The sequence below is a fragment of the Pseudomonas sp. RW3S2 genome (assembly GCF_014268955.1).
Lineage (GTDB): Bacteria > Pseudomonadota > Gammaproteobacteria > Pseudomonadales > Pseudomonadaceae > Aquipseudomonas > Aquipseudomonas wayambapalatensis.
The window spans coordinates 1-57,671 of the sequence record NZ_JABWRM010000014.1 but is presented as its reverse complement, the minus strand read 5'-3'; the positions used below and the strand labels follow the sequence as shown (position 1 = coordinate 57,671).

Annotated in this window: 49 protein-coding genes (1 of these 49 running past the window's edge); 26 read left to right on the top strand and 23 right to left on the bottom strand. The window is 64.2% G+C overall.

The window, feature by feature from the left end:
* The 4 genes from HU748_RS19345 to HU748_RS19330 all read left to right on the top strand — a co-directional run.
* Positions 1–754: the end of an autotransporter outer membrane beta-barrel domain-containing protein gene (locus tag HU748_RS19345; RefSeq protein WP_186721535.1), read on the top strand. 1,364 nt of this gene lie to the left of the window's left edge; only the last 754 of its 2,118 coding nucleotides appear in the window; its start codon lies off the left edge, out of view; the stop codon is at positions 752–754.
* 102 nt (positions 755–856) lie between these two features.
* Positions 857–1,756, top strand: coding sequence for a chemotaxis protein (locus HU748_RS19340; RefSeq protein WP_054892508.1), 900 nt, complete (start codon positions 857–859; stop codon positions 1,754–1,756).
* A 90-nt stretch (positions 1,757–1,846) separates the two neighbouring features.
* Positions 1,847–2,158: a hypothetical protein gene (locus HU748_RS19335; RefSeq protein WP_186668314.1), complete on the top strand. Its 312-nt coding sequence runs from the start codon at positions 1,847–1,849 to the stop codon at positions 2,156–2,158.
* Entirely contained in the window at positions 2,155–2,889 is a 735-nt protein-coding gene (locus HU748_RS19330) for a YkgJ family cysteine cluster protein (RefSeq protein WP_186668316.1), read from the top strand. Before HU748_RS19335 ends, HU748_RS19330 begins: the two co-directional genes overlap by 4 nt.
* Before the next feature lie 105 nt (positions 2,890–2,994).
* On the opposite strand, the gene HU748_RS19325 is transcribed toward HU748_RS19330, so the two are convergent.
* Positions 2,995–4,578, bottom strand: coding sequence for a PAS domain-containing methyl-accepting chemotaxis protein (locus HU748_RS19325; protein WP_186721534.1), 1,584 nt, complete (start codon positions 4,576–4,578; stop codon positions 2,995–2,997).
* A gap of 328 nt (positions 4,579–4,906) precedes the next feature.
* On the opposite strand from HU748_RS19325, the gene HU748_RS19320 reads away from it, so the two are divergent.
* From HU748_RS19320 to HU748_RS19290, 7 genes are all read left to right on the top strand, one after another.
* On the top strand, positions 4,907–6,070 hold the full coding sequence (locus HU748_RS19320) for an efflux RND transporter periplasmic adaptor subunit (RefSeq protein WP_186721533.1): 1,164 nt from the start codon (positions 4,907–4,909) through the stop codon (positions 6,068–6,070).
* Positions 6,067–9,156, top strand: coding sequence for a multidrug efflux RND transporter permease subunit (locus HU748_RS19315; protein ID WP_186721532.1), 3,090 nt, complete (start codon positions 6,067–6,069; stop codon positions 9,154–9,156). Before HU748_RS19320 ends, HU748_RS19315 begins: the two co-directional genes overlap by 4 nt.
* A 9-nt stretch (positions 9,157–9,165) precedes the next feature.
* Positions 9,166–9,840 carry a heavy metal response regulator transcription factor gene (locus HU748_RS19310; protein WP_151924405.1) on the top strand — a complete coding sequence of 225 codons (675 nt, stop codon included), beginning with the start codon at positions 9,166–9,168 and terminating at the stop codon, positions 9,838–9,840.
* Positions 9,815–11,227 carry a heavy metal sensor histidine kinase gene (locus HU748_RS19305; RefSeq protein ID WP_186721531.1) on the top strand — a complete coding sequence of 471 codons (1,413 nt, stop codon included), beginning with the start codon at positions 9,815–9,817 and terminating at the stop codon, positions 11,225–11,227. The genes HU748_RS19310 and HU748_RS19305 overlap by 26 nt, the downstream gene beginning before the upstream one ends.
* Positions 11,228–11,356: 129 nt before the next feature.
* On the top strand, positions 11,357–11,581 hold the full coding sequence (locus tag HU748_RS19300) for a hypothetical protein (protein ID WP_186668326.1): 225 nt from the start codon (positions 11,357–11,359) through the stop codon (positions 11,579–11,581).
* A 204-nt stretch (positions 11,582–11,785) separates the two neighbouring features.
* A complete protein-coding gene (locus HU748_RS19295; RefSeq protein ID WP_186721529.1) occupies positions 11,786–13,120 on the top strand; it encodes an OprD family outer membrane porin in 1,335 nt (444 codons plus the stop codon).
* Positions 13,121–13,335: 215 nt separating this feature from the next.
* Entirely contained in the window at positions 13,336–14,841 is a 1,506-nt protein-coding gene (locus HU748_RS19290; protein WP_186721527.1) for a sensor domain-containing diguanylate cyclase, read from the top strand.
* Here HU748_RS19290 and HU748_RS19285 read toward each other — a convergent pair.
* Positions 14,838–15,314: a PA2169 family four-helix-bundle protein gene (locus HU748_RS19285; RefSeq protein WP_186721525.1), complete on the bottom strand. Its 477-nt coding sequence runs from the start codon at positions 15,312–15,314 to the stop codon at positions 14,838–14,840. The two genes, HU748_RS19290 and HU748_RS19285, sit on opposite strands and share 4 nt — an antisense overlap.
* A 224-nt stretch (positions 15,315–15,538) precedes the next feature.
* Between HU748_RS19285 and HU748_RS19280 the strand changes: the two genes are divergently transcribed.
* Entirely contained in the window at positions 15,539–15,754 is a 216-nt protein-coding gene (locus HU748_RS19280; protein WP_054892498.1) for a DUF3820 family protein, read from the top strand.
* Between the two features lie 60 nt (positions 15,755–15,814).
* On the opposite strand, the gene HU748_RS19275 is transcribed toward HU748_RS19280, so the two are convergent.
* Genes HU748_RS19275 through ptsP form a run of 3 tightly spaced genes read right to left on the bottom strand, consistent with a single transcriptional unit; the run spans position 15,815 to position 21,343 of the window.
* Positions 15,815–17,542 carry a PTS fructose-like transporter subunit IIB gene (locus HU748_RS19275; protein WP_186721523.1) on the bottom strand — a complete coding sequence of 576 codons (1,728 nt, stop codon included), beginning with the start codon at positions 17,540–17,542 and terminating at the stop codon, positions 15,815–15,817.
* Positions 17,539–18,489, bottom strand: a complete 951-nt coding sequence (gene pfkB / locus HU748_RS19270) for a 1-phosphofructokinase (RefSeq protein ID WP_186668335.1) — start codon at positions 18,487–18,489, stop codon at positions 17,539–17,541. The genes HU748_RS19275 and pfkB overlap by 4 nt, the downstream gene beginning before the upstream one ends.
* Before the next feature lies 1 nt (position 18,490).
* Complete coding sequence (gene ptsP, locus HU748_RS19265; protein ID WP_186721521.1) at positions 18,491–21,343, bottom strand: phosphoenolpyruvate--protein phosphotransferase; 2,853 nt, start codon at positions 21,341–21,343, stop codon at positions 18,491–18,493.
* Positions 21,344–21,622: 279 nt separating this feature from the next.
* On the opposite strand from ptsP, the gene cra reads away from it, so the two are divergent.
* Both cra and HU748_RS19255 read left to right on the top strand, forming a co-directional pair.
* Positions 21,623–22,615 carry a catabolite repressor/activator gene (gene cra, locus HU748_RS19260; protein ID WP_186668339.1) on the top strand — a complete coding sequence of 331 codons (993 nt, stop codon included), beginning with the start codon at positions 21,623–21,625 and terminating at the stop codon, positions 22,613–22,615.
* 2 nt (positions 22,616–22,617) lie between these two features.
* Positions 22,618–23,394, top strand: coding sequence for a TatD family hydrolase (locus tag HU748_RS19255; protein WP_186721519.1), 777 nt, complete (start codon positions 22,618–22,620; stop codon positions 23,392–23,394).
* A 12-nt stretch (positions 23,395–23,406) separates the two neighbouring features.
* Here HU748_RS19255 and rimI read toward each other — a convergent pair whose 3' ends face one another.
* Together rimI and HU748_RS19245 are read right to left on the bottom strand one after the other, a co-directional pair.
* Positions 23,407–23,862, bottom strand: a complete 456-nt coding sequence (rimI, locus tag HU748_RS19250; protein WP_186668343.1) for a ribosomal protein S18-alanine N-acetyltransferase — start codon at positions 23,860–23,862, stop codon at positions 23,407–23,409.
* Positions 23,859–24,653, bottom strand: a complete 795-nt coding sequence (locus HU748_RS19245) for an energy transducer TonB (protein ID WP_186668345.1) — start codon at positions 24,651–24,653, stop codon at positions 23,859–23,861. Before HU748_RS19245 ends, rimI begins: the two co-directional genes overlap by 4 nt.
* Positions 24,654–24,924: 271 nt before the next feature.
* Here HU748_RS19245 and mksB point away from each other — a divergent pair, with 271 nt between their 5' ends.
* Genes mksB through mksF form a run of 3 tightly spaced genes read left to right on the top strand, consistent with a single transcriptional unit; the run spans position 24,925 to position 29,736 of the window.
* The gene (gene mksB, locus HU748_RS19240) at positions 24,925–26,211 is read left to right on the top strand and encodes an Mks condensin complex protein MksB (RefSeq protein WP_186721518.1); all 1,287 of its coding nucleotides are present in this window, start codon (positions 24,925–24,927) and stop codon (positions 26,209–26,211) included.
* Positions 26,201–26,908, top strand: coding sequence for an Mks condensin complex protein MksE (gene mksE, locus HU748_RS19235; protein WP_186708123.1), 708 nt, complete (start codon positions 26,201–26,203; stop codon positions 26,906–26,908). Before mksB ends, mksE begins: the two co-directional genes overlap by 11 nt.
* Positions 26,905–29,736: an Mks condensin complex protein MksF gene (gene mksF, locus HU748_RS19230; RefSeq protein ID WP_186721517.1), complete on the top strand. Its 2,832-nt coding sequence runs from the start codon at positions 26,905–26,907 to the stop codon at positions 29,734–29,736. The genes mksE and mksF overlap by 4 nt, the downstream gene beginning before the upstream one ends.
* Before the next feature lie 127 nt (positions 29,737–29,863).
* Here the strand turns inward: mksF and HU748_RS19225 are convergent, their stop codons facing one another.
* From HU748_RS19225 to rplU, 5 genes are all read right to left on the bottom strand, one after another.
* A complete protein-coding gene (locus HU748_RS19225) occupies positions 29,864–30,313 on the bottom strand; it encodes a CreA family protein (RefSeq protein WP_186668416.1) in 450 nt (149 codons plus the stop codon).
* Between the two features lie 23 nt (positions 30,314–30,336).
* A complete protein-coding gene (gene proB / locus HU748_RS19220; protein ID WP_054892485.1) occupies positions 30,337–31,455 on the bottom strand; it encodes a glutamate 5-kinase in 1,119 nt (372 codons plus the stop codon).
* A 215-nt stretch (positions 31,456–31,670) separates the two neighbouring features.
* Positions 31,671–32,894 (bottom strand): Obg family GTPase CgtA, encoded by a 1,224-nt coding sequence (gene cgtA / locus HU748_RS19215; RefSeq protein WP_186668347.1) that lies wholly within the window; start codon positions 32,892–32,894, stop codon positions 31,671–31,673.
* 187 nt (positions 32,895–33,081) lie between these two features.
* A complete protein-coding gene (gene rpmA / locus HU748_RS19210) occupies positions 33,082–33,339 on the bottom strand; it encodes a 50S ribosomal protein L27 (RefSeq protein WP_029614211.1) in 258 nt (85 codons plus the stop codon).
* Between the two features lie 38 nt (positions 33,340–33,377).
* Positions 33,378–33,692, bottom strand: coding sequence for a 50S ribosomal protein L21 (rplU, locus tag HU748_RS19205; RefSeq protein ID WP_003247466.1), 315 nt, complete (start codon positions 33,690–33,692; stop codon positions 33,378–33,380).
* 244 nt (positions 33,693–33,936) lie between these two features.
* Between rplU and HU748_RS19200 the strand changes: the two genes are divergently transcribed.
* The 3 genes from HU748_RS19200 (at position 33,937) to HU748_RS19190 (ending at position 35,812) form a co-directional block, all read left to right on the top strand.
* A complete protein-coding gene (locus tag HU748_RS19200; protein WP_065864077.1) occupies positions 33,937–34,905 on the top strand; it encodes a polyprenyl synthetase family protein in 969 nt (322 codons plus the stop codon).
* Between the two features lie 173 nt (positions 34,906–35,078).
* Positions 35,079–35,420, top strand: a complete 342-nt coding sequence (locus HU748_RS19195) for a zinc ribbon domain-containing protein YjdM (protein ID WP_186668349.1) — start codon at positions 35,079–35,081, stop codon at positions 35,418–35,420.
* Between the two features lie 146 nt (positions 35,421–35,566).
* Positions 35,567–35,812 carry a hypothetical protein gene (locus HU748_RS19190; protein ID WP_186708127.1) on the top strand — a complete coding sequence of 82 codons (246 nt, stop codon included), beginning with the start codon at positions 35,567–35,569 and terminating at the stop codon, positions 35,810–35,812.
* A 164-nt stretch (positions 35,813–35,976) separates the two neighbouring features.
* Here the strand turns inward: HU748_RS19190 and HU748_RS19185 are convergent, their stop codons facing one another.
* The 5 genes from HU748_RS19185 to HU748_RS19165 form a co-directional block, all read right to left on the bottom strand.
* Positions 35,977–36,594, bottom strand: coding sequence for an FKBP-type peptidyl-prolyl cis-trans isomerase (locus HU748_RS19185; protein ID WP_186668353.1), 618 nt, complete (start codon positions 36,592–36,594; stop codon positions 35,977–35,979).
* 86 nt (positions 36,595–36,680) lie between these two features.
* The gene (locus tag HU748_RS19180; RefSeq protein ID WP_186721516.1) at positions 36,681–36,986 is read right to left on the bottom strand and encodes a DUF6482 family protein; all 306 of its coding nucleotides are present in this window, start codon (positions 36,984–36,986) and stop codon (positions 36,681–36,683) included.
* A gap of 131 nt (positions 36,987–37,117) precedes the next feature.
* A complete protein-coding gene (locus tag HU748_RS19175; RefSeq protein WP_003247486.1) occupies positions 37,118–37,606 on the bottom strand; it encodes a TIGR00645 family protein in 489 nt (162 codons plus the stop codon).
* A 99-nt stretch (positions 37,607–37,705) separates the two neighbouring features.
* On the bottom strand, positions 37,706–38,044 hold the full coding sequence (locus tag HU748_RS19170; protein ID WP_186668357.1) for a hypothetical protein: 339 nt from the start codon (positions 38,042–38,044) through the stop codon (positions 37,706–37,708).
* Positions 38,045–38,204: 160 nt separating this feature from the next.
* Positions 38,205–40,643 (bottom strand): ATP-binding protein, encoded by a 2,439-nt coding sequence (locus HU748_RS19165; protein WP_186668359.1) that lies wholly within the window; start codon positions 40,641–40,643, stop codon positions 38,205–38,207.
* Positions 40,644–40,895: 252 nt separating this feature from the next.
* On the opposite strand from HU748_RS19165, the gene HU748_RS19160 reads away from it, so the two are divergent.
* The 4 genes from HU748_RS19160 (at position 40,896) to HU748_RS19145 (ending at position 44,357) form a co-directional block, all read left to right on the top strand.
* Entirely contained in the window at positions 40,896–41,384 is a 489-nt protein-coding gene (locus tag HU748_RS19160; RefSeq protein ID WP_065864072.1) for a DUF3015 domain-containing protein, read from the top strand.
* Positions 41,385–41,461: 77 nt separating this feature from the next.
* Entirely contained in the window at positions 41,462–43,315 is a 1,854-nt protein-coding gene (locus HU748_RS19155) for a DUF4105 domain-containing protein (protein WP_186721515.1), read from the top strand.
* Between the two features lie 119 nt (positions 43,316–43,434).
* On the top strand, positions 43,435–43,791 hold the full coding sequence (locus HU748_RS19150; protein WP_186668362.1) for a hypothetical protein: 357 nt from the start codon (positions 43,435–43,437) through the stop codon (positions 43,789–43,791).
* 68 nt (positions 43,792–43,859) lie between these two features.
* Positions 43,860–44,357 carry a GreA/GreB family elongation factor gene (locus HU748_RS19145; RefSeq protein ID WP_186721514.1) on the top strand — a complete coding sequence of 166 codons (498 nt, stop codon included), beginning with the start codon at positions 43,860–43,862 and terminating at the stop codon, positions 44,355–44,357.
* A 123-nt stretch (positions 44,358–44,480) separates the two neighbouring features.
* Here the strand turns inward: HU748_RS19145 and gdhA are convergent, their stop codons facing one another.
* The 3 genes from gdhA to HU748_RS19130 form a co-directional block, all read right to left on the bottom strand.
* Positions 44,481–45,821 (bottom strand): NADP-specific glutamate dehydrogenase, encoded by a 1,341-nt coding sequence (gene gdhA, locus HU748_RS19140; protein ID WP_186668366.1) that lies wholly within the window; start codon positions 45,819–45,821, stop codon positions 44,481–44,483.
* A 299-nt stretch (positions 45,822–46,120) separates the two neighbouring features.
* Positions 46,121–47,788: an energy-dependent translational throttle protein EttA gene (ettA, locus tag HU748_RS19135; RefSeq protein WP_186721513.1), complete on the bottom strand. Its 1,668-nt coding sequence runs from the start codon at positions 47,786–47,788 to the stop codon at positions 46,121–46,123.
* 163 nt (positions 47,789–47,951) lie between these two features.
* A complete protein-coding gene (locus HU748_RS19130) occupies positions 47,952–48,356 on the bottom strand; it encodes a hypothetical protein (RefSeq protein WP_186668370.1) in 405 nt (134 codons plus the stop codon).
* A gap of 370 nt (positions 48,357–48,726) precedes the next feature.
* On the opposite strand from HU748_RS19130, the gene HU748_RS19125 reads away from it, so the two are divergent.
* Both HU748_RS19125 and glyA read left to right on the top strand, forming a co-directional pair.
* Positions 48,727–52,548 (top strand): EAL domain-containing protein, encoded by a 3,822-nt coding sequence (locus tag HU748_RS19125; RefSeq protein ID WP_186721511.1) that lies wholly within the window; start codon positions 48,727–48,729, stop codon positions 52,546–52,548.
* Between the two features lie 363 nt (positions 52,549–52,911).
* A complete protein-coding gene (gene glyA / locus HU748_RS19120) occupies positions 52,912–54,165 on the top strand; it encodes a serine hydroxymethyltransferase (RefSeq protein ID WP_054894053.1) in 1,254 nt (417 codons plus the stop codon).
* A 68-nt stretch (positions 54,166–54,233) separates the two neighbouring features.
* On the opposite strand, the gene yjiA is transcribed toward glyA, so the two are convergent.
* The 3 genes from yjiA to HU748_RS19105 form a co-directional block, all read right to left on the bottom strand.
* Positions 54,234–55,208 (bottom strand): GTPase, encoded by a 975-nt coding sequence (gene yjiA, locus HU748_RS19115; RefSeq protein WP_186721509.1) that lies wholly within the window; start codon positions 55,206–55,208, stop codon positions 54,234–54,236.
* Positions 55,209–55,288: 80 nt separating this feature from the next.
* The gene (locus HU748_RS19110) at positions 55,289–55,486 is read right to left on the bottom strand and encodes a YbdD/YjiX family protein (protein ID WP_054894051.1); all 198 of its coding nucleotides are present in this window, start codon (positions 55,484–55,486) and stop codon (positions 55,289–55,291) included.
* Between the two features lie 13 nt (positions 55,487–55,499).
* Positions 55,500–57,566, bottom strand: a complete 2,067-nt coding sequence (locus tag HU748_RS19105) for a carbon starvation CstA family protein (protein ID WP_065864062.1) — start codon at positions 57,564–57,566, stop codon at positions 55,500–55,502.
* Positions 57,567–57,671 lie beyond the last annotated feature (105 nt).

Sequence of the window (57,671 nt, the reverse complement as noted above, 5' to 3'; positions counted from 1 at the left end):
ATCTGCAGGCGCCGGTGCCGACTACAACCAGGTACAACAGGGCATTTCCTTCGGTGCCGACGCGCCACTGCCGTCGAACGGCAGCCAGTGGCTGCTGGGCGTGACGGGCGGCTACAGCCGTTCGGACCTCGATCTGTCCGCCGGCACCACCGGCAAGGTCGACAGCTTCCATCTGGGCATGTACAGCACCTGGCTGGCGGACGATGGCCTTTACATCGATGCACTGCTCAAGGCAAACCGCTTCCAGAACACCTCGGACGTACGCATGAGCGATGGCCGCAAGGCCAAGGGCAAATACAGCAACAACGGTATCGGCGCCTCGATCGAAGTCGGCAAGTACATCAAGCTGGACGACGGCTGGTTCGTCGAACCCTATACCCAGCTGTCCACGCTGTGGGTCGACGGTGCCAGCTACAACCTGGACAACGGCATGCGCGCCAGCGCTGCCAATGCCGACTCCTTGCTGGGCAAGGTCGGTAGCCATGTCGGCCGTACCTTCCCACTCGATAAAGGCGGTTTCGTGCAGCCCTACGTAAAGGTCGCAGCAGCCCACGAGTTCGCTCGCAACAATCAGGTCAAGGTCAACGACAACAAGTTCGACAACGACCTGTCGGGCAGCCGCATCGAGCTCGGTGCAGGTGTGGCCGCGCAAGTCACCGACACGGTGCAGGTGAATGCAGGCTTCGACTACATGAAAGGCAACAACATCGAACAGCCTTGGGGAGTCAACCTGGGTGCGCGTTACAGCTGGTAATCCTTCAGGGGCCGCAAGGCCCTCTTTTTTGCCTAAAGCCTGAACGGCCAAGGCCGATAACCCGGCATCCACTCCCTTTTCCGACATGCCCGAAGGTTATCCATGGCCACGCAAAATGCCCGCGCGGACTCGCTGTCCCTGCTGCTGTTCACCCTGCGCAGCGGCAAGCTGATGGCTATCAACCTGCTCAAGGTCAGCGAGATCATTCCCTGCCCGCCCCTGACCAAGCTTCCCGAGTCGCATCCCCACGTCAAAGGCGTAGCGACCTTGCGCGGCAACTCGCTGTCGGTGATCGACCTGTCGCGGGCGATCGGCGAAATGCCACTGGCCGACCCCGATGGCGGCTGCCTGATCGTCACCGACATCAGCCGCACCCGCCAAGGCCTGCACGTGCAGGCGGTCAGCCGCATCGTCCATTGCCTGAGCACCGACATCAAGCCGCCGCCGTACGGTTCGGGCAACCGCTCCTTCATCACCGGCGTGACCCGGGTCGACAACACGCTGGTGCAGGTGCTGGACATCGAGAAGGTCATCCACGGCATCGCCCCGCCGGAACCTGAAACGCATCCCGGCGAGCTCAGCGCAGAAGACGCCAGCCTGCTGGCCGCCGCCAACATCCTGGTGGTGGACGACAGCCAGGTGGCGCTGCAGCAATCGGTGCACACCCTTCGCCACCTCGGTGTCGAATGCCATACCGCGCGCAGCGCCAAGGATGCGATCAATGTCCTGCTGGAGCTGCAGGGCACCGCCCAGGAAATCAACATCGTGGTGTCGGACATCGAAATGTCCGAGATGGACGGTTACGCCTTCACCCGCACCGTGCGCGAGACCCCGGACTTCAAGCACCTCTACGTGCTGCTGCACACCTCGCTGGACAGCGCCATGAGCGCCGAAAAAGCCAAGGTCGCAGGCGCCAACGCGATTCTCACCAAGTTTTCCTCGCCCGAGCTGACCGACTGCCTCGTCGTCGCGGCGCGAGCGGTCGGCTTCGCCGAGCGCTGATACATCTGGCGACACAATGCCTTCACTTGATGGTGGGGAGGACTCGGGCATAATCACTCCCCTTCCGAGGTTTTCTTGCCGGTATCGCTTATGACCCCTCTTCGCATTGCCCTGATTGCCCTCGCCATGACCAGCGGTCTTGCCCAGGCCTCCAGCCCCGACGCCTGGAACGAGTACCGCCAGCAGATGGTCAAGCGCTGCCTGGCCGCCAGCCAGTTCAAGGACGCCCACGCCCTGGGCAAGCCCGCTGAATTCGACGACCGCACCGCCTATAGCGCCCTGCTGATCGAAGGCGTGTACAAGCCAAAATACATGAAGAACCAGACAGGCACCGAACTGTGCCTGTACGACCGCGCCCAGCAGCAAGCCTACGTCACCGAATGGAAGCCAGGCGCCAAGTGAGCGACGGCATTCGTTTCGCCTGCACCGGCTGCGGCAAGTGCTGCACCGGCCACCATGTACCGCTCACGCTCGCCGAGTCCCGCCAGTGGGCTGCCAGTGGCGGCCAGGTCGTGGTGCTGATCGAAGGCTTCGTCACCGATGGCCCGGGCATGCCGGTCGAGCAACGCGATCATGTGCTGCGCCGTTCGCTCGCCGTGCCTTGCGGGAGTGCAGAGGTGCGGGTCTCGGTGACCTTCGCGGCCTTCAATCCAGGGCGCTGTCGCAACCTGGATGCCAACAATCTGTGCGGCATCTATGAAACACGCCCGCTGGTCTGTCGTATCTATCCGGCCGAGGTCAACCCGCACCTGCCTCTGCGCGTCGAAGCCAAGGATTGCCCACCCGAAGCTTGGCAACAAGGCCCGCAACTGATCGTCGGCAACAGGGCCGTCGATCCGCAACTGGCCGCACTGATCGAAGCCTCGCGCCAGGCCGACCGCGACGACATCGCCGCCAAGGTTGCGGTCTGCCAGGCGTTGGGCATGACCACCAGCGCGCTCAAGGGCAACGGTTTCACCGCCTGGCTGCCAGACATGCAGGCGTTTCTCGCGGCGCTGGATCAGACGAGCGATCAAGCGCTCGTGCCATGGACAGTGCATGTGCAAGATGTCGAACTGGCCGACGGGCTGCAGGGGCATGGGCTGCTGACGACCGGCGAAGCGCCGGTGTACTACGCCTTTATCGGGTTCTGAGCTGGAATCTGCGGTGCCCTTTTCGCGGGCAAGCCCGCTCCCACAAAAAAAAGCAGTCCTAGCCCCTGTGGGAGGGGCTTGCCCGCGAAAAGGGCACCGCCAGCCTCACTGACAGCGCCGCCAGAACTCATCCGCCAACCGCCGCAGATCCTGCGCCAGCCCCGCCACATCACTGGCACTGCTGTGACTGCGCTGCCCCACATCCACCGTCGCCTCGCTGGCCTGGCGAATACTGACGATATTGCGGTTGATGCTCTCGCTGACCTGGCTCTGCTGCTCCACCGCTGCCGCGATCTGCAAACTCATCTCGTTGATCTGGTTGACCCGCACGCTGATGCTGTCGAGCGCATCGCTGGCCAGGCGCGCCTGCTCGACGCTATGCCCGGCGTGGGTGCTGCTCTGACGCATCACCTGTACCGCCGCACGGGTACCCTCCTGCAAGGCAGCGATCATGCGCTGGATCTCGTGGGTCGACTGCGCGGTACGCTGGGCCAGGCCACGCACCTCGTCGGCGACCACGGCAAAACCACGCCCCTGGTCGCCGGCACGCGCCGCCTCGATGGCGGCATTGAGTGCCAGCAGGTTGGTCTGCTCGGCAATGCCACGGATCACATCGATGACCCCGGAAATCTCGCCGCTGTGGTTTTCCAGTTGCTGGATCACCTCGCTCGCCTCCACCAGCGAACCGGCCAGGTCCTGGATCGCGCAGCGGTTGCGGTCGACCACTTGATGACCCGACTGGGTTTCCTCTTCGGCCTGGTCGGCAGCCATCGCCGCCAACTGCGCGCTACTGGCGACCTGGGCGACGCTGGCGCTCATCTGGTGGATCGCCGTGGCGACCTGGTCCGCCTCGCTCTGCTGCTCGAGGCTGTTGGCATGACTGGCCTGCAGGGCTTCGGCCAGCGATCCGGAATGCCCGGCCAGGCGTGTCGAGGTATCGCCTATGCGCCCGACCACCGCCCCCAACTGCGCCTTGAGCATGCGCATGGCGAAGTCGATCTGGCCAATGTCATCGCGCCGCCCCGTGTACAACTGCTGGCTCAGTGGATTGTCGGCCACCGCCAGGGCCTGGGCACGCAGACGCTCGAACGGGCGCAATAGCCCCCACACGGCCAAGCTGCTCAGGCCCGCTGCCGCCAGCCACTCGATCAAAGACACCTGCCAGGCGCCGGCCGACCAGCCCTGCCCGACGCCGATCACCAGCGCCAGCACAGCGCCAATGCCCAGCGACAGCCGCGCCCGCAGGCCCGGCACCGGCAGACGCTCGCGCCAGCGCCACCGCCCTTCGCGCAAACGTGCATAACAGCGCTCGGCCGCCGCGACCTGCTCGTCGAGTGGACGGGTGCGCACCGACTGGTACTCGACCGTCTGCCCCGCACTGCCGATGGGCGAGACGAAGGCGCTGACCCAGTAGTGATCACCGTTGCTGCAGCGGTTCTTCACCAGCCCCATCCACGAACGACCGGCCTTGAGCGTCTGCCACATCTGCTCGAAGGCCTGGGCAGGCATGTCAGGATGGCGGACCACATGATGCGGCTGGCCGAGCAACTGCTCGCGGGCAAACCCGCTGATACGCACGAAATCATCGTTGGCGTAGGTGATGCGGCTATCGAGGTCGGTGGTGGAAAGGATGTTGGCATCACCGGGATAATCCACTTGGCGACCGGTAACAGGCATATTGCACTTCATCGGAGGCTCTCATTGTTGTCGGGACAATCGGGAGGGCGTTCGACTCTAGGGGCAAACCCCGGACGGGCATTGATCCAGCGCAATGCCTTGGCAATTGGCCATCAATGATTGGAAACTGTCAGCGCTGTCAGCCAGGCGTCACGTTGCCGACCAGATTGGGGGGCTATAAGCAGAAAAAGGACAGGACATAAAGCCGGTTATCTAGGTGTTCTGTTCGCGGGCAAGCCCCCTCCCACAGGTACTTCCGTAACAGATGGTGTGCGAGCGGGCTTGCCCGCGCAGAACACGACACGTAACCAACCCTGCCAACTGACCGGTACCAGCACCGATGCGACGTCCCTCCCGCTCCTTCGTTCTCGCCACCCTGGCCATCCTCTTGCTGATCGCCGTGGCCGGTTGGTTGCGCCTGCGCCAGGACACGCCTGCCCCACGCGCGCAAAATGCCGTGCCGGTCAGGGTGATCAGCGTCACCCAGCAGGACGTGCCGCGCTTTGCCAGCGCCATCGGCTCGGTACTGTCGTTGCACAGCGTCGATGTACGCCCGCAGGTCGAGGGCATCCTGACCCAGGTGCAGGTCAAGGAGGGCCAATGGGTCAAGGCAGGCGACCTGCTCGCCACCCTCGACGACCGCGCGATCCGCGCCAGTCTCGAGCAGGCTCGCGCCCAACTCGGCCAGAGCCAGGCACAGTTGCAGGTGGCCGGTGTCGACCTCAAGCGCTACCGCCTGCTGAGCAGCGACGACGGCGTCTCGAAACAGACCCTCGACCAGCAACAGGCGCTGGTGAATCAACTGCAGGCCACGGTCAAGGGTAACCAGGCAGCCATCGCCAATGCCGAAGTCCAACTGTCGTACACGCAGATCCGCTCACCGGTGACCGGTCGCGTCGGCATTCGCAACGTCGACCCCGGCAACCTGGTGCGCAGCAGCGACACCCAGGGTCTGTTCAGCGTCACCCAGATCGACCCGATCGCCGTCGAGTTCGCCCTGCCGCAACAGATGCTGCCCAGCCTGCAGAACCTGCTCAAAGCCCCATCACCAGCGCTGGTCGAGGCCTACATGGACGCCGACGGCGAACGCAGCCTGCTCGGCCAGGGCCACCTGGCGCTGATCGATAACCAGGTCTCGGCCAACACCGGCACCGTGCGTATCAAGGCCGAGTTCGACAACAAGGATGGCCGCTTATGGCCGGGCCAACTGGTGACCATTCGCCTGCGCACCGCCATCGACGAGAACGCCCTGGTGGTGCCACCACCCGTGGTGCAGCGCGGCATCGATGGCCATTACGTCTACCGCCTCGATGGCGACAAGGTTGCCAGCGTACCGGTCAAGGTGCTCTACCAGGACAGCGACCTGAACATCGTCGCCGGGGTCAAGGCCGGTGATCGCCTGGTGCTCGACGGCCAGTCGCGCCTCAAGCCCGGGGCACGGGTCGAGGTCGCCCCCGACCTGCCCGCCAGCCCCGAAGTGGCTGACCGCCGGAGCCAGCCATGATCACCCGCAAAGGGGTTTCGGCCTGGTGCATCGACCACCCCATCGCCACCCTGCTACTGACCTTCGCCCTGGTGCTGCTGGGGGCCATCGCTTTCCCGCGCCTGCCGGTGGCCCCCTTGCCGGAAGCCGACTTCCCGACCATCCAGGTCACCGCACAGCTTCCCGGCGCCAGCCCGGAAACCATGGCATCCTCGGTGGCGACGCCGCTGGAGGTACAGTTCAGCGCCATCCCCGGCATGACCCAGATGACCAGCAGCAGTGCCCTGGGCTCGACCACGCTGATCCTGCAGTTCACCCTCGACAAGAACATCGACACCGCCGCCCAGGAAGTCCAGGCCGCGATCAACACCGCCACTGCGCGCCTGCCGCAGGACCTGCCCAGCCCACCGACCTGGCGCAAGGTCAACCCGGCCGACAGCCCCGTGCTGGTGCTGACCGTCAGCTCCGAGCAAATGCCCGGCAACGAGCTCAGCGACTACACCGAAACCCTGTTGGCGCGCCAGCTCAGCCAGATCGACGGGGTCGGCCTGATCAACATCACCGGCCAACTGCGCCCCGCGATCCGCGTACAAGCCCAGCCCGAGAAGCTCGCGGCCATCGGCCTGACCTTGGCCGATATCCGCCAGGCCATCCAGCAGACCAGCCTGAACCTGGCCAAGGGCGCGCTGTACGGCGAGCACAGTGTCTCGACCATCGCCGCCAACGACCAGTTGTTCCACCCCGAAGACTACGCCCAACTGATCGTCAGCTACCGCAACGGCGCCCCGGTTCGCCTGCAGGACGTGGCCAAGGTGATCGAAGGCGCCGAGAACGCCTATGTCAAATCCTGGTCCGGCGACAAACCCGGGCTGAACCTGGTGATCTTCCGCCAGCCTGGCGCCAATATCGTCGACACCGTGGATCGCGTGCTCGACGCCCTGCCGCGCTTGCAGGAAATGCTTCCAGCCTCGGTCGAGGTGTCGGTGCTCAACGACCGCACCCAGACCATCCGCGCCTCGCTGCATGAAGTTGAACTCACTCTGATGATCGCGGTGATACTGGTGATCGGGGTGATGGCGCTGTTCCTGCGCCAGTGGTCGGCAACCCTGGTCGTCTCCAGCGTGCTGGGGGTGTCGCTGATCGCCAGTTGCGCGCTGATGTACGTGGCAGGCTTCAGCCTCAACAACCTCACCCTGGTGGCCATCGTCATCGCCGTGGGCTTCGTGGTCGATGACGCCATCGTGGTGGTGGAAAACATCCACCGTCACCTGGAAGCCGGAGACGACAGCCGCACGGCGGCGATCAAGGGCGCCGGCGAGATCGGCTTCACGGTGATCTCTATCAGCTTCTCGCTGATCGCCGCGTTCATTCCACTGCTGTTCATGGGCGGCGTGGTCGGGCGTTTGTTCAAGGGGTTCGCCCTGACCGCCACCTCGACCATCCTGATTTCGGTGGTGGTGTCGTTGACCCTGGCGCCGACCCTCTGCGCCTTGTTCATGCGCAAACCGCCGCAGGAACACCACGACGGCTTCGGCCAGCGCCTGGTGCGCTGGTACGAAAAGGGCCTGGACCACGCCCTCGCCCACCAGCGCCTGACGCTGGGTGTGTTCGGCCTGACCCTGGCGCTGGCAGTGGTCGGCTATATCGCCATCCCCAAGGGCTTCTTCCCGCTGCAGGACACCGGCTTCATCCTTGGCACCAGCGAGGCCGCCGCCGATGTGTCGTACCCGGCGATGATCGAAAAGCACCAGGCGCTGGCGAAGATCATTGAGGCCGACCCTGCGGTACGCGCCTTCTCCCACTCGGTCGGGGTCACCGGCAGCAACCAGACCATCGCCAACGGCCGCTTCTGGATCACCCTCAAGCCCCGCGGCGAGCGCGATGTATCAGCCAGCGAACTGATCGACCGCCTGCGCCCGAAACTCGCCCAGGTGCCCGGCATCGTCCTGTACCTGCGCGCCGGCCAGGACATCAACCTCAGCTCCGGCCCGTCGCGCACCCAGTACCAGTACGTGCTCAAGAGCAACGATGGCGTGGCCCTGAACCTGTGGACCCAGCGCCTGACCGACCGCCTGCGGGAAAACCCGGCGTTCCGTGACCTGTCCAACGACCTGCAGCTGGGCGCCAGCGTCACCCGCATCGACATCGACCGCCAGGCCGCCGCTCGCTTCGGCCTGACCACCACCGACGTCGACCAGGCGCTGTACGACGCCTTCGGCCAGCGCCAGATCAGCGAGTTCCAGACCGAGACCAACCAGTACAAGGTGATCCTCGAACTCGACGCCCGCCAGCGCGGCAAGGCCGAGAGCCTGAACTATTTCTACCTGCGCTCGCCGTTGTCGGGCGAGATGGTGCCGCTGTCGGCCCTGGCCCATGTCGCACCGCCCAGCACCGGCCCGCTGTCGATCGCCCACGACGGCCTGTTCCCGGCCGCCAACCTGTCGTTCAACCTCGCCCCCGGCGTGGCCCTGGGTGATGCGGTGCGCATCCTCGAACAGACCCAGCGCGAGCTGGGCATGCCCGATGCCATCGTCGGCAGTTTCCAGGGCGCGGCACAAGCGTTCCAGAGTTCATTGTCGAGCCAGCCTTGGCTGATCCTCGCAGCACTGGTGGCGGTGTACATCATCCTTGGCGTGCTCTACGAGAGCTTCGTACACCCGCTGACGATCATCTCCACCCTGCCCTCGGCGGGCCTCGGTGCGCTGATTCTGCTCTGGGCCATGGGCCAGGACTTCACCATCATGGGGCTGATCGGCATCGTGCTGCTGATCGGCATCGTCAAGAAGAACGGCATCCTGCTCATCGACTTTGCCCTCGACGCCCAACGCAACCAGGGCATGACGCCCGAGCAGGCAATCCACCAGGCCTGCCTGACACGCTTCCGGCCGATCATCATGACCACCCTCGCCGCCCTGCTCGGCGCGGTGCCTTTGATGTTCGGCTTCGGAGCCGGTGCCGAGCTGCGCCAGCCGCTGGGCATCGCGGTGGTCGGTGGCCTGCTGGTCAGCCAGGCGCTGACGCTGTTCACCACCCCCGTCATATACTTGGCCCTGGAGCGCCTGTTCCACCGCCGCAAGGTCGCCAACGCGGCCGCGACCGCCAGTTGAGACAAACTCATGCGTGTGCTGATCGTCGAAGACGAAGAAAAAACCGCCGACTACCTGCATCGCGGCCTGACCGAGCAGGGCTTCACTGTCGATCTGGCCCGTGATGGCATCGATGGCCTGCACCTGGCGCTCGAGGGCGACTATGCGGTGATCGTGCTCGACGTCATGCTCCCGGGCCTGGATGGCTACGGCGTGCTGCGCGCCCTGCGTGCACGCAAGCAGACCCCGGTGATCATGCTCACCGCCCGCGAGCGCGTCGAGGACCGCATCCATGGCTTGCGCGAAGGTGCCGACGACTACCTGGGCAAGCCGTTCTCCTTCCTCGAACTGGTCGCCCGCCTGCAGGCCCTGACCCGTCGCAGCATCAGCCATGAGCCGCTGCAGATCCAGGTCGCCGACCTGTGGATCGACCTGATGGCACGCAAGGCCAGCCGCGCGGGCCAGCGTCTGGAGCTGACCGCCAAGGAGTTCTCGCTGCTCAGCGTGCTGGCCCGGCGCCAGGGCGAGATCCTGTCCAAGACCGCCATCGCCGAGCTGGTCTGGGACATCAATTTCGACAGCGACGCCAACGTTGTCGAGGTCGCGATCAAGCGCTTGCGCGCCAAGCTCGACGGGCCGTTCGACAACAAGCTGCTGCACACCATCCGAGGCATGGGCTATGTCCTGGAAAACCGTGCGGGCTAACTCCCTGGCCCTGCGCCTGTCGCTGCTGTTCACGCTAGTGGCGCTGGCGGTGTTCGTGCTGATCGGCAGCGCGTTGTACCGCCAGGTCGACCGCAGCCTCGACCTGCTGCCGGCGGCCGAGCTGGATGCGCGCTTCAGCGTGCTGGAGTCCACCCTCAACCGCTTCGGCACCCTGGAACACTGGGCGAAGATCCACAACAAACTCAACCTGCTGGCCGAAGAAGACCGGCGCATCCGCTTCTGGGTGGTCAGCGATGATCCGCGCTTCGAGTACGGCCACCCCAACGAGCAGTTGCGCCGCTTCGCCCAGGGCCCGGAAGGCATGCGCGACCTGCGCCTGGCCGACAACCCCTATCCGTTCAAGATCCTGGTCAGCCAACTGCCGGCCCTGGGTGAACGGCCGGCGGTACGCTTCATGATCGGTATCGACACACAAACCTTCTGGCAGGCCCAGCACAGCCTGCTGGTGGCCATTGTCGGCCTGGCCGTGCTCGGTGTGTTGCTGGCCTCGCTGCTCGCCTACTGGGTCGCACGCATCGGCCTGCGCCCGCTACTGGCGCTGTCGGCAGAAGCCCAGGCGCTGGCCCCGCCACGCCTGGACGGCCGCCTGCGCACCCAGGACCTGCCGCCGGAGCTGGCGCAGTTTGCCAAGGCCTTCAACGCCGCGCTCGACCGGGTCAGCCAGGCCTATTCGCGGCTCGAAGCCTTCAACGCCGACGTTGCCCACGAACTGCGCTCGCCGCTGACCAACCTGATCGGCCAGACCCAAGTGGCCCTGACCCGCGGGCGCAGCGCCGAGCACTACTTCGAAGTGCTGCAATCGAATCTGGAGGAGCTCGAGCGGTTGCGCAGCATCATCAACGACATGCTGTTCCTGGCCAGCGCCGACCAGGGCAGCAAGGCCACCGCGCTGACCCAGGCGTCACTGGCCGAGGAAGTGGCGACCACTCTGGACTACCTCGACTACATCCTCGAAGACGCGCGCGTCAGCGTCGAGGTCAGCGGCGATGCCCAGGCCCCAATCGAAAAGGCACAACTGCGCCGCGCGCTTATCAACCTGCTGAACAACGCGGTACAGCACACTGCGCCCGGGCAAGTGATCCAGGTACGGATCGATGTCGATCAGGAGCGGGTCAGCATCGCCGTGAGCAACCCCGGGCCGGCTATCGACGAGGCCCACCTGCCGTTGCTGTTCGAGCGTTTCTATCGGGTCGATGCAGCGCGCAGCAACAGCGGCGGTGGTAACCATGGGTTGGGCTTGGCGATCGTCAAGGCCATTGCGCTGATGCATGGCGGCAGCGTCTTTGTACGCAGCGAAGAGGGCGCCAATACTTTCGGCATCAACCTGCCGAGCGCTCAACTACGCGGGTTTAGGGTAAAAGTCTGAAGATCCACGCAGCAATTCTTACTTTTTGCGCAAGAGTGATTATCCTCTGCGGTACTGTTTCAAGTGCCTGTTCAGGACTAACTTAGCCCTGTCTTCACTCACACTTGCCACGCAAGAAGGTTGTTTCAAATGTCCAACAGTATGGGTATTGCCAGCGTCTTCGTCCTGTCGTCCCTGTTGTTGTCGCCCCTGGCCATGGCTGAGGAATCGCCGGCCTTCGTCGCCCGTAACGCAGAGATTGCCGCCACCCTGCAACAGTCGCAGGATGCCTATGCCGCGCAGCACCAAGGCGCCACGAAAGACGCGCAACAGACAGCTTCCAAAGTCTCGAACGATGTCAATGCCGACAGCTGATCGGCAGCCGGAACACGTCCTGCTTTCCCCCGGCTACGCCATGGGCAGTGCCTGTGTCGATATGTTAGCCTTTTAAAGCCGCTGCGCATCAGCGGCTTTTTTTATGCGCTTTATTTATCAGCCGGTTTGTAACGTCCCTCACAAGAAACTGCAATTCCGACAATTAGAAACTGCCCCACCGCTAGACCAAAGGAGCATTTACTCGTGTCCTTCGCTTTCCGTTTCACGCCACTGTTCGTTGCATTGGCCGCAACGATTCCCCACGCCGCCCAGGCGGACGACGACAAGGCTGATGGCTTCATCGAGGGTTCATCGCTGAACCTGCACTTTCGCAACGCCTACTTCAACCGCAACCAACTCAACCAGGGTGTGCGCGACAATCGCGAGTGGGGCCAGGGCGCCGTCGCCCGCTTCGAGTCGGGCTACACGCCCGGTGTGATCGGTTTCGGTGTCGATGCCCACGCCATGCTGGGCCTGAAGCTCGATGGCGGTGGCGGCCACGCTGGCACCAGCATCCTGCCGACCCACCAGAAGAACGAAGACGAACTGGGCGCCGCGCCGCATTCATTCTCCACCGCGGGCGCCGCAATCAAGCTCAAGGGCTTCGACACAGAACTGAAGGCCGGTGACCTGTTCCTCACCAACCCAGTGATCGCCGGTGGCGAGACGCGCATGCTGCCGCAGACCTTCCGTGGCGTGGCGCTGACCAACACCAGCGTCGACGGGTTGCTGCTCGAAGGCGGCCAGGTGAGCTTCACCAAGCCCTACAACCAGAGCGGCCACCGCCGCATCGACACCTCCTACTATAGCCAGCAGACCGACGACCAGCGCAGCAAGCACCTGTCGTGGGCTGGCGCCGCGTGGAACGGCACCGAGAACATCACCGCCAACCTCTACGCCGCCGAACTGAAAGACATCTGGAACCAGTACTACGCCGACTTCGACTACACCTATGTGGTCAATGACCTGGTCAGCCTCAACCCGGGCGTGCACTTCTACCACACCCAGGACACTGGCCAGTCGAAACTGGGCAAGATCGACAACAACACCTACAGCCTGCACTTCACCGTGGCGGCCGGTCATCACAGCGTCACTGCCGCCTACCAGCGGGTCAACGGCAATACGCCGTTCGACTACATCAACCTGGGCGACAGCATCTACCTCGACAACTCGCGCATGTACTCGGACTTCAACGGCCCCAACGAGCGCTCGTGGAAGCTGCAATACGACTATGACTTCGCAGGGCTCGGCATCGCCGGGCTGACCTCGTCGCTGTCGTATTCGCGCGGCAAGCTGGACCTCACCAAGGCTGATCCGAACAGCGTTGGCTATGGCCACTGGTACAGCGAGGACGGCAAGGATGCGCGCCACTGGGAACGCGACCTGGACGTGAAGTACGTGTTCCAGGAAGGCCAGTTCAAGGACCTGTCGGTGCTGCTGCGCTATGCCAGCCACCGTGGCAGCCAGGGGTACTCGGCCGTGGATAACGATAACGACGAGCTGCGTGTGATCGTCGACTATCCGCTGAACGTGTTCTGATCGGCCCTCTCTCAGCGGATGGCACCGGCGTTGCCGGTGATCGCGGGACGAGCCCGCTCCTACAGCCCTGTAGGGGCGGGCTTGTCCCGCGAAGCCCCTGATGCATTTCCGACGGACTAATCTTGTCCGACAATTGCCACTTCCCTAGAATATTGCCGCCGCTTTATAGCCCTACCCTCACGGAAAGAGGGGCCTATGCAGTAGCGAGCCTGATGTTGCACACTCGATCCCCGCGCCCCATCCTCCCCAGGCCTCACCCCGAGCTGATCCTCAACCTGGGCAGTTGCCTCGCCGTGCTCGCGATTGTAGGTATCGTCAGCTATCTGCTCGGCCGCGAACGGGACAGTGTCGAACAGTCCTCCATCCGCGCCTCGAACAACATCGTCCAGCTCATCGAAAGTGACATCCTGCGCAACGCCGAACTCTACGACCAGTCGCTCAAGGGCCTGATCTGGGCAGTCGGGCGCCGCGAGCTGCCGGAAGTCCCCGGCCCGCTGCGCCAACGCCTGCTGTTCAACCAGGCCTTCGTCGACCGCAGCCGCGGCGATGTGCTGTGGCTCGACGCCCAGGGCGACGTGGTGGGCGACTCCACCAGCATCATTCCACGCCAGGCCAACTTCGCCAGCACGAGGGTGTTCAAGGCCCACCAGGCCAATGCCAACCTCGGTCTGCTGGTCGGTCCACCGTTCAAGGCACAGCTGGGCGATCTCGATTGGTGCATCAGTTTCAGCCGGCGCATTCCCGGCCCCAATGGTGAGTTCGCAGGCCTGGCGACCGGCGCCCTGCGCCTGTCCTATTTCAGCGAACTGTTCCAGCGCCTGGATATCGGCGAGCACAGCAGCATCAACCTGCTCAACACCAGCGGCCAGTTACTCGCTCGACAACCGAGCCGGCCACAAGACCTACCGATCGGCAGCGACTTCAGCCAGTACCCTATTTTCCAGCGCATTCTCAAGGCGCGCAGCGGCAGTTTCAGCGCACACTCGAACCTGTTCGACGAGCGGCGCATGTACACGTTCGCGCGCGTGGGCGAACTGCCGCTGATCGTGCTGGTGGCGCACTCGTCTTCCGAAGTCTTCCAGGCCTGGCGGCGCACGGCGCTGATCGTCGGCCTGGCCACGGGGGTGCTGTGCCTGGGCATACTCTGGCTGACCGTGCTGCTGGGGCGCGAACTGCGTCGGCGCCACGATGCCGAGCAGGGCCTGGCCACGCTGGCAGCCACCGACAGCCTCACGGGGCTGGCAAACCGACGTCGCCTCGATCAGGTCCTGCGTCAGGAATGGGCGCGCGCGCAACGCAACCGCACGGCGCTGGCGGTACTGATGGTGGATGTGGATCACTTCAAGGCGTTCAACCAGCGTCACGGCCACGCTGGCGGCGACCATGCCCTGCGTGAGGTGGCGCGCACCATCAATCGCTGCATCCGCAGGCCGGCCGATCTGGCAGCGCGCTACGGTGGCGAAGAATTTCAGGTGGTGCTGCCGGAAACCGAACTGGCCGGTGCGTTGCTGCTGGCCGAGCGCATTCGCCTGAGTGTCGAAGCGATGCCGCGATTCGGTGCCGATGAGCGGCCAATCACGGTCAGCATTGGCATCGGCCTTTACGAACCCGGCACCCAACACGACCTTACAGAAGTGCTGGGTGCCGCGGATGAAGCCCTTTACCGGGCCAAGGCGGGGGGCCGTAACCGGGTAGAAGGACCTGTCACGCCTGTTGCTTAGGAGCGGGCGCGAGCAGTGTCACGCAGTGCTTTCACCTGGTCGTGATTGCGCTGTACGCCTTGCAGTTGGCGATCGACCAAGGTCAGCGCATTCTGCGCGCTGGGGTTATTGAGCTTAACGAGCTTTTCTCGGGCTTCCTTGTAGGCCTTCAGGGCATGGTCTTCGCCCCGCTCCACTTCGTTGAGCACCGCTTCTTCATCCTTGCCGGTTACCATCGACTTGAGGTTGACCCAGCCACGGTGAATATCACCGCTCAAGCTGGTCGAGGTTTCGGGATCGCCACCAAGATGACGTACTTCAGCCTGAAGTTCGGCAGCGGCCTGGTTACACGCCGTCGCTCGCTGGACGAAGAAGGTCTTCAGCTCAGGATTCTTGACGTCATCGGCCGACTCCTTGAAACCCTTTTCGCCGTCCTTGCTGTACTCGATCAGGTCGTTGAGCACGTCGATCACATCTTTGTTGGGGTTGCTCATGGCGTAACTCCTTGGCAGGTGATAGTCCCTATGACTGGAGCAGTCTTCATGCCAAGCCTGAACATAAAATAAAAAGCTTACAAATCAGTTACTTATTTAATAGTCGCGACGACAGTGAAACGGTGTTCTGCATGATCGCCGCTTGCGTGCTCGTGCAGATTGCAGGGTGGCTACGCACAGCAATTGCTGTATGGTCGGCGCTTTCAGCGCACCAGGTTCACCGAATGAAACCCGAATCCTTGCAACTGCTGGTCACACGGACCATGCCCTTCGGCAAATACCAGGGCCGGATCATCGCCGACCTGCCGGGCGACTACCTGGCATGGTTCGCGCGCAAGGGCTTTCCGCCCGGCGAGCTGGGCGGGTTGCTGGCGTTGATGCATGAGATCGATCACAACGGCCTGGGCGAGTTGCTGGTGCCATTGCGGCACAAGCGTTGAGATCAGTGCTGGATGCTTCGCGGGCAAGCCTGCGAAGCATCCTCCAGTGCCTCCAGCCGATCACTTGGCCGGCGCCACCACCATCTCCACCCGCTCCCCCTTCTTGATCAGCGCGTACACCACCGCCGTCACCAGGCTCCCGGCCAGGATCGCCAGCAGGTACAGCAGCGCATGATTGATCGCGTTGGGGATCAGCAACACGAACAGCCCACCGTGCGGCGCCATCAGCTTGCAGCCAAAGTACATCGACAGCGCCCCCGTCAGCGCACCGCCGGCGATGCTCGCCGGAATCACCCGCAATGGGTCCTTCGCCGCGAAGGGAATCGCGCCCTCGGAGATGAAGCAAAGCCCCAGCACCAATGCCGCCTTGCCCGCCTCGCGCTCACTCTGGGCAAACTTGCGCCGGGCCAAAAAGGTAGCGATTCCCAGGCCGATCGGCGGCACCATTCCAGCGGCCATGGTCGCCGCCATCGGCGCGTAGCTCGACGAGGCCAGCAAGCCTACCGAGAACGCATAGGCCGCCTTGTTGATCGGCCCGCCGAGGTCGACGCACATCATCCCACCCAGCAGCAATCCGAGCAGGATCGCATTGGTGGTTCCCATGCTGTCGAGAAAACGCGTCAGTCCCTCGAGCATCGCCGCCACCGGATGACCGACCACGTAGATCATCACCAACCCGGTGAACAGGCTGGCCAACAGCGGGATGATCAGGATCGGCTTGAGCGCTTCGAGGCTGGTGGGCAGACGCGCCCAGCGGCTGATGGCCTTGGCGCTGTAGCCAGCAAGAAAGCCCGCGACGATACCGCCAATGAAACCCGCCCCCAGGGTGCTGGCCAGCAGGCCACCGATCATCCCTGGGGCCAGGCCCGGGCGGTCGGCGATGGACCAGGCGATATAGCCCGCCAGCATCGGCACCATCAGCTTGAACGCCGCCTCGCCACCGATCTGCATCAAGGCCGCAGGCAAGGTGCCCGGCTCCTTGAACGCCTCGATGCCGAAGACGAACGACAGGGCGATCAGCAGCCCACCTGCCACCACCATCGGCAGCATGAACGACACGCCGGTCAACAGGTGTTTGTAGACACCGGCCTTTTCACTTTTCGCGGGCGTCTCGGCTGCGCCCTCGGCGCTTTCCAGCTTGGCGTCGGCCAGCGCCTTGTCGAGGGTCGCCCGCGCCTGCTTGAGGGCGATGCCGGTGCCGCATCGGTAGATGCGCTTGCCCGCAAAGCGTGCAGCCGGCACCTCGATGTCGGCTGCCAGCAGCACCACGTCCGCCTCGGCAATGGCGTCGGCCGTCAGCGGGTTGCGTGCGCCCACCGAGCCCTGGGTCTCGACACTGAAACCGTAGCCCAGCTCCCGGGCAGCCTGCTGCAAGGCTTCGGCCGCCATGAAGGTATGGGCCACACCGGTCGGGCAGGCGGTGACCGCCACGATACGGGGTGCAGCGCTGCGGCTTGGCACCTCGGCGCCGCTCGCTTCGAGCACCTTGACGTTGGCCGCCGCTTCATCGAGGAAACCTTCGCGATCAGCCAGCGCCTGGGCCGGGGTGCTCTGGTACACCGGCTTGCCGACGAAGCGACTCAGGTCCACCGAACCCGTGCTGACCACCAGCACCCAGTCGGCCTCGGCGATCTGCGCAGGGCTCAGGCGCCGCTCGGGGTGCTCGGCATCCCACACCTCGACACTGGTACTCCAGCCCCGGCGTTGGGCCGCGGCGGCCAGCAAGCGTGCACTCAATACACTCGACACCTGGCCATTCGGGCAGGCGGTGACGATCGCAATGTTCATCGGCGAGCCTCTTGTTGTTGTTCTGTCAGTTGCACGGCAGCCTCCAGGCGCGACAGCTGTTCGCGGTCGTCGATGCCGAAGCCCACCTGGGTCACCGCCTGGGCAGCGATGGCCGTGGCGCGGCGCAAGGTCTGCCCGGCGCTCTCGGCCTGCAGCAGGCCATGAACCATGCCCGCCACCAGCGAGTCGCCCGCGCCCACGGTACTGGCGATGCGCACCTTGGGCGGCTGGGCATGCAGTGCCAGGTCAGCGGCGAACCAGTTCACCCCGTGCTCGCCCTGGGACACCACCACGTGAGTGACGCCGCTGTCGAGCAGACGCCGGGCGGCATCGCGCTGCTCGGAAAAAGCCTGCACGGTGATGCCGAAAAGCTCGCCCAGCTCATCGGTATTGGGCTTGACCAACCAGGGTGTGCTTTGCAGACCGGCGCGCAAGGCTTCGCCGCTGGTGTCCAACGCCACCTTCAGGCCCTGTGCGGCCAACTGCCCCAGCAACTGGCAGAACCACTGCGTGCTGACGCCACGCGGCAAGCTGCCTGCCACCACCACCACGTCATGCCCGGCTGCCCGCTGTGCCAGGTACTCGAGCAGCTCGGCCTGGGCCGCGTCGTCGACCTGCGGGCCCTGGCCATTGACATCGGTGACCCGGCCATCGGCCTCGACCAGCTTGATGTTGGTGCGGGTTTCGCCCGACACGCGAACGAAACCGTCGTCGAAGCCGCGGCGGGCAATCAACGCTTCGAAAGGCTGCAGGTTGTCGCGCCCCAGAAAGCCGCTGACCGTCACCTGATGCCCAAGGTCAGCCAGCACCTGGGCAACGTTCAGGCCCTTGCCGGCGGCGTGGCTGCGCTGGTCATGGGTGCGATTGACCTCACCGGCGTGCAGGCGCTCGAGGGTTACCGTGAGGTCGATCGCAGGGTTGAGGGTCAGGGTAAGAATCTTGGCCATTTCAATAACGCTCCACCAGCGCCCGTACCGCCTCGGCGCTGTCCTGTTGCAGGGCCTCGCGCGCCAGGGCACGGGCCGTCGGGTAATCGGCCTGGCGCACCAGGGCCTTGACTTCGGCGACGCTGCGCGCCGCGACGCTCAGTTCGTCCACCGCCAGCCCCAGCAGCACCGGCACTGCCTGCGGGTCGGCCGCCAGTTCACCGCACACGCCCACCCACTTGCCTTCGGCATGGGCGGCGCGCACGGTCATGTCGATCAGTTGCAGCACCGCCGGGTGCAGACCATCGGCCTGGGCCGACAGGCTCGGATGGCCGCGGTCGATGGCCAAGGCGTACTGGGTCAGGTCGTTGGTGCCGATGCTGAAGAAGTCCACCTCCCGGGCCAGTTGCGGGGCCAGCAGCGCAGCCGACGGCACCTCGACCATGATCCCCACCTGCAGGTCATTGACCGGGATCTCCTCACGCAGCCGCTCGACCATGGCTTTGGCCGCGCGCCACTCGTGCATCTGGCCGACCATCGGGAACATGATCCGCAGTGGCCGGTCGTCGGCCGCGCGCAGCAAGGCGCGCAACTGGTCCTCCATGACCTGCGGACGCTGCAGGGTCAGGCGCACGCCACGCACGCCGAGGAAGGGGTTGTCTTCATCGGCGATCGGCCAGTAGGGCAAGGGCTTGTCACCGCCCACATCGAGGGTGCGCACCACCAACGGGCGCCCCTGCAGGCCATCGAGCACGCGGCGATACTCGGCTTCCTGGGTGGCCACATCCGGCAGTTGCGGATGAGCCATGAAGATCAGTTCGGTGCGCAACAGGCCGACGCCTTCGGCGCCAAGCTCCACCACCTTGTCGATGCCACTGCTGTCACCGATGTTGGCGAAGACTTCGACGGCATGGCCATCGCGGGTCACGGCCGGCTCATGGCGTTTGCCCCAGGCGGCCTGCAGACGCTGCTCACGCTGATCGCGTTCGGCCAACGCACGCTGCAGCTCATCGGCAGGCGGCGCAACGCTGACCTTGCCCCGTTGCCCGTCGAGCAACAGCGGCGTACCCGCCTCCACCAGCAGGATCGCCGCCCCGGCACCGACCACCGCCGGAATGCCCAAAGCGCGGGCAACGATGGCGCTGTGCGCGGTGGCCCCGCCTTGCGCGGTCACGATGCCAGCAACCCGCGCCGGGTCGAGACGCGCCACATCGGACGGCCCGACTTCAGCCATCACCAGCACATAAGGCTGTTGCGGCTCGGCCTGCTCCGCGACGCCACACAGCTGCGCCAGCACCCTTCGGCCAATGTCGCGCAGGTCGGCGGCACGTTCGGCGAGCAACGCATCGCGCAGCGCCTCCTGTTGGCTTGCGGCCGCCTCGATCACCGCCATCCACGCCGCTGCGGCGCTTTCGCCCTGGGCCAGGCGCAGGTCCACCTCATCGCCCAGTGCCGGGTCGGCGAGCATCTCCTGGTGTGTGATGAAGATCTCACCGATGGCCTTGTCGCTGCGTTGCACCAGTGTCTGCAGCTCGGCGTTGACCGCTGCCAGGGCAGCACGCAGCCTGGCACGTTCCTGGGCGCAGGATTCGCCGCGCAGCGGATAATCGATCTGGCGCTCAATCCGTACATGGGCCGGCCCGCTGGCGATGCCTGGCGCTGCACCGACGCCCTGGACCTGGCTACCGGGCAGCGGCGCTTGCAAGGTTTCGCCCACCACCTCGGCGACCGGCAGGGCATGCGCCGGCAACGGTTCGACGTCCTCGCCCAGGCCCTGTTCGATGGCCTCCAGCAACACCGGCAGGGCATCACTGGCGATCCCCGGCTCGGCGATCAGCTCCAGTTCCTGCCCACGCCGAGCCCCTAGTGACAGCAGGCGGCTCAGGCTTTTCACCGATACGCCGGGATGGCCGCTGTCGGTCAGGCGGATGCGGATCTCACCCTCGAAGCCCTTGGCCAGTTGCGCCAGCACCTTCGCCGGGCGGGCATGCAGGCCATGGGGGTTGGCCAGTATCACGCGCACGCTGGGCCAATCTGGCGGCGCCTCGCCGCCCAGCACCTGCAGCACATCGCGGCTGCTGGTGGCCTGGTAGAGGGTCTGCCCGCGCCCTTCGATCAGCACCTGACACAGGCGCTCGAGCAAGGCCTGGTGCGCAGCGCCAAGGCTGGCCAGGCAGAACAGGCCGTTCAACGGCTGGTCACGATGACGCAGGGGCTGCTGCGGCGTCACGAACGCCAGGCCAGGCTGCAGCACATCGCGCTCGCTGTGCAACCACCACAACCCCTCCCCCAACGGCAGTGGCTCGGCCTGCTGCAACAGCGCTGCGAAACCGCTGTCTACACAGCCGCCACGCTGCAGCAGGCGCGCACCGCGCCAGGCCAGTTCAGCGAAGTCTTCGGCGGGCAGGTTCAGACCGATCAGCTGTGCATCCAGCGCCAGTTCACGCGGCGCCCCCTGCAACAGCTTGAGCAGTGCATCGGCAGAGCTGGCGCGGCGCAGCGCCTCGGCCAGGTCGGTTTCACCGAGGGCACGCGTCAGCAGTTGCAGCAGGCGCAGGTGTTCGTCAGAGCGCGCGGCGATGCCGATCGCCAGGTAGACGATTTGCCCATCGCCCCAGTCCACCCCCTCGGGAAACTGCAACAGGCGAACACCGGTGGCGTACACCAGGTCGCGGGTCTGCGGGGTACCGTGGGGAATGGCGATGCCTTGGCCAAGGAACGTGGAGCCCTGCGCCTCGCGAGCCTCAAGGCCCTGGAGGTAACCCTCGGCGACCAGGCCATCGCTGACCAGCCGATCGGCCAGCAGGCGCAGTGCCGCTGCTTTATCGCTGGCAACCTGCCCCATGGCTATCTGCTCTCTCGCGAGCTCGAGCATGACCTTCTCCTTTTGCAGTACCCGTCGCTCGGGACTGAGGTTATTGTTGTGGGATTCAACGCGTTTTTTCACCCGCGGGCTCAGGGGCAGTTCCCGTTCAATCGGATGCTGAAACGTTTAATCTGACCAGGCGGCCACGTTACTCGATAATCTGCGTAGGAAAAAGCCCCAGTTTGTCGGAACAATTGCGACAATGGTCGCCTGCACTTGGACACAATTCTGAGTAAGACTAACCGATCAGGCGCCCCAGGCTGCCCCGGTAATAACAAGGAAAATGCGGTGAAACTCAGCGATATCGCACGTCTGGCCGGTGTTTCCGTGACCACTGCCAGCTACGTCATCAACGGCAAGGCCGAACAGCAGCGCATCAGCAGCGCCACCGTCGAGCGGGTGCGCGCCGTGGTCGATGCCCACGACTTCACGCCCAACCCCCAGGCTGCCGGCCTGCGCAGTCGGCACACACGCACCCTCGGCTTCATCCTCCCGGACCTGGAAAACCCCAGCTACGCACGCATCGCCAAGCAGCTCGAACAGGGCGCGCGAGCCCGTGGCTACCAGTTGCTGATCGCCAGCAGTGATGACCAGCCCGAAAGCGAACGCCAGCTGCAGCAGTTGTTCCGCGCTCGCCGCTGCGATGCGTTGTTCGTCGCCAGTTGCCTGCCGCCGGAAGATGACAGTTATCGCGAAATGCAGAGCAAGGGCCTGCCAGTGATTGCCATCGACCGCCGCCTCGACCCCGCGCACTTCTGCTCGGTGATCAGCGACGACCGCGATGCCAGCCGCCAACTCACCGAAAGCCTGCTGGGCAGCAAGCCTCGCAGCATCGCCTTGATCGGTGCGCGTCCGGAGCTGTCGGTCAGCCAGGCCCGCGCCGGGGGGTTCGACGAGGCCCTGCAAGGTTTTGATGGCGAAGTTCGCCGCTACGAAGGCGACGCCTTCAGCCGCGCCTGTGGCCAGCGCCTGATGGAAACGCTGATCGACGAGCTCGGCGACCTGCCCGATGCCCTGGTGACGACCTCCTACGTATTGCTGCAAGGCGTGTTCGACGCCCTGCAAGCCCGTGCCAGCGGGCCACGTGGGCTGCAACTGGGCACCTTCGGCGACAACCAGTTGCTCGACTTCCTGCCGCTGCCGGTCAACGCCATGGCCCAGCAGCACGGTCAGATCGCCGCCACCGCACTGGAGCTGGCCCTGGCCGCCATCGAGCAGAAGACCTACGCCCCAGGCGTACATGCCGTGGCGCGAACCTTCAAGCAGCGCATTTCGGCCTGAACATGCGCCTGATCGACACCCATACCCACCTGGACTTCCCCGACTTCGACGCCGACCGCGAGCGCCTGCTGGCCAACGCAGCGGCGCTGGGGGTCGAGCGCATGGTGGTACTGGGGGTGGATCAGGGCAACTGGCAGCGGGTCTGGGACCTGGCTTGCAGCGATGCACGCCTGCCAGCCGCCCTCGGCCTGCACCCGGTGTACCTCGAGCAGCACCGGCCCGAACACCTGGCGCAACTGCGCGCGTGGCTAGAACGCCTGCACGGCGATCCACGCCTGTGTGCGGTCGGCGAGTTCGGCCTGGACTATTACCTGCCCGAGCTCGACAAGGACCGCCAGCAGGCCTTGTTCGAAGCGCAATTGCAGATGGCCTGCGACTTCGAATTGCCTGCGCTGCTGCACGTACGCCGCAGCCACGCCCAGGTGATCGCCACGCTCAAGCGCTACAAGCCCGCACGCGCCGGCATCATCCACGCCTTCGCCGGCAGCTACGAAGAAGCCCGCGAATACATCAAGCTCGGCTTCAAGCTGGGCCTGGGTGGCGCCGCCACCTGGCCGCAGGCCTTGCGCCTGCGCAAGACCTTGCCGCGCTTGCCGCTGGAGAGCGTGGTACTGGAGACCGACGCGCCAGACATGCCGCCGGTGATGCACCCCGGCGCGCGCAACAGCCCCGAGCATCTGCCCGATATTGCCCGAGCGCTGGCCGAGGTCATGGGGGTGGAGTGCGTGGCGCTGGCCGAGGCCAGTACGCGCAACGCCTGTGAGCTGTTCGGCTGGTAGCCGCGCAGGCGGTTACTCTTCGAACAGGGTGCAGGCCATCACCAGGGCGTCTTCACGCCCGCCAGCGACCGGGTAGTAATCGCGACGCCGACCGATCTCGTTGAATCCGTAGCGCTCGTACAAACGATAGGCCGACTGGTTGCTGGCACGCACCTCCAGGAAACACTCGCGCCCATTGAGCTGGTAGGCACGCGCCATCAGGTGTTCGAGCAGCCGCAAGCCCAGGCCGCGCCCCTGGTTCTCCGGCTTGACCGTGATGTTGAGCAGGTGCGCTTCGTCGATGATCACGTTGATCACGCCATGCCCTACCTGCTGCTGGCCGTCGAACATCAGCCACACTTCGTAGGACTTGAGCGCATCCTGGAAGATCCCGCGGGTCCAGGGGTGGCTGAAGGCGGCATATTCGATCTTCAGCACGTTATCCAGATCCGCCTCGGTCATCGGGCGGAAACTGATCGAGTCACTCATTCAACGCTCTTCCAGCGCGCCATCAGCTGGCGCATCGCTTTCCAGACGTCCGCCTTGCGTTGCGGTTCGTCCATCAACAGTTCAAGACCCGGCAATGCCCAGACATCGCCCAGGCCGTCGATCTTCAGTGATTGGTAGTAGGCCTGGGCATCGGCGTCGCCGGCAAAACGCACCGCTGGCAGGCCGATCAGCCAAAGGCAGGTGCAGGGGGCCTCTTCGAGGCGGGCCTGGATGAAGCCCTGGACGAAATCACGCGCAGCCTCCGGCCCCTGCTCCATGTTGCCGCGTACGAACAGCGGCCAGCGCACCGGCTCGCCGATGATCTGCGGCGCGTCCGGCAGGCCCGCAGCGCGCAGCATGTCCTTGAGCAACAGGTAAGAAGGGTCGCGGCTCTGGAACGGCTGACCGGTGGCAAGCTCCACCAGCAACAGGCACGTGCCGGCGCGCAGCAGTTGCAGGGCGAAACGCGGCGGCGGCACCGGGGACGGACGGGCAGCCTTGGGCGCCTCCTCTTCGCGCTCGACCGGCTTGGCAGCAGGCTTGGGCGTGCTGCCGGGGCGCGGGATCTCGATTTTCGGTCGCTCGCCGGAGCGGGCATGGACCGACGCGGCTTCGCCCTGCGCAGGCGCCTGGCGCACCGGCTGCACCTCGACATCCAGCTCCTCGACCGGCGCCACCGGCAACAGCAGCTCGGGGCGCGAAGGCGCGGCGAACGGCAGTTCGGCACGCGGCAGCCAGTGCACCACTTGCATGGCGGAAAGGTAGGCGCGGCGGCGGGGTTCGGTCAGCAAGGCTCGGGTATCCGGGGGGTTTGGTTCAGTCGGGCATTCTAACGCTGTTGGCGGCGGCGTGCCGCAACAGGCTGGCGGAAAAATTTATTGCTTGTGTCGGCCTCTTCGCGGGCAAGCCCGCTCCCACGGGGCCAGGCGCTGTATCTGTGGGAGCGGGCTTGCCCGCGAAGAGGCTGGCACAGATCAACGCAAATCCCGGACCAAGGGGTGAAATCCTCCCCCCCGTATGCAGTACAATCGCCCCTTTTATTTGGCAAGAGTCGACCCGCCAATGATCGAACCCAAGCGCGTCCTGCGCGCCCTAGCCGAACACTGGGCCCTGATCGAGCCGCTGTGCGAGCGCTTCGACCAGGGCACCCTGAGCCTGGTCGAGCTGCGTCAGCAACTGGCCCGCCAGCAGGTGGAGAGCACGCCGCAGGACATCACCCAGCTGCTCGACGTGTGGATTCGCCTGGACATCCTGGTCCCGGTTGCCAAGAGCCCGAACCGCTTCGAGCTCAACGCGCAGATCCACGACTTCCTCGCCTACCTGCGCCGCGAGCACCGCCTTGGCCTGTGCCTGGAGATCGAAGCCTACCTGCGCCACCTCGAGCGCCTGGCCGGACACATCCAGGACGCCTTCGACAACCGCGACAGCGACGACCTGGCCCGCCAGTTGCGCCTGCTCGACATGCGCGTGCGCGATGTCCTGAAGAAGCTCGACAACGACGAACAGGCGCTGGTCGCCGTGGCCGAACGGGCCAAGACCAGCAACCGCCAGATCCCCCTGCGCCAGCGCTACGCCGAGGTCCTGGCGACCTGGGACGAATACGTCGAACCGATGATCCAGCTGGTCAACGCCGACGGTGCCTTCGAACAGGGCGTACGCAAGGTCGAGACCGTGCTGCTGCGCCTGTTAGGCGAGCAAGCACGCCTGGGCCACCTGGTCGACGACGACATGCTGCTGCGCACCCACGCGCGTATCCTCGAGATGCAGACCAGCGCCCAGCTCACCCTGCGCCACGCCCGCGAGCTGCTGCTGCCGCTGCGTGAGGAAGCACGCCGACACAACGCCGTCACCCGCGGCGCGGCACTGGCCCTGTCGGTGATCCGCAAGAAGGGCATCGACGCCGTGCCGCAAGCGGCCATGCCGATGTTCACCCGGCCGCAGAGCACCTTCCTGGGCAGCGCCAGCCAGGTCGAGGCCTATGTCTACGCCCTGGCCCGCTTCGAGCCCAAACCTGCGCGCTTCCCCAAGGCGCACAAGACCCACAAGGGCCCGCTGCCGCGCGCGCCGCGTACGGTCAAGGAAATGCTCGAACGCTGCGAGGACGCCCTGCCACTGCCCGACCTGATGGTCTGGCTGCTGGAGCAGGAACCCGAAGGTGCCACCGACGAGTTGCTGTACTGGTTCTCGCGCCTTTCTCGCGAAAAGCGCTTCAACCGCGAGCGCCTGCAGCGCCAGGACTACACCACCCGCGAACACCTGGTCAGCCTGCGTTCCTTCGCCCTGACATCCAGCCGCGAACAACAACCGGCAGCCACCGAATCCACCGCGAGCCCAGCCAATGCATCTTGATCTTTCCGAACTGTCCCAGCTCGCGCCGATCTTCCGCGAGCTGTTCAAGGGTTTCCACGTCAGCCGCCGCGACCCGGAACTGTACGCGCAACTGTCGAACTTCCAGGACCAGTACCGCACCCTGTTCAAGGCGCTCGGTTTCGAGCTGGTCTGCGACACCCGCGGCTTCTACTACTTCGTCCCCGAACAGGCCGCCGCGCAGGTCAACAAGACCGCCCAGCGCCTGTCGCTGTTCACCTTCATCCTGGTCGAACACCTGGCCGACCAGGGCCGCGACCCGATGGCCGTGCTCGACGGCGGCAGCATCGGCCGCGACGAGTTGCCCTCGCTGCTGGAAAAATACCGCGACCTGTTCCTGCAAGCCGAAGTGCAGACGGTCGAGGAGCTCGAAGAGAAGATCCTGCGCCGCATGACCCAGCTGGGCTTCGCCCATGAAGAAGGCGGCATCTACCGCTTCCTGCCCCCGATGCACCGCTTCCTCGATGTGTGCCTGTCGGTCCAGCAGGACCGCGACCTGGCCGCCACCCTGCACAGCGACCTGCCGCTGCCGGTCCCGGTGCTGGTCGAGGAAGAAACCCCGGAACAACTCAACCGCACCGACGATCCGCTCGACCTCACCCCCTTCGAGGGCGACGAGAGCGAAGAAGACGCCCTGGCCCGGGCCATCCGCGAAGAGCAACAGGAGATTGACGCATGAGCCAGGAACGCTACGGCATTCGCCGCTTCGCACTGCTCAACACCGCCGGCTACAGCCTCGGCCTGTTCCCGCTGGAACACCCGCTGTCGGTCTATGGCGCGAACAACCTGGGTAAATCGGCGTCGATCAACGCCCTGCAATTCCCGATCCTGGCGCGCATGTCGGACATGAGCTTCGGCAAGTACAGCCTGGAGCAGTCGCGGCGCTTCTACTTCGCCAGCGACACCAGCTACATCCTCTGCGAACTGAACCTGCCCCACGGCCCGCACGTGATCGGCGTGGTCGGTCGCGGCCCCGGCGGCGGCTTCGGCCACCAGTTCTTCGCCTATCAGGGCGAGCTGGACCTGGCCCACTACCAGAAAGACGACACCTGCCTGCGCCAGAAGGAGCTGTTCACCAACCTCGAGCGCAACGGCCTCAAGGCCTACGAACTCAAGCCGGACGAACTGCGCCGGCTGCTGGTCGGCGGCCACACCTCGGTGCCGCTGGACCTCACCCTGATCCCGCTGCGCTCGACCAGCGAGCAGAGCCTGAAGACCTTCCGCGCGTTGTTCATCAACCTGCTGCACATGCGCGAGATCACTGCCGCCAAGCTCAAGCAGCTGTTCCTGGATGCCTTCGAGCACAGCCTGCGCTCGGGCAGCGTCGACTACATTGCGGCTTGTGAAGAAGCCTTCCGCGATGTGCGCCGCATGGAACAGGACTACAACGCCCTGGTCGCCGCCGGCCCGCTGGTCGAGGCACTTGCCGGCGGCGTGGCCCAGCGCGACATCCTGCGTGGCAAGCTGCACCGTCTCTCCCCCCTGCTCGACAGCCTGCTCGGCACCTGGCAGGACTACGCCGTAGCGCGCAAGGAAGAGCTGGTGATCCAGGCCGAGCACTACCGCGCCGAGCAGGATGGCCTGCAGAACGACCAGCGTGGCGGCACCCAGGAGCTGATGCGCCTGGAGCGCGAAATCACCGGCATCCAGCGCTGGCTCGGCGAGCTGTCGGTGCTCAAGCACCGCTTCGCACTGGTCGATGACGTCAAGGTACTGGAGCAGCAACTGCTCGCCGCCAAGGACGCCCACGACGAACTGGCCGGCGCCCTGGCGCAGTCGCGTCAGTTCTCTGCCGAAGACCTCGACGAGCGCGTGCGCGACCTGGAAAAACGCGTCAAGGCGGTCAAGCAACAGCTCGAGCACGCCGACAACAACAGCTACGCACGCCTGCGCGAGGAGTTCTCGCAGCAGGATGTCGATCGCCTGATGCGCCTGTTCAATGGCGCGCTGTTCAGCCTGCCGCTGGGCGATCGGGGCATCGAGCTGGACGACAGCGACCTGTGGGTCAAGACGCTTGAAGGCGTGCTCGACAGCTTCAAGGGCGAGCGCTTCGAAGTGCCGGGCCTGTCCATCGAACTGTCGCACATCGAGCCGCCCGCACTGCAGGCCCTGGCCGACCGTGCGGCCCTGCGCGACCAGAAAGAGCGCCTGGAAAAGGAGCTCAAGCAGCTCAAGACCCAGCAGGCCGTAGCCCTGGACCGCGCCGCGAGCAAAGCCCAGACCGAGGCGCTGTACCAGCAGGTGCTGGATGCGCAGAAGGCCCTCGAAGACTTCCGCCGCACCGAGACCCTGAGCGCCGAAGAGCCCGAGAAGATGGAGCAACTGGCGCAGTTCGAAGCTGCCCAGGACGAGCTCAAGCGCTCCAGTGACGCCTTCACCGAGCGCGTCCAGCAGTTGTCGGCCAAGCTGCAACTGGTTGGCCGCCAGATCGCCGACATGGAAGCCAAGCAGCGCACCCTGGACGACGCCCTGCGCCGCCGCCAGCTGCTGCCGGCCGACCTGCCGTTCGGCACGCCGTTCATGGAGCCGGTCGATGACTCGATGGACAACCTGCTGCCGCTGCTCAACGACTACCAGGACAGCTGGCAGGCGCTGCAGCGCGTCGATAACCAGATCGAGGCGCTGTACGCCCAGGTGCGCCTGAAAGGCGTGGCCAAGTTCGACAGCGAAGACGACATGGAACGTCGCCTGATGCTGCTGATCAACGCCTACTCGCACCGCACCGAGGAAGCCCTCACCCTGGCCAAGGCGCGCCGCGCGGCGGTCACCGACATCGCCCGGACCCTGCGCAACATCCGCAGTGACTACGACAGCCTTGAGCACCAGCTGGCGCTGTTCAACCGCGAGATCAACAAGCGCCAGGTGTCCAACCTGGAGAGCTTCCGCGTGGTGCTGGCGCCGAACAAGGAAGCGCTCAAGCACATCGACCAGATCATCCACAGTGCCGGCCAGTACGAGGAAGGCGAAACGCTGTCGGTGTTCGATCTCACGCAGAGCGCCGAGCAGGATCACAAGAACGAAGAGGCCAAGGAGTACCTGGCGCGGCTGGTAGCGGCCAACCACAACCAGCTGGGCCTGAAAGACCTGTTCGAGCTGGCCTTCGAGATCACCAAGATCAACAGCCAGCCGGTGATCCACGCCGACATCGACGGCGCCGCGTCCAACGGCACCACCATGACCATCAAGGCGCTGACCAACATGTACCTGTTGCTGCACCTGATGGACCGCGACCTGGCCGGGCGCATTCGCCTGCCCTACTACCTCGACGAAGCGGCGGACATCGACGAACGCAACCAGGCGGCATTGCTGGAGACCAGCCAGCAGCTGGGCTTCGTGCCGATTCTGGCGAGCGTGAAGCCGCAGGTGTCGGCGCGCGTGGCGATCGACCTGGAAGGCGGCAGTGGGCCGAACGGGATCTACATCGACGAGGCGGACTGGAAGTACATCAGTCGGCGGGATGAAGTGAAGGCAATCGTGCGTGAGGATCAGGCCGAAGAGCTGGCCTGAGGCAACCGCGGCCCATTCCTGTAGGAGCGGGCTTGCCCCGCGATAGGGCCCGACTTGGCAACCTCGCCGCCAGGTCGGGCCCTATCGCGGGGCAAGCCCGCTCCCACAGGGGGAGGAGCTGCGTCGTTTATTGGGCATGCGCCCAAGGCAGAATCGGAATCGCCGTCACCGCATTCTGCGGGCTACCTTCGACTATCCGGTCGCTGTACACCAGGTACACCAGCGTGTTGCGCTTCTTGTCGAGAAAACGCACCACCTGCATGGTCTTGAACACCAGCGAGGTGCGTTCCTTGAACACCTCCTCGCCATCCTTGAGCTCACCCTTGAAGTTGATCGGCCCGACCTGACGGCAAGCGATCGATGCCTCCGCGCGGTCTTCCGCCAACCCCAGCCCACCCTTAACGCCGCCGGTCTTGGCCCGCGACAGGTAGCAGGTCACGCCCTCGACCTTGGGGTCGTCGAACGCTTCGACCACGATGCGATCGTTGGGCCCAAGGAACTTGAACACGGTGGACACCTGGCCGATTTCCTCGGCACCGGCCAGCATCGGCAGCATCAACGCTGCCACGGCAAACATCCTTTTCAGCACGGGCGTCTCCTTCAGACCAGAACCAGGTTGTCGCGGTGCACCAGCTCAGGCTCGGCGCTGTAGCCCAGCAGGCTTTCGATGGCGTCCGACGGCTGGCCGATGATCTTCTGCGCCTCCAGGGCGCTGTAGTTGGCCAGGCCACGGGCCACTTCCAGGCCATCGGGGCCGACGCAGACCACCATCTCGCCACGGCGGAAGCTGCCCTGCACAGTCTTCACGCCGACCGGCAACAGGCTCTTGTTCGATTCGCGCAGGGCCTTCACAGCGCCGGCATCGAGCACCAGGGTGCCGCGGGTCTGCAGGTGGCCAGCCAGCCACTGCTTGCGCGCAGCGAGCATGCCGCGCTCAGGCGACAGCAAGGTGCCCAGGCGTTCGCCAGCCTTCAGGCGGTCCAGCACGCGTTCGATACGGCCACCGATGATGATGGTGTGGGCACCGGAGCGCGCGGCCAGGCGCGCAGCACGCAGCTTGGTCTGCATGCCACCGCGCCCCAGGGCGCCACCGGTGCCGCCCGCCACGGCGTCGAGCGACGGATCGTCGGCGCGGGCTTCGTAGATCAGTTGGGCTTCGGGGTTGTTGCGCGGGTCGGCGTCGAACATGCCGTCGCGGTCGGTAAGGATCACCAGCAGGTCGGCCTCGACCAGGTTGGCCACCAGCGCGGCGAGGGTGTCGTTGTCGCCGAAGCGGATCTCGTCGGTGACCACGGTGTCGTTCTCGTTGATCACCGGCACCACGCCCAGGTCGACCAGGGTACGCAGGGTGCTGCGGGCATTGAGGTAACGCTTGCGGTCGGAAAGGTCGTCGTGGGTCAGGAGGATCTGCGCGGTGTGCTTGCCGTGCTCGCCGAAGCTCGACTCCCAGGCCTGCACCAAGCGCATCTGGCCGAGCGAAGCGGCCGCCTGCAGCTCGTTCATCGCACTCGGTCGCGTGGTCCAGCCCAGCTGGCTCATGCCTGCGGCCACGGCCCCTGAGGAGACCAGTACCAGTTCCACGCCCGCTTCACGCAGTGCGACCATCTGCTCGACCCAGACTGCCATCGCACCACGGTCGAGGCCCTTGCCATCGGCGGTCAGCAGCGCACTGCCGATCTTCACGACCCAGCGCTTGGCGCCCGTCACCTTGCTTCGCATCTTCTCTTCCAACCTATGTCGAATCTGTAGATACCAAAACGCCGCTCATTTGAGCGGCGTACCGTGAGAGGGGGTTGAGGCCATCGCGGGACAAGCCCGCTCCCACAAGGATCGCAGCGGACCTGTGGGAGCGGGCTCGTCCCGCGATGGGCTCAACGCCCAAGCCTGATCACGGCACACTGCTCGAAGAGCGGCGTCCAGTGTACTGCAACCGGTCAGTCGCGCACGTAAATGATTTCCGGACCGTCCTCGTCGTCTTCGAAGTCATCCCAGTCGTCATCGTCGCCGATGTCGTGGACGCTCTTGACGCCGGTACGACGCAGGGTACGGGCGTCGTCCAGGGCCTGCAGCTGGGCGCGGGCCTCGTCTTCGATACGCTGGTCGAGGTCCTTGAGCTCGGCGGCGTAGGCCGGATCGTTGGCCAGGCGGTCGGCGCGGTCTTCGAGGAAGCGCATCAGGTCGTGGCTGAGCTTCTCGGTGCCCTGCTTGGAGATGGCCGAGATCACGTAGACCGGGCCATCCCAGTTCAGGCGATCGACGACTTCCTTCACACGCTCGTCGCGCTCGTCTTCCATCACCATGTCGGCCTTGTTCAGCACCAGCCAGCGCTCACGATCGACCAGTGCCGGGCTGAACTGCGCCAGCTCGTTGATGATCACTTCGGCGGCATCGGCCGGGCTGCTCTCGTCCAGCGGCGCCAGGTCGACCAGGTGCAACAGCACACGGGTACGGGCCAGGTGCTTGAGGAAGCGGATACCCAGGCCGGCACCTTCGGAGGCGCCCTCGATCAGGCCGGGAATGTCGGCAATGACGAAGCTCTTCCAGCGGTCCACGCTGACCACGCCCAGGTTCGGCACCAGGGTGGTGAACGGGTAGTCGGCAACCTTCGGCTTGGCGGCCGAGACGGCGCGAATGAAGGTGCTCTTGCCAGCGTTCGGCAGGCCCAGCAGGCCGACATCGGCCAGCACTTTCATTTCCATCTTCAGGTCGCGCTGTTCGCCCGGCTTGCCTGGCGTGGTCTGGCGCGGCGCACGGTTGGTGCTCGACTTGAAGCGGGTGTTGCCCAGGCCGTGCCAGCCGCCCTGGGCGACCATCAGTTTCTGACCGGGGGTGATCAGGTCGCCGATGACTTCCTGGGTGGAGGCATCGATCACCGTGGTGCCGACCGGCACGCGCAGGAACAGGTCCTCGCCCTTCTTGCCGGTGCAGTCGGTGCTGCCGCCATTCTGGCCACGCTGGGCCTCGTGGTGGCGGGTGTAGCGGTAGTCGACCAGGGTGTTGAGGTTCTCGTCGGCCACCATGTACACCGAGCCGCCGTCGCCACCGTCACCGCCGTTGGGACCACCGTTCTCGATGAATTTTTCGCGACGGAAGCTCATGCAACCGTTACCGCCGTCACCGGCTTTTACCCGGATCGATACTTCGTCAACAAACTTCATTCAAAACCGCCTCTCGTCGGACGACGAGCTGAAAACCAGAAAACCCTGAGGCTCTTGCAAAAATGAGCGCGGCGGCCCCGTACCATCAGAAACCAACGCCGGCAGCCCAGACAAACAGCTTTGCAAGAGGCTCACCACAAACGAAAAAGCCCCGTCGCATGACGGGGCTTCTGGAGCGACGTCGCGATTAAGCGGCGACGATGCTCACGTAACGGCGGTTGAACTCGCCTTTCTTCTCGAACTTGATCACGCCGTCGATTTTGGCGAACAGGGTGTGATCCTTGCCCATGCCAACGCCGTAGCCAGCGTGGAATTCGGTGCCGCGCTGACGGACGATGATGTTGCCCGGCTTGATAACCTGGCCGCCATACATCTTCACGCCAAGGCGTTTCGATTCTGAGTCGCGACCGTTACGAGTACTACCACCAGCCTTCTTGTGAGCCATGGTTCAATTCTCCAAATAAATTCAGGGGACCTAGGGGATTAAGCCTGGATACCGGTGATTTTGATCTCGGTGAACCACTGGCGGTGGCCCATGCGCTTCATGTGGTGCTTACGACGACGGAACTTGATGATGCGAACCTTGTCGTGGCGGCCTTGCGAAACCACTTCGGCCACTACTTTGGCGCCAGCGACGACTGGAGCACCGATGGTGACTTCTTCACCGTTGGCAACCAGCAGAACGCGATCGAAAGTCACGGATTCGCCAGTGGCGACTTCCAGTTTCTCGATCTTGAGGAATTCACCTTCAGCGACTTTGTACTGCTTGCCGCCGGTAACGATTACTGCGTAGGACATTTTGAATCTCCGATAATCCTGCTCACCCAGCGCTTTATATGATGAGTATTGGCTGGCATGGCTGCACAAGGCTGGAACGGCCCGGTGCAATTGCGTAAGGCAGGTGCTGCCCAGGAAGTTAGGGTGCGCGATTGTACGCAACCCGGCAAAGCCTTGCAAGTGCCGCCCCGAGGGTGCAGGCAGCGCGCCTTGACACACCGGGACCCGCGACCTAGCATGCCGCGCAACCTCAATGGAGCAGCCGATGCAACCCCAATCCTTCTACCGCGCGGTAGCTGACGATTTCAGCGCCGTCGACGAGATCATCAAGAAGCAGCTGACCTCGCGCGTGCCGCTGGTATCGAAGATCGGCGACTATATCACATCCGCTGGTGGCAAACGCCTGCGCCCATTGCTGGTGCTGCTGTGCGGCAAGGCCCTGGGCCGCGAAGGCGACGACCTGCGCCTGCTGGCCGCGACCATCGAATTCCTGCACACCGCCACCCTGCTGCACGACGATGTGGTCGACATGTCCGGCATGCGCCGCGGCCGCTCCACCGCCAACGCCCTGTGGGGCAACGCCCCGAGCGTGCTGGTCGGCGACTTCCTCTATTCGCGCTCGTTCGAGATGATGGTCGAACTGGGCTCGATGCCGGTCATGCAGATCCTCTCCAAGGCCACCCGGGTGATCGCCGAGGGTGAAGTGCTGCAACTGTCGCGCGTGCGCGATGCCAGCACCACCGAAGAGGTGTACATGGACGTCATCCGCGGCAAGACCGCCATGCTCTTCGAAGCCTCGACCCACAGCGCCGCGGCGCTGGCCGGCGCCAGCGACGAACAGCGCGAGGCCCTGCGTACCTTCGGCGACCACCTGGGCGTGGCCTTCCAGCTGGTCGATGACCTGCTCGACTACAAGGGCGACTCCGAAACCCTGGGCAAGAACGTCGGCGACGACCTGGCCGAAGGCAAGCCTACCCTGCCGCTGATCTACACCATGCGCGAAGGCACGCCAGAGCAGGCGGCGCTGGTGCGCCAGGCCATCCAGAAGGGTGGCCTGGAAGACCTCGAGCAGATCCGCATCGCCGTCGAAGCCTCCGGCGCGCTCGACTACACCGCACAGATGGCCCGCGACTACGTCGCCCGTGCCATCGCCTGCCTGGAAGTGCTGCCGGCGAGCGAATATCGTGATGCGCTGGTCGAGCTGAGCGAGTTCGCGGTCGCGCGTACGCACTGATAGATCGCATCGTCTTCATTCGCGGGCAAGCCCGCTCCCACAGGGCCCAAGTACATCAGGCCTTTTGTGGGAGCGGGCTTGCCCGCGAATGCTTTTGTGCGGACAAAAAACATTTTCGCCGCAAAACCTTATACAATGTGCGCCTTTAACCCTCTGTACACCAAGGAACCGAAGTGAGCACTTTGCCGCCCTGCCCCGCCTGCAACTCCGAATACACCTACGAGGATGGCACCCAACTGATCTGCCCCGAATGCGCCCACGAATGGTCGGCCATCGGCGACGCCGAGGCGAACAGCGATGACGTGGTGAAAAAGGATTCGGTCGGCAACGTCCTGCAGGATGGCGACACCGTCACCGTGATCAAGGACCTCAAGGTCAAGGGCTCTTCGCTGGTGGTCAAGGTCGGCACCAAGGTCAAGAACATCCGCCTGTGCGACGGCGATCACGACATCGATTGCAAGATCGACGGCATCGGCGCGATGAAGCTCAAGTCCGAGTTCGTGCGCAAGGTCTGAGGCTATTTGCAGGGCCGCCCTCGGGTGGCCCTGACAGATCCTGCAACAGGATCATCTGCACCCTTTGGCAGAATTAATCCAATAGTCACTTGCCATTTTGATAATAAGAATTATTCTCATTGGAACGTTTTCCAAGGAGAATAGCCATGACCTACCTGATCGACGCCTGGCTCGACCGCCCCCATCCCTACCTGCGCATCCTCCATCGCGAGACCGGCGAAGTCTGTGCCGTGCTCGAGGAAGAAGCACTCGACGAACTGCGTGACCAGGGCGACCTGGACCTCACCGGCCTGAACTCAAGTGAGCCTGGAGTACTGAAGGAACTGGTGAGGAATCTGTTTCTGTTCTGCTATGCGCGGGCGTTGCGCCCAGGGGGAACGGATTGGAATTGAGGCCGGCATTACCGGCCTCTTCGCGGGACAAGCCCGCTCCCACAGGGATTGGGCTGGTCTTTAGATTTTGAACAAGACAGTTGCTCCCACCAGTACACCTGCGCATTAGAGCCTGCGGGGCACATGTGGGAGCGGGCTGGTCCCGCGATGAAGACGACGCAGTCTTACAGAACGTCGAGCAGCTCGACGTCGAACACCAGCACGCTGTGCGGCGGGATGCTACCAACGCCTTGCGCGCCATAGGCCAGCTCGCTCGGCACGTACAGGCGCCATTTGCTGCCCGCGTTCATCAGTTGCAGCGCCTCGGTCCAGCCAGCGATCACGCCACCTACCGGGAATTCGGCAGGCTGGCCGCGCTCGTAGGAGCTGTCGAACACGGTGCCGTCGATCAGGGTGCCGTGGTAGTGGGTACGCACGTTGTCTTCGCGGCTCGGCTTGGCACCGCTACCTGCGGTCAGCACTTCGAACTGCAGGCCCGAGGCCAGGGTGGTGATGCCATCACGCTTGGCGTTCTCGACCAGGAAGGCCTTGCCCTCGGCGGCGGCGGCCTCGGCCTTGGCGGCAGCTTCGGCCTGCATCACTTCGCGGATAACCTTGAAGCTGGCAGACAGGTCGGCTTCGCTGACGCGGCTGTCGGCACCGTTGAAGGCGTCGGTCAGGCCGGCCAGGATCGCTTCCAGGCTCACACCCGGTGGCGGGTTGTCGCGCAGCTGGCCGCCCAGCTGACGGCCGATGCCGTAGCTGACGCGGGATTCGTCGGTGGACAGGTTGAGTTCGGACATTGGCTTGCTCCGCTTAAGGGCGCACTGCATCCGCGCCCTTGGTGAAAAGGGCAAGCAGCCTAGCACACTGGGGCTGCGCGAAGCAGCTACCAGGCCGAACGCTGGGAAATCGGGACCTTGAGGTCTTCCTCCGGGTGGCTGCCCATGCCGCACATCTCATCCTGCACCGACCAGTGCACCAGATTCATCGACAGCATCGGCAGGGCTTTCAGGAGCAATCGTGCATCTTCGACCGAGTGCACCCTCAAGCGCTCTCCACGGGGGGCGTGGAGAGGATGGGCGTGACCCTTGATCCGCGCCTCGAGCAGGTAGTCACCACCTTCGATGGCGATCAGGTTGAGTTCATCGACGTGGCCGGCCCTGGCCTCGGAATTGAGCTGATGCAGATTCATGAATGCACCTCGCTGCGGAAACCCCGCATGAGTGCTCATTTTTTGTACAGAAGCTGGGATTAGGCAAGGGGCCGTCGGTCGGGCCGCGTCGTGCCTTTCGCGGGTAAACCCGCGAAACGGCCTTCACCGACTCAATGCTTGGTCAGCTTGTCCAGATAACCCATGCAGAAAGCCGAGACCACGAAGGTCATGTGGATGATCACGTACCACATCAGGTAGTCGGTGGAGATGTTCTGCGCATCCATGAACACGCGCAGCAGGTGAATCGAGGAAATGGCCACGATCGACGCGGCAACCTTCATCTTCAGCGAAGAAGAATCCATCTTGCCCAGCCAGTTGAGCTTCTCCTTGCTCTCGTCGATGTCCAGTTGCGAGACGAAGTTCTCGTAGCCGGAGATCATCACCATCACCAACAGGCCGCCGACCAGCGACATGTCGATCAGCGAAAGGATCACGAGGATCAGGTCCGCCTCGCTCAGCGCAAAGACGTTGGGCAGTACGTGGACCACTTCCTGAAAGAATTTCAGCGCCAGCGCCAGCAGGCCCAGGGACAGGCCGAAATAGATCGGAGCGAGTAGCCAGCGGGAGGCATACATCGCGTTTTCGAGAATACGTTCCATGGAGGATAGGGGCTCATGAGATGACTGAAAAAGCGTGCGCGAGTATAGCCAGCCATCTATGACAGCAAAAGTCTGCGGCGGGTTGCCGCAGAGCCCTCTTCAATTGTCCGGACGGAACTGGTAGTCCCCAAGGTTGCGACAACGCTCGCCATTGATCCGCCGCAATTGCGCCTGCAGGTGCAGGCACCAGATTTGCGGATCCTCGGCCACCTGGTAGCCGTGCAGGGTCAAGCTGTCGACAATGGCGTTCATTACCGATTCGGCCACCATCGGCCCATGAAACGGCCCTTGCGCCTTGATCGCAGAAGGCTGCTCACCGGCCATGCCGGCGGCAAACAGCAAGGTCCACATGCCGTTGTCGCCGGCCAGCGGACGGATGCTGCACTCGATGCGGGTCACCAGGCCAAGGCACTGGCGGGTGAGGCTGAGGTTGCGCATGGCGGCGTCCCCTCTGAGAAGCCCTGTTCAGCCTGCACGACAGGCTGTTTCCATCCTGAACCCTGACAACTCCTTAAGTTCCAGCATAGATGACAGGTGAGCATTGCTGGAAAACCGGCGCTGAACGGTAGCACTTGGCCGCCAGCGCCGGTTTATTGACTCAGGCAGGCTTGGCCTCAGCCACCATCTCCTCCAGCCGTTCCTTTTCGGCGTCCTTGATCTCTTCCTCGCTGATCATCTCGGCGATGGCCCGAAGGCGCTCGACCACCCTTGCATTGACGCTGCCTTCGGGGAACTCGCCCTTCTCGTCGGGCGCACCAGCGTCCTCGCCCACCAGCAGGCTCAGCGCCTCATCGGCCTGGCTCACCGCATAGACATGGAAGCGCCCGGCCTCGACCGCCTGCAGCACGCGCTCGTCGAGCATCAACGTGGCGACGTTGGCGCGCGGGATGATCACCCCTTGCTCGCCGGTCAGGCCACGCGCTTCGCACAGGCGGAAGAAGCCTTCGATCTTCTCGTTGACCCCGCCCACCGCCTGCACTTCGCCGAACTGGTTGATCGAACCGGTGATGGCGAAGCACTGCTTGAGTGGCGTGCGCGACAACGCCGAGATCAGCGTACAGGCCTCGCCAAGCGAAGCACTGTCGCCGTCCACGTAGCCATAGGACTGCTCCAGCGCGATGCTCGCCGAGATCGCCAGGGGGAACTCCTGGGCATAGCGGCTGCCCAGGTAACCGGTGAGGATCATCACGCCTTTGGAGTGGATCGGCTGGCCGAGGTTGACCTCACGCTCGATGTCGACGATGCCGCTGCCGCCCGGGTAGACCGTGGCGGAGATCCGCGCAGGCATGCCGAATGCCGAATCGCCGACCTCCAGTACCGTCAGGCCGTTGCACTTGCCGATGGCAGCGCCTTCGCTGTCGATCAGGATGATGCCGGCGAGCATGTCATCGAGCACCCGCTGCGACACCCGCCCGGTGCGGGTCGCCTTGGCCTTGAGCGCGCGCTCGATGTGTCCGGCATCGGTCATCTCGTCGTTGGCCAACTGGCGGATGAAGTCCGCCTCGCTGACCAGTTGGAATAGGTCGCCGATACGCGCCGACAGGCGCGACTGGTTCTCGGCCAGGCGCGCGCTGAAGGTCGCCAGGCGCGCCACGGCATCGCTGGTCAGCGGCGCCATGCCCTCTTCATTGGTGCGCGTGCGCAGCAGTTGGGCGAACTGCTCGAGGTTCTCGTCCACCATCGGCATGTCTTCGTCGAAGTCGACCAGTACGCGGAACATCTCCTGGAAGTCCGAGTCGTGATCCTGCAGCGCGTAGTAGAGCTGACGCGAGCCGATGATCACCAGCTTGACGTTGAGCGGGATCATCTGCGGCGTCAGGGTGACGGTGGCGATGCGCCCCAGCTCGCCCAGGGGAGACTCCATTTTCAGCTTGCGCGACTGCAACGCACGCTTGAGCGCATCCCAGACGAAGGGCTCGCCCAGCATCTTCTCCGCTTCCAGGATCAGGAAGCCGCCGTTGGCGCGGTGCAATGCCCCCGGACGCAGCTGGCGGTAGGAGGTGGAAAGCGCGCCCTGGTCGGTGCTGTACTCGATGCGACCGAACAGGTTGTCGTAGGTCGGGTGCGGCTCGAACACCACAGGCGCGCCGCCATTGACCGGATGCCCCACCACCAGGCTTGGCGCGTACTGCTCCTCGAGCATCTTGCGCGCCACCGCGTCGGTCTTGGCATCGTCGACCAGTTGCTCGACCACGGTGCGCAGCAGGTTCAACTGCACCGACTGCAGGTAAGCGCACACCGCAGCGTTCTCGGCGTACTTCTCCGACAGAGGGGCCAGTAGCGGTTGCAGGGCCAGGGTGATGGTTTCTTCGTTCAGTTCGCGCAGCTGGTTGTTCGACTCGCGCTTCCACTGCGGCAGGCTGGACAGCTCCTCGTTGAGACGCTCCTCCAGCTCGGCGATGTCTTCGTGGAACTGCTCGCGGACCTCTTCAGGCAACTGGGCGAACTCGGCCTCATCCAGCGCCTTGCCTTCGGCCATGGGGGTGAAGGCGACATTGCTGGCGTCGCGGTACAGCGCCACGTCCTTTTCCAGCGACGCGCGTTCGATCACATCAAGGGCACGGTCGTAACGCTGGTTGAAGGCGCGATCGATGGCGCCCTTCTTCTGCTGGTAGGACGGGTGCTCGAACACCGCCGGGAAGGTCGCCAGCAGGTTACCGATCAAACCGTTCATGTCGGCGATGAACTCGCCAGCAGTGCCTGCCGGCAACTCCAGCGCACGCGGCTCGCGGGTGTCTTCGAAATTGTTGACGTAGACCCGGTCGGCCGGGGTCTGCTGGCGCTTGCCCTCGGCCTTGAGGTAGCGCTTGACGAAGGAGAAGCGGCCGGTACCCGGCTCGCCCATCACATAGACGTTGTAGCCAGGGCGTGGCATGGCCACGCCGAACTGCAGGGCCTCGACGGCACGCTCCTGGCCCAGTACTCCGCGAAACGGCTCCAGATCATCGGTGTTGGTGAAGGCAAACTGCTCGGGGGAAAAACGCCGGGTCAGGGCTTCAGGCGCGAGACGCAGGCGCGCAGCAACAGGATCGGGCATTGGGTTTCCTTACTTCGGCGGGGCGGATACGCAGCATTCTGGCGCCGGGGGCGCGCGCCTTGCAAGGCTCCGCGGGACTTTATGTCGCAGGCGTTAAAAAGGTTTGTCCAAGATTTTTTCGCAATCAACTACGCAACTATTGGATCGTGCCTAAACTCCAAACTGCGCGGGTGGGTAAAATGCTTCCCCGTCCTGGCATGAACTGCCAGACAACCCTGATCATTGATACGTATCGAAAAAGAGAATAACGCTATGAAACGGATTCTTCTGGGTACCTTGTTCGCCGCGGTTTCGATCAATGCCATGGCCGAAGCGCCAGGCGGCCCGAACTGCGGTTGGGGCAACCTGCTGTTCGAAGGCCAGCGCGGCACTCCGGCGCACTTCCTGGCCTCCACCACCAACGGCACCTCCGGTAACGCCACCTTCGGCATGACCTCCGGCACCAACGGCTGCTCCACCAAGGCAGCGCTCACCTACGGCGGCAAATCGTGGCTGGCCATGAATGGCACCATGAACGAACTGTCCGAAGACATGGCCCAGGGCCAGGGCGAAGCCCTGACCACCTACGCCGTGGTACTGGGCGTCAAACCCGAAGACCGCGCGCACTTCGCCTCGGTCACCCACGACCACTTCCAGCAGATCTTCAGCAGCGCCAACGTCACTGCCGAAGATGTCCACAACAACACCATCGCGGTCCTGAAAAAGGATCCACAACTGGCGAAGTACGCTACCGAAGCGTAAGTTCGACCTGCCCGCCCCGCTTGCGGGGCGGGTTTCGCCCACCTCCCTTCGGCATCATTCAGAAGTAGTTGCCCGATATGCTCAAACGCTTCGCCTACCTGACGTTATGCGCCTGCGCCCCTGCCTACGCGACACCTTCTTTGGATGAGGCGCGCGTGCAGCAGTTGGCCGCCGACCGCTACTGGATCGCACTGGGTCACTACGAAACCGCCAAGCTGGGCGGTTGGCGCAGTTATGTGGACGACGACAAATTCTTTCTCGCCGAGGACGGCGCCCATCATCCGGATCGCGAACTGCGGGCCACGGTCGATGCGCTGTATGCCCCGGCCAACCTGGGCGACAAACACGCCCAATGCGTCTTTCCGGCGCGCACCCGCTGGCTGCGCGAGCAACTGCAGCTCAGCGACCTGCCGACCCCGGACTGCCAGGAATACAGCCGCTGGTACGCCGACGTCGCACCGCACAGCGCGGTGCTGATCTTCCCGGCGGCCTACCTCAACAGCCCGTCCTCGATGTTCGGCCATACCCTGCTGCGCATCGACAAGGCCGACACCCGCAGCAACGACACCACGCTGCTCAGCTACGCGATCAACTTCGGCGCCTATATCGAAGGCAGCGACAACAGCATCCTCTACGCCTGGAAAGGCCTGATGGGCGGCTACCCCGGGCTGTTCGCGATGATGCCGTACCAGGAGAAACTCTCCGAATACCGCAGCCTGGAGAACCGCGACCTGTGGGAGTACCAGCTGGACCTGACGCCTGAAGAGACCGGGCGCATGGTCGAGCACGTCTGGGAACTCAAGCAGGTGCAGTTCGACTACTTCTTCTTCGACGAGAACTGCTCCTACCGCCTGCTGGAGCTGCTGCAGGTCGCCCGCCCCGGGCTGGACCTGACCTCGCAGTTCCCGCTCACCGCCATCCCTACCGATACGGTCAAGGCAGTCAAGCAGTCGGGGCTGGTGTCCGATGTGCGCTACCGGCCATCGCGCGAACGCGAGCTGCTGGCCCGCGCCGAGCCACTGGACCATCACGAAAAACAGCAGGTATTGGCCGTCAGCGCCGACACTGCGCAATTGCAGAGCCCCGAGTTCACCGCCCTGCCACGCGAACGCCAGGCTTTGGTACAAGATGCCGCCTATCGCCTGGAACGCTACCGCGCCACCGGCCAGGAGCGTGACCCCGAACAGGCCAGGCGCAGCTTCGAGCTGCTGCGGGCGATCAACCGCAACCCGCCGCCACCGCTGCAGATCGAACGCCCCGGCCTGCCCGAGGACGGTCATCAGTCGCGTACCTGGCAGCTGGGTGTCGGTACCCGCGAAGACCGCGCCTTCGCCGAGTACGGCTTGCGCATGGCCTACCACGACCTCAACGACAACGCCTACGGCTTCCCGCTCGGCGCACAGATCGAGATCCTCCAGCTCAAGCTGCGCCAGTACGAGGGCAACGACTGGCAGGTGCAACGCCTGGACCTGGCCACCATCCGCTCCCTGACCCCGCGCAACGAACTGCTCAAGCCCTGGTCGTGGCAGGTGGCTGGCGGCCTCGAGCGGGTGCCGGGCAAGCATGACGACGAGGTGCTGGTCAGCCACGTCAACGGCGGCGGCGGTGGGACCTGGCAGCTTGCCGACGGCCTGCTGGGCTTTGCCCTCGGTACGGTGCGGGTCGAACATCACAATGACTTCGCCGAGTTCATCTCGCCGGCGGCCGGTTTCAATGGTGGCCTGCTGTGGCGCAACGGGCTGGGCAACATGACCCTGGAGGCAAAAGGCGATTACTTCACCAATGGTGAAGTGCGGCGCAGCCTGAGCCTGAACCAGCAGTGGGAGATTTCGCAGAACCTGGGCCTGAGGTTGAGCGCCAAGCGCGAGTTCAGCCACCTGGCCACCGCACAGAACGAGGTGATGCTGGAGTTGAAGTGGTACCAGTACTGATACCTTTGCGTGGGGCCACAGGGATTCGCATCATGACGTGCAATCCTTCGACGGCGTTTTGACATCGCCGCGACAATCCACGACCTAGACTTCCCCTATCACCCGGAGGTCCAGTGTCTATGTCGCGGTACGGTTTCGCCCTGTGGATAACCCTGCTGTTGGTCGGCTGCCAGTCCACCCGCGAGCAGATGCTCGACCAGGGCTACCCACCGGCCTATGCCGATGGTTTCCAGGACGGCTGCAGCAGTGGCCGCCAGGCAGCGGGGCTGATGGTCGGAGATTTTCGCAAGGACGTCCCGCGCTACCTCCACGATCGCCGCTACGAAAGCGGTTGGGACGATGGTTTTCGTCAGTGCCATGCCATGCAGAACAGCGAAGACACGCGCCAGTACCGAGAGCGCTACTGGGACGAGCGTGACCGCGAATGGCAGCAGGAAAAAGACCGCGGTGCAGCGCGCGCCTATCGTCACAATTAGGTCGCAGCCAGACATTCAGGGAAACTCGACAACCCTCACCATGGTCTCCAGAAACAAGGAGGCCGTTCATGAGCCGAGCATTCGTCAACGAAGACCAGGCCGCCGCCCAGGCCAGCCAGCCGGTGGAGCGACGGGTCAGCGACCAGCCCAACTACGTCACCGCCAGCGGTCTTGCGCAACTGCAGCAACGCGTGGCGGCGCTCATTGCCCTGCACAGCGATCTGCAAGCCCAGGGTGAGCATGCCGACAAACAGCGCCTGGCCGATACCGAGCGCGACCTGCGCTACTTCCGCACACGCGTACAGAGCGCCCAGGTGGTGCCACCTGCGACCTCGCAGGACAAGGTCCAGATCGGCAGCCGGGTGAGATTTGTCGATGAGCAGGATGAGGAGCACAAGGTGCAACTGGTCGGGGAAGATCAGGCCGATGCAGCGCGCGGGCTGATCAACTGGGGTTCACCGCTGGGGCGGGCGCTGCTTGGCGCAAGGCCTGGGGATGAGGTGCTGTGGCGGCGGCCGGCGGGGGATCTGTCCATCGAGGTGGTCGAGATCCTGGGTGAGGGTTAGGGGCTGCTGCGCAGCCCAATCGCGATTCCTGCAGGAAGACCAGCACAATCCCTGTGGGAGCGGCGGTTCGGCGCTCCGACTTGTCCCGCGATTGGGCCACAAAGCGGCCCCGAGGATCTCGAATCAGACCACCCCCTGCGCCAGCATGGCATCCGCCACTTTCACGAAGCCGGCGATGTTCGCGCCCTTGACGTAGTTGACCGAGCCATCGGCTTGCTCGCCATAGTGCACGCACGCATGGTGGATCGACTGCATGATCGCATGCAGCTTGCTGTCCACCTCACCCGCCGTCCACAGCAGGCGCATGGCGTTCTGCGACATCTCGAGGCCCGACACCGCAACGCCACCGGCGTTGGACGCCTTGCCCGGTGCGAACAGGGTGCCCGCCTCGATGAACACATCCACCGCCTCGAGCGTGGTCGGCATGTTGGCGCCTTCGGCGACGCAGACGCAGCCGTTGCGCAGCAAGGCGCGGGCGTCCTCGACGTCCAGTTCGTTCTGGGTGGCGCACGGCAGGGCGATATCGCACGGCAGGCTCCACGGCGTCTGGCCCTTGCGGAACTCCAGGCCAAAACGCTCGGCCAGCTCGCTGATGCGGCCACGCTTGACGTTCTTGAGCTCCATCAGCGCATCCCACTGCTCGTCGTTCAGCCCGGCCTCGCAGAACAGCGTGCCTTCGGAGTCGGACAGCGAAATCACCTTGCCGCCCAGGTCCATGACCTTGCGCGCCGCATACTGGGCCACGTTGCCAGAACCGGAGATGGCCACGCGACGCCCGTCGATACGCAGGTCTTTACGCTTCAGCATCTCCTCGGCGAAGTACACGCAGCCGTAGCCGGTGGCTTCCGGCCGGATCAGGCTGCCGCCATAGGTCATGCCCTTGCCGGTCAGCACCGAGGTGAACTGGTTGGCCAGGCGCTTGTACTGGCCGAACATGAAGCCGATCTCACGGGCGCCAACACCGATGTCACCGGCCGGCACGTCGAGGTCGGCGCCGATGTGGCGGTACAGCTCGCTCATGAATGCCTGGCAGAAGCGCATGACTTCGGCATCGCTCTTGCCCTTGGGGTCGAAGTCCGAGCCACCTTTGCCGCCACCCATGGGCAGCGAGGTCAGCGAGTTCTTGAACACCTGTTCGAAGGCCAGGAACTTGAGCACGCCCAGGTTCACCGACGGGTGGAAGCGCAGCCCGCCCTTGTAGGGGCCGATGGCGCTGCTCATCTGGATGCGATAGCCGCGGTTGACCTGGACCTTGCCCTGGTCATCGACCCACGACACGCGGAACAGCACGGCACGCTCCGGCTCGACCATGCGTTCGAGGATGCCGGCCTGCAGGTAGTGGGGGTTGGCTTCGAGGAACGGCCAGAGGCTGCGCAGCACCTCTTCGACAGCCTGGTGGAATTCGGGCTGGGCAGGGTCACGCTGCTTCAGGCGTGCGAGGAAATGGTCGACGGATTCGATCATGGTAGACATCTCACCAAGAGGATTGGACTTATTGATTTTTTCCGGACTCTATCAAGAAGCAATCGCACTGGAACAGGGCAAAATGTCGTTTTTCTGAATTTTTTTGGTGCGTTTTATATAAATGTATACAAACCGTCACCGAGGTGTGGCATTCGCGGGCAAGCCCGCTCCTACAAGGGCCTGGACCGGCAAGCTTCCCTTCTAGAAGCGGGCTTGCCCGCGAATGAAGCACCACCGCTCCCAGCAAGGCACAAAAATGGGGCCCCTGAGGGCCCCATCCTTGTGCAACAAAAACCGGCTTACTGCGCCAGCTTCTTGTGCCGTACCCGGTGCGGCTGGGCAGCAGCGTCGCCCAGGCGTTTCTTGCGATCGGCTTCGTACTCGGTGTAGTTGCCCTCGAAGAACACCACGTTCGAGTCGTCCTCGTAAGCCAGGATGTGGGTCGCCACGCGGTCCAGGAACCAACGGTCGTGGGAAATCACGATGGCGGCGCCCGGGAAGTCCAGCAGGGCTTCCTCCAGCGAACGCAGGGTCTCGACGTCCAGGTCGTTGGACGGTTCGTCGAGCAGCAGGACGTTGCCGCCCTCTTTCAGGGTCAGTGCCAGGTGCAGACGGCCACGCTCACCACCGGAGAGGTCCTTGACGAACTTCTGCTGGTCGCCGCCCTTGAAGTTGAAACGGCCCACATAAGTGCGCGACGGGATCTCGTAGTTGCCGATGCGGATCTGGTCGGAACCGTCGGAGATCTGCTGGAACACGGTCTTGCTGCCGTCCAGGTCCTCGCGGCTCTGGTCGACGCAGGCCAGTTGCACGGTTTCACCGATCTCGATGCTGCCCGAGTCCGGCTGCTCCTTGCCCATCAGCATGCGGAACAGGGTCGACTTACCGGCGCCGTTACCGCCGATAACGCCGACGATGGCGCCTTTTGGCATGGAGAACGACAGGTTGTCGATCAGCACGCGGTCGCCATAACCCTTGGAGACGTTCTTGAACTCGATGACCTTGTCGCCCAGGCGCGGACCTGCCGGGATGTAGATCTCGTTGGTCTCGCTGCGCTTCTGGAACTCCTGCGACTGCATCTCTTCGAAACGCTGCAGGCGAGCCTTGGACTTGGACTGGCGGGCCTTGGCGCCTTTGCGCACCCACTCCAGTTCCTCTTTCATGGCCTTCTCGTGGGCGCTCTGCTGCTTGGATTCCTGCGCCAGACGGTCCGACTTGGCCTCCAGCCAGCCCGAGTAGTTGCCTTCGTACGGGATGCCCGCGCCGCGGTCCAGTTCGAGGATCCAGCCGGCGACGTTGTCGAGGAAGTAACGGTCGTGGGTAATGGCGACCACGGTGCCAGGGAAGTCGTGCAGGAAGCGCTCCAGCCAGGCCACCGAGTCGGCGTCCAGGTGGTTGGTCGGTTCGTCCAGCAGCAGCATGTCAGGGGCCGACAGCAGCAGGCGGCACAGGGCCACACGACGCTTCTCGCCACCAGACAGGTGCTCAATGCGCGCATCCCAGGCCGGCAGGCGCAGAGCGTCGGCAGCGACGTCCAGCTGACGCTCCAGGTTGTGACCGTCAGCGGCCTGCAGGATGGCTTCGAGCTTGGCCTGTTCGGCGGCCAGCTTGTCGAAGTCGGCATCCGGGTCGGCGTAGGCGGCGTAGACCTCGTCCAGGCGCGCCTGGGCGTCCTTGATCACGCTGACCGCTTCCTCGACCACTTCACGCACGGTCTTGTTCGGGTCCAGCTGGGGCTCCTGCGGCAGGTAGCCGACATTGATGTCGGGCATCGGACGGGCTTCGCCGTCGAATTCCTTGTCGACACCCGCCATGATCCGCAGCAGCGTGGACTTACCGGCGCCGTTCAGGCCCAGCACGCCGATCTTGGCGCCGGGGAAGAACGACAGGGAGATGTTCTTGAGAATTTCCCGCTTCGGCGGCACGACCTTGCTCAGCCGATGCATGGTGTAGACGTATTGAGCCAAAACCAAGCCCTCTATATGGATAGGTAAAGACATCGACGATCGCCCTGAACGGGTCAGGGCGATCTGTATTCGAGGTGTCGTTGAACAAAGCTGGCCATTCTACGCCAAGTCTTGGTGAATGGCTGCCATGTGCAGGATCTGCACGTCGGCATTGCGCGAGCGATCAGACGTGACGCTGCTTGCCCTTGCCGCGCGGCAGGCGCGACCGCCCGCTTTCTTCGGCCAGGCGCGCGGCCCAGGCGGCCTTGACGCTGAAACCGCCGGTGCGGACCGGGGTCTCGACGGTCTTGCCGGCCGGCTTGCTCGCCGGTTTGCTCACAACCTTCGCTGCAGGTTTCACCTCGGCGGCAACAACCGCGACTTCGGCCGGCTCGAGCGCAGCCTTGGCCGACTTGCGCAGCTCGGCCAGCGACGGCGTCTTGCGCTGGGCAGCCGCCGCGTCGGGCTTGGCGAACGAGCGCTGGCAGGACTTGCAGGATACGTCGTCGGCCACGGCAGTGCTGACCAAAGTCTGACTGCTGCGCCCACAGGCGGAATCGAGGCCATTGGTGGAATAGTGGGTAACCAAACCGTGCTTCTCCGATGCATTGACTATGAAACGGCCGGCATTCTCGCACAGGTTGCAGGGGCTTGCCGAACACCCGGCCGGCGCCGGGACGAGACATATCGGCTGGCACTTTGCCATAATCCAAGGCATGCTAGGGTCCGTCTGAAATGTGTCTGCGCGAAGGCCAGACAAGGCGAAACGGGGGGAGGAAGCGCAGTGTACTGGAGTACATGAGCATTCCGAGCCACGTTTCAACGCAGTATGGGCGAGTGCAGATACATATCAGACAGAGCCTAGCCGCTTTCGTATGTCCGGCCTTATAGTGCGCCACGGCGGCATGCCGCGTGCATGATCCCCCCTGCCTTCGCCAGCCCAATCGCAGGACCAACGCTTGACCAACTTCACCCGACCGCCCATCCAGCGCCCTGCGCCGCCTGCTTCGTTGCGAGGCTCGCTCAAGGGTGCGCTTGCCCTGCTGGCCCTGGTCCTGCTGGGGCTGTTGTTCTGGCAACTGTTCTCGCAGTTCCGCCACACACAGGCCGACCTGCGCCAGCAAAGCGTGGCGACGAGTGCGGAACTGGCCCACCACCTGACCCTGAACATGGCGCTCAAGGCGCAGCAGGCCATGAATCTGCTGCAGCCCTACGTCAAGCCGCCGTCGCCTGCGGCCCTGCCGGCGCTGCTGCAGACACTCAGGGGACGCTTGCCGGCCTTGCGTGGCCTGGCCTGGCTGGACAGCAACGGGCAAATCCGCGGCGACAGCCTGCGCGACAGCCCCGACCGCCAAACGATCGACGGCCTGGTACGTCTGAACCAGGGTAACGCCTACTTCTATGGTAATTCGAGCGACAACCAGCTGGTCTACCTGCTGCTGCGCCAGCCCACCGAACAAGATCGCGGCTACTGGCTGCTGCGCCTGTCCGCCGACTACTACCAGGAGCTGACCAGCAAGCTCAACACACATATCCACCCGCTCTGGCTGCTGGAAAACAGCCGTGACGGCGCAGTCATCGAGCGCAGCGGTGTCGCCCACGCCAACCCATCGGCGCTGCACAGCGTGCTGCTGGCCTTCATCGACAACAGTACCTGGCAGGTCCGCGGCCTGCACGACCCGGCCTCGGCCCGCGATAAACTGTTGCCGGCCCTGCTGGGCAAGAGCCTGCTGGTGCTGTTCTGCGCCCTGCTGCCGGGCCTGGCGCTGGTCAACATGCGCCGCCGCCAGCAGGCCCTGCAGGAAGACCGCCGGCGCTATCAGGATATCTTCGAGAGCACCGGCGTGGCCCTGTGCGTGCTCGACCTGTCGAGCCTGCCCGGTCAGCTCGATCGCTACCACCTGCGCAACCTCGCCGCGCTCAAGCAGAGCCTGGCACTGGAGCCGAGCCTGCGCCGCAACCTGCTGCAGGAACTGAAGATCACCGAGATCAACGAAGTTGCACGCCAGTTGCTCAACGTGACCTGCAACGAGGGCGCCTGGCAGCGGTTGATCGAGGGCAGCGGCGACGGCCGCGAGAGTATCGGCATGCAGTTGCTCGACGCCCTGATCGAACAGCGCGCGCAGTTCGAGTTGGAAGTACGCCTGCCCTCGCCACTGGGTGGCGAGCTGCACCTGTGGCTGATGGCCCGCCTGCCCCAGCAGCGGCGCGACTATCAGGCCGTGATCCTCAGCATCAGCGACATCACCAGCCGCAAGCAGGTCGAACTGTCGCTGCTCGAACGTGAAAGCTTCTGGTCGGACGTCGTGCGTACCGTACCCGACCAGCTCTACGTTCAGGACGTGCACAACCGGCGCATGATCTTCAGCAACCGCCACCTGGGGCAAACCCTGGGCTACGACCGCTCGGAGCTTGCGCAGATGGGCGATCACTTCTGGGAGCTGCTGCTGCACCCCGAGGATGCCGAGCACTACCGCAGCCTGCGCCAGCAACAGCGCGACAGCGGTCACAGCCAGTCGCTGCACTGCCAACTGCGCTTCCGCCACCGCGACGGCGGCTGGCGCTGCTACGACATCCGCGAGCAGGTCCTGGCCCGCGATGGCGAAGGCCAGGTCACGCGGATCATCGGCGTGGGCAAGGACGTCACGGTGCAGATCGAGGCCAGCCAGTCGCTGCGTGACAGCGAGCAGCGCTACCGGATGCTCGCCGAAAGCATCAGCGACGTGATCTTCTCCACCGACAACCAACTGCAGCTCAACTACATCAGCCCCTCGGTGCAGACGGTGCTGGGCTATCCGGTGGACTACATCTTCGACAACGGCTGGCCATCGATCATCGCCAACCCCTCCCAGCTCAGCGGCATGCAGAGCCTCATGGAGCGGGTCAGCAAGGCGCTGGACGACCGCGAGCAACTGCGCCAGTTGCGCAGTCAACTGCCCACCCAGGTATTCCTGTTCGACTGCCTGCGTGCCGACGGTCGCAAGATCCCCATCGAGCTGCGCCTGGTGCTGGTGTGGGACGATCACGAACGATTCGAAGGCGTGCTTGGGGTGGGGCGCGACATCAGCCAGCAGCGACGCGCCGAGAAAGACCTGCGCATGGCGGCGACGGTATTCGAGCACTCGACCTCGGCGATCCTGATCACCGACCCGGCCGGCTATATCGTCCAGGTCAACGAAGCCTTCAGCCGGGTCAGCGGCTATGCGCCCGATGAAGTACTCGACCAGCGCCCGAACATGCTCACCGTCGAAGGCCAGCAGGACGCGCACCTGGGCTATGTGCTCAAGCAACTGAACCAGCGCGGCACCTGGGAAGGCGAAGTGTGGCTCAAGCGCCGCAGCGGCGAGCACTATCCGGCCTGGGTCGGCATCACCGCGGTGCTCGACGATGAGCGCGACCTGGCCAGCTATGTGTGTTTCTTCACCGACATCAGCGAGCGCAAGGCCAGCGAGCAGCGCATCCACCGCCTGGCGTACTACGACGCCCTCACCCACCTGCCCAACCGCACGCTGTTCCAGGACCGCCTGCACACGGCATTGCAGCAGGCCGAGCGGCACAAGTCGTGGGTGGTGCTGATGTTCCTCGACCTCGACCGTTTCAAGCCGATCAACGACTCCCTCGGCCACGCCGCAGGCGATCGCATGCTCAAGGACATGGCCGAGCGCCTGCTGGCCTGTGTCGATGAAGACGACACCGTGGCGCGCATGGGCGGCGACGAGTTCACCCTGCTGCTGCAGTCGCGTACCAGCCGCGAAATGGCGCTGAACCGCGCCATTCATGTGGCCGAGAACATCCTCGCCAGCCTGGTGCGGCCATTCGTGCTGGAGAATCGCGAGTTCTTCGTCACCGCCAGTATCGGCATCGCCCTCAGCCCGCAGGACGGCAACGAGCTGAGCCAACTGATGAAGAACGCCGACACGGCGATGTACCACGCCAAGGAGCGCGGCAAGAACAACTTCCAGTTCTACCAGGCCGACATGAACGCCAGTGCCCTGGAGCGCCTGGAGCTGGAAAGCGATCTGCGCCACGCCCTGGAGCAGAACGAGTTCATGCTTTACTACCAGCCGCAGTTCAGCGGCGACGGCAAGCGCCTGACCGGCGCCGAAGCGCTGCTGCGCTGGCGCCATCCACGTCGCGGCCTGGTGCCGCCGGGCGACTTCATCCCGGTGATCGAGGAACTGGGCCTGGTGGTCGACGTCGGCGACTGGGTGTTGCGCGAGGCCAGTCGCCAGCTCAAGGCCTGGCACAAGGCCAAGGTGCGGGTGCCCAAGGTGTCGGTGAACATCTCGGCGCGGCAGTTCTCCGACGGCCAGCTGGGGACGCGGATCGCGACCATTCTCGAAGAAACCGGCCTGCCGCCGGCGTGCCTGGAGCTGGAGCTGACCGAAAGTATCCTGATGCGCGAGGTCAACGAGGCCATGCAGATCCTCGACAGCCTGAAGAACCTGGGCCTGAGCATCGCGGTGGACGACTTCGGCACGGGCTATTCGTCGCTCAACTACCTCAAGCAGTTCCCCATCGACGTGCTGAAGATCGACCGCACCTTCGTCGACGGCCTGCCCGAAGGCGAGCAGGATGCGCAGATCGCGCGGGCAATCATCGCCATGGCCCACAGCCTCAACCTGGCGGTGATCGCCGAAGGCGTGGAGACGCATGAACAGCTGGAGTTCCTGCGTGAGCACGGCTGCGACGAAGTCCAGGGCTACCTGTTCGGCCGGCCGATGCCGGCCAACCAGTTCGAGGCGCAGTTCAGCAACGAAACCTTGTTCATGTTCCAGTAAGAAATAACGACCCTGCGCGATCCCTGCTCTGTTCAAAATCCAAAGGCCAGCCCCAATCCCTGTAGGAGCGGGCTTGTCCCGCGAACACGGGCGTAGCCCGTGCCAGGCAGCGCGGTGTCTTTTTCGCGGGCAAGCCCGCTCCTACAGGGTGGACTGCCCGAAGAAGCTGGACACCAATCCAGCCTCCACCAGGCATCGAAAAAACGGACTTCGGAGTCAACTAGCGCCCCGTCTCAGCCCAGTCCCCGCGCGGTCTGCAACATGAAGCCCACTGGTCCGCGACTTGATGCCACTTCATATGCCAGGCCCGACCCAATCGGTTAGAATGCCATCCCAATTCAGCCCCGATCCTTGAGGACCGCCATGTTCAGCCGTGATTTGACCATTGCCAAGTACGACGCCGAGCTCTTCGAAGCCATGCAGCAAGAAGCCCTGCGCCAGGAAGAGCATATCGAGCTGATCGCTTCGGAAAACTACACCAGCCCAGCGGTCATGGAGGCCCAGGGCTCGGTTCTGACCAACAAGTACGCAGAAGGCTACCCAGGCAAGCGCTACTACGGCGGTTGCGAGTACGTCGACGTCGTCGAGCAACTGGCCATCGACCGTGCCAAGGAACTGTTCGGCGCCGACTACGCCAACGTCCAGCCGCACGCCGGCTCCCAGGCCAACGCTGCCGTCTACCTGGCCCTGCTGTCGGCCGGTGACACCATCCTGGGCATGAGCCTGGCCCACGGCGGTCACCTGACCCACGGCGCCAGCGTCAGCTCTTCGGGCAAGCTGTACAACGCCGTTCAGTACGGCATCGACGGCAACGGCCTGATCGACTACGACGAAGTCGAGCGCCTGGCTGTCGAGCACAAGCCGAAGATGATCGTCGCCGGCTTCTCCGCCTACTCGCAAGTCCTGGACTTCGCCCGCTTCCGCGAAATCGCCGACAAGGTCGGTGCCTACCTGTTCGTCGACATGGCCCACGTCGCTGGCCTGGTCGCCGCTGGCGTCTACCCGAACCCGGTTCCATTCGCCGACGTGGTCACCACCACCACCCACAAGACCCTGCGTGGTCCACGTGGCGGCCTGATCCTGGCCCGTGCCAACGCCGACATCGAGAAGAAGCTGAACTCCGCAGTCTTCCCGGGCGCCCAGGGTGGCCCGCTGGAGCACGTCATCGCCGCCAAGGCGATCTGCTTCAAGGAAGCCCTGCAGCCTGAGTTCAAGGCCTACCAGCAGCAGGTAGTGAAGAACGCCCAGGCCATGGCCAGCGTGTTCATCGAGCGTGGTTTCGACGTCGTTTCCGGCGGCACCGAAAACCACCTGTTCCTGCTGTCGCTGATCAAGCAGGAAATCTCGGGCAAGGACGCTGACGCCGCGCTGGGCAAAGCCTTCATCACCGTGAACAAGAACTCGGTCCCGAACGACCCACGTTCGCCGTTCGTCACCTCGGGCCTGCGCTTCGGCACCCCAGCCGTCACCACCCGTGGCTTCAAGGAAGCCGAGTGCCGCGAGCTGGCCGGCTGGATCTGCGACATCCTCGCCGACCTGAACAACGAAGCGGTGATCGACGCCGTGCGTGAGAAGGTCAAGGCCATCTGCAAGAAGCTGCCGGTGTACGGCAACTGATTGGCAATCGCCTGATGTGAAAAAGCCCGGCCTTGTGCCGGGCATTTTGCTTATGTCTTGCGCACCTGTCAGCCAGCCAACGCGGCAAAATCCTCGCGTATCCGGTCTTGCGGCAGCTCATCACCGATAAACACCATCACGCTTTCGCGCACCTCGCCCTCTTTCCACTCGGCATCCCAGTCGAAGCCATACAGTTTGAGCACGCCCTGAAACACCAGCCGACGGTCCTCCCCGGCGATGTTCAACACCCCCTTGTAACGCAGCAATTGCTTGCCATGGTCTTCCAGCAACTGGTTCATGAAGTCGCTGAGGCGGTCGATGTCCAGCGGCTTTTCCGTGCGTAGCACAAGGGTGGAGATACGGTCCGGGGTCGCGGGCTTGAGCACCGGACGCAGGGTCGGCCTCGGGCTCAGCCCCAAGTCCGGGTTGAGATTGAAACCGCGCACGTCGAGCAGCTCAGCCAGGTCGATACGACCATGCTCGACCACGCGGATCTGTGCGCGGCCATTGATCCGCGCCAAACGCTCGCGCAGCGCCTCGACCACATCAGGCTCGACCAGGTCGGTCTTGCTCAGCAGCAGGCGATCGGCAAAACCGACCTGGGCCTGGGCGATGGCCTGGGTCAGGTGGAAATCGGCATGCTTGGCGTCCACCAGGGTGATGATGCCGTCGAGGATGTAGCGTTCGCGTAGCTCCTCGTCGATGAAGAAGGTCTGCGCCACCGGCGCCGGGTCGGCGAGGCCGGTGCACTCGATCACCAGGCGATCGAAGGCGATTTCACCGGCATCCTGGCGTTCGAGCAGCAGGTACAGGGCACGGGTAAGGTCGCCATGGATGCTGCAGCACACACAACCGTTGGCCAGGGTCATCACCTGTACCGGTTCGTCGCCCAGCAGTTGGCTGTCGATGCCCGCCTCGCTGAATTCGTTTTCGATCACGGCGATCTTCAGGCCATGCTCGGCCTTGAGCATGTGCTTGAGCAGGGTGGTCTTGCCGGCACCGAGAAAGCCGGTGAGCACGGTGACGGGAATCGGGGTATGCACGCGTTTGCCTCCATTGAAGCCGAAAATGACTGTGGGAGCCCGATTGCGCGGGCTCCCACAGGTTCAAGCGAGTTACAGACTCAACAGCACTTGGGGCCGGCCTTGCCACCGTAACGGGCTTCCTGGCGCTCCTTGAAGAAGTCCTCGTAGCTCATCACCGGCTTGTCCGGATGCTTGTTCTGCATGTGCTCGACATAGGTGTCGTAATCGGGCATGCCGACCATCAGTCGGGCAGCCTGCCCCAGATACTTACCCAGTCGCCCCAGGTCGTTGAACATCGCTGCAATCCTCTCAAGCGTCAGGCAGGGCCTGGAATGGGGTTTCCTTGTCGCTGCGCTCCTTGCGACCCAAGGCGGCGATACCGACCTTGATGGCGAAGAACAGTACGCTGAACACCACCACCAGGAACAGCACGGTGAGACCGGCGTTGGTGTAGGCGTTGAAGATCACGTGCTGCATCTGGCCGATGTCCTTGGCCGGAGCCAGGACCTGACCGGCATCCAGCGCGGTGCTGTACTTCTTGGCCAGGGCCAGGAAGCCGACTGCCGGGTTCGGGTCGAACAGCTTGATCAGGCCTGCGGTGGTGGTGCAGATCAGCAGCCATAGCGCTGGCAGCAAGGTGACCCAGATATAGCGCTCGCGCTTCATCTTGATCAATACCACGGTGCCGAGCATCAGCGCGATACCGGCTAGCATCTGGTTGGAGATACCGAACAGCGGCCACAGGGTGTTGATACCGCCCAGCGGGTCGATCACGCCCTGGTACAGCAGGTAGCCCCACAGCGCCACGCAACCGGCGGTGCCGATCAGGTTGGCGGTCCACGACTCGGTGCGCTTGAGCGCTGGCACGAAGCTGCCCAGCAGGTCCTGCAGCATGAAGCGCCCGGCACGGGTACCGGCATCCACGGCAGTCAGGATGAACAGCGCCTCGAACAGGATCGCGAAGTGGTACCAGAAGGCCATGGTGTTCTCACCCGGCAATACCTGGTGGAGGATCTGCGCGATCCCCACCGCCAGCGTCGGTGCACCACCGGCACGCGCCAGGATGGTGTGCTCGCCGATGTCACGGGCGGTGGCCTCGAGCTGCTCGGGGGTGATGGTGAAGCCCCAACTGCTGACGGTCTGCGCCACCGACACGACGTCGGCACCGACCACTGCGGCCGGGCTGTTCATGGCGAAGTACACGCCCGGCTCGATGACCGAGGCGGCGACCATGGCCATGATGGCGACGAACGACTCCATCAGCATGCCGCCGTAGCCGATGTAGCGGGCGTTGGTTTCGTTGTCCAGCAGCTTGGGCGTGGTGCCCGAACTGATCAGGGCATGGAAGCCGGACACCGCGCCGCAGGCGATGGTGATGAACAGGAACGGGAACAGGGTGCCCTTCCACACAGGGCCGGTACCGTCGGTGAACTGGGTCAGGGCCGGCATTTTCAGCTCAGGCGCGATGATCAGGATACCGATGGCCAGGCCGATGATGGTGCCGATCTTGAGGAAGGTCGAGAGATAGTCACGCGGTGCCAGCACCAGCCACACCGGCAGCACGGCGGCGACGAAGCCATAGCCGACCAGCATCCAGGTGATCTGCACGCCGGTAAAGGTGAACGCCGGGCCCCACACAGGATCCGCCGCGATCACGCCGCCCAGCCAGATCGATGCCAGCAGCAGCACCACGCCGATCAGCGAAATCTCGCCAATACGGCCCGGGCGGATGAAGCGCATGTAGATGCCCATGAACATGGCGATCGGGATGGTCGCCATCACCGTGAACATGCCCCACGGGCTCTCGGCCAAGGCCTTGACCACGATCAGCGCCAGCACCGCGAGGATGATGATCATGATCAGGAAGCAGCCGAACAGGGCGATGGTGCCCGGAATGCGGCCCATTTCCTCACGCACCATGTCGCCCAGCGAACGGCCGTTGCGGCGGGTGGAGAGGAACAGGACCATGAAGTCCTGCACGGCCCCTGCCAGTACCACGCCGGCAATCAGCCAGAGCGTACCGGGCAGGTAGCCCATCTGCGCGGCGAGCACCGGGCCGACCAGCGGGCCGGCGCCAGCGATGGCGGCGAAATGGTGACCGAAGAGGATGTGCTTGTTGGTCGGGACGTAGTCCAGGCCATCGTTGTTGAGTACCGCCGGGGTCGCCCGGCGCGGATCGAGTTGCATCACCTTGGTGGCGATGAACAGGCTGTAGTAGCGGTAGGCGACCAGGTAGATGGCCACAGCCGCGACCACGATCCACAAGGCGTTGATGGCTTCACCGCGACGCAGGGCGACCACACCCAGCGCACAGGCTCCTATGACTGCCAGCGCCAGCCACGGGATGTGACGTAGCAGGCTGTTATTGTTATTCATGGCATGCTTCCAGCTAAGTGGTTGGAATAGACAGCTCACTGAGTCTAGGGCCTGCTCGCCAGCTTTACCATATTGAATTGCACCCTGCCCGCGCCGCCCTAGAGC

What these genes read in the sequence shown, in the direction of transcription:
- HU748_RS19340 (WP_054892508.1), top strand. Translation starts at nt 857, where the DNA reads ATGGCCACGCAAAATGCCCGCGCGGACTCGCTGTCCCTGCTGCTGTTC.
- HU748_RS19335 (WP_186668314.1), top strand. Translation starts at nt 1,847, where the DNA reads ATGACCCCTCTTCGCATTGCCCTGATTGCCCTCGCCATGACCAGCGGT.
- HU748_RS19325 (WP_186721534.1), bottom strand. Translation starts at nt 4,578, where the DNA reads ATGAAGTGCAATATGCCTGTTACCGGTCGCCAAGTGGATTATCCCGGT.
- HU748_RS19320 (WP_186721533.1), top strand. Translation starts at nt 4,907, where the DNA reads ATGCGACGTCCCTCCCGCTCCTTCGTTCTCGCCACCCTGGCCATCCTC.
- HU748_RS19315 (WP_186721532.1), top strand. Translation starts at nt 6,067, where the DNA reads ATGATCACCCGCAAAGGGGTTTCGGCCTGGTGCATCGACCACCCCATC.
- HU748_RS19310 (WP_151924405.1), top strand. Translation starts at nt 9,166, where the DNA reads ATGCGTGTGCTGATCGTCGAAGACGAAGAAAAAACCGCCGACTACCTG.
- HU748_RS19305 (WP_186721531.1), top strand. Translation starts at nt 9,815, where the DNA reads ATGTCCTGGAAAACCGTGCGGGCTAACTCCCTGGCCCTGCGCCTGTCG.
- HU748_RS19300 (WP_186668326.1), top strand. Translation starts at nt 11,357, where the DNA reads ATGTCCAACAGTATGGGTATTGCCAGCGTCTTCGTCCTGTCGTCCCTG.
- HU748_RS19285 (WP_186721525.1), bottom strand. Translation starts at nt 15,314, where the DNA reads ATGAGCAACCCCAACAAAGATGTGATCGACGTGCTCAACGACCTGATC.
- HU748_RS19280 (WP_054892498.1), top strand. Translation starts at nt 15,539, where the DNA reads ATGAAACCCGAATCCTTGCAACTGCTGGTCACACGGACCATGCCCTTC.
- HU748_RS19275 (WP_186721523.1), bottom strand. Translation starts at nt 17,542, where the DNA reads ATGAACATTGCGATCGTCACCGCCTGCCCGAATGGCCAGGTGTCGAGT.
- pfkB (WP_186668335.1), bottom strand. Translation starts at nt 18,489, where the DNA reads ATGGCCAAGATTCTTACCCTGACCCTCAACCCTGCGATCGACCTCACG.
- ptsP (WP_186721521.1), bottom strand. Translation starts at nt 21,343, where the DNA reads ATGCTCGAGCTCGCGAGAGAGCAGATAGCCATGGGGCAGGTTGCCAGC.
- HU748_RS19255 (WP_186721519.1), top strand. Translation starts at nt 22,618, where the DNA reads ATGCGCCTGATCGACACCCATACCCACCTGGACTTCCCCGACTTCGAC.
- rimI (WP_186668343.1), bottom strand. Translation starts at nt 23,862, where the DNA reads ATGAGTGACTCGATCAGTTTCCGCCCGATGACCGAGGCGGATCTGGAT.
- mksB (WP_186721518.1), top strand. Translation starts at nt 24,925, where the DNA reads ATGATCGAACCCAAGCGCGTCCTGCGCGCCCTAGCCGAACACTGGGCC.
- mksE (WP_186708123.1), top strand. Translation starts at nt 26,201, where the DNA reads ATGCATCTTGATCTTTCCGAACTGTCCCAGCTCGCGCCGATCTTCCGC.
- mksF (WP_186721517.1), top strand. Translation starts at nt 26,905, where the DNA reads ATGAGCCAGGAACGCTACGGCATTCGCCGCTTCGCACTGCTCAACACC.
- HU748_RS19225 (WP_186668416.1), bottom strand. Translation starts at nt 30,313, where the DNA reads ATGTTTGCCGTGGCAGCGTTGATGCTGCCGATGCTGGCCGGTGCCGAG.
- proB (WP_054892485.1), bottom strand. Translation starts at nt 31,455, where the DNA reads ATGCGAAGCAAGGTGACGGGCGCCAAGCGCTGGGTCGTGAAGATCGGC.
- cgtA (WP_186668347.1), bottom strand. Translation starts at nt 32,894, where the DNA reads ATGAAGTTTGTTGACGAAGTATCGATCCGGGTAAAAGCCGGTGACGGC.
- rpmA (WP_029614211.1), bottom strand. Translation starts at nt 33,339, where the DNA reads ATGGCTCACAAGAAGGCTGGTGGTAGTACTCGTAACGGTCGCGACTCA.
- rplU (WP_003247466.1), bottom strand. Translation starts at nt 33,692, where the DNA reads ATGTCCTACGCAGTAATCGTTACCGGCGGCAAGCAGTACAAAGTCGCT.
- HU748_RS19200 (WP_065864077.1), top strand. Translation starts at nt 33,937, where the DNA reads ATGCAACCCCAATCCTTCTACCGCGCGGTAGCTGACGATTTCAGCGCC.
- HU748_RS19190 (WP_186708127.1), top strand. Translation starts at nt 35,567, where the DNA reads ATGACCTACCTGATCGACGCCTGGCTCGACCGCCCCCATCCCTACCTG.
- HU748_RS19185 (WP_186668353.1), bottom strand. Translation starts at nt 36,594, where the DNA reads ATGTCCGAACTCAACCTGTCCACCGACGAATCCCGCGTCAGCTACGGC.
- HU748_RS19180 (WP_186721516.1), bottom strand. Translation starts at nt 36,986, where the DNA reads ATGAATCTGCATCAGCTCAATTCCGAGGCCAGGGCCGGCCACGTCGAT.
- HU748_RS19175 (WP_003247486.1), bottom strand. Translation starts at nt 37,606, where the DNA reads ATGGAACGTATTCTCGAAAACGCGATGTATGCCTCCCGCTGGCTACTC.
- HU748_RS19170 (WP_186668357.1), bottom strand. Translation starts at nt 38,044, where the DNA reads ATGCGCAACCTCAGCCTCACCCGCCAGTGCCTTGGCCTGGTGACCCGC.
- HU748_RS19165 (WP_186668359.1), bottom strand. Translation starts at nt 40,643, where the DNA reads ATGCCCGATCCTGTTGCTGCGCGCCTGCGTCTCGCGCCTGAAGCCCTG.
- HU748_RS19160 (WP_065864072.1), top strand. Translation starts at nt 40,896, where the DNA reads ATGAAACGGATTCTTCTGGGTACCTTGTTCGCCGCGGTTTCGATCAAT.
- HU748_RS19155 (WP_186721515.1), top strand. Translation starts at nt 41,462, where the DNA reads ATGCTCAAACGCTTCGCCTACCTGACGTTATGCGCCTGCGCCCCTGCC.
- HU748_RS19150 (WP_186668362.1), top strand. Translation starts at nt 43,435, where the DNA reads ATGTCGCGGTACGGTTTCGCCCTGTGGATAACCCTGCTGTTGGTCGGC.
- HU748_RS19145 (WP_186721514.1), top strand. Translation starts at nt 43,860, where the DNA reads ATGAGCCGAGCATTCGTCAACGAAGACCAGGCCGCCGCCCAGGCCAGC.
- gdhA (WP_186668366.1), bottom strand. Translation starts at nt 45,821, where the DNA reads ATGATCGAATCCGTCGACCATTTCCTCGCACGCCTGAAGCAGCGTGAC.
- glyA (WP_054894053.1), top strand. Translation starts at nt 52,912, where the DNA reads ATGTTCAGCCGTGATTTGACCATTGCCAAGTACGACGCCGAGCTCTTC.
- HU748_RS19110 (WP_054894051.1), bottom strand. Translation starts at nt 55,486, where the DNA reads ATGTTCAACGACCTGGGGCGACTGGGTAAGTATCTGGGGCAGGCTGCC.
- HU748_RS19105 (WP_065864062.1), bottom strand. Translation starts at nt 57,566, where the DNA reads ATGAATAACAATAACAGCCTGCTACGTCACATCCCGTGGCTGGCGCTG.